The following is a 56,197-nucleotide window of genomic DNA, read 5'->3' as shown; positions in this document are numbered from 1 at the left end:
TCATGGCGTACGGGCGGACCAGCGGCCCGGCCTCGTCGTCGTACCAGTGGGCCCGGTGGGCGGCGGCGAGCGGGTTCCGGGGCAGCCGGTCGGGGTCGGCCGGCGGGTGCTCCGGATGTCGCTGGTGGTACGGGTGGAAGGCGTCCTCCGCCCGGTGGTACGGGCCGTCCGGCCGGGGCACCGAGCTCACCCGCCGTGCGGCGTACGGGGCGTGGCGCTCAGATGCTCGCCGACCCGGCGGACCAGTCTGGCCATCTCGTAGGCGACCAGCCCGAGATCGGCCCGCGCGGTCGCGAACACGGCCAGGCAGGTGCCCTCCCCGGCCGCCGCGACCAGCAGGTAGCCGCCCTCCAACTCGACCATGGTCTGCCGGACTTCACCCGCGCCGAAGTGCCGCCCGGCGCCCTTGGCGAGGCTGTGGAATCCGGCCGCGACGGCCGCCAGGTGCTCGCCGTCCTCCCGGGCCAGACCGGCCGAACTGGCCATGGCCAGGCCGTCGGCGGAGAGCATCACGGTGAAGCTCACCTCGGGCGCGCGCTGGACCAACTCGTCGAGGAGCCAGTTCAGTTCCCCCGTGCGGTGGGTGGTGCCGATCACGGCCGGTCTCCTTCGGTTCGGGTGTCGGGTCTCGCACCGGGCCGGGCTTCCGGCCGGACGTCGGGCGGGGGGCCGGGCCGGACGTCGGGCCGCAGGCCGCGGGCCCAGCCGTGCTGGAAGGCCGCCATCGCCGCCCGGGCCTCCTCCGGACTGCGGGCCTCCGGCCCCGTACCGGCTCCGGTGGCAACTCCGGCACCGATTCCGCGGTGGCCGTACGGGACGGCGGCAGGCGCCTCCCGCAGCTGCGGGGCGAGACTTGCCCGGCGCACCCGGCGCGGCAACTCCTCCGGACCGTCCACCGGTCCACACTCACCCGGCATCGCACCCGCCGGCGGTGCGGTGGCGCCGTGGTGGGGTTGCGGCGGACCGGGCTGCGAACGGGAGGCCGCACCCGGGCCCCCGTCCGCAGCCGGTCCGGCCGTCCGGGCACCGGAGGCCCGGAAGGGGGTGCGGCGCATCGGCTCGGGGTCGACGCCCCGGGCTCCGAACGGCAGCAGCGCCCCGCCCTCCGGCGGCGGCCCACCCGCCGCCGGAAGCTCTGTCCCCGCCACCCCGCTGCCAGGGAGGACGGGTTCCGTTCCGGCCCCGGCCGGATCCGGCCCTGCCGGCGGCCACCCCGCAGGCCCGGCGCCGGGGGCCGGCCCCCGCTCGGGTGCCGGCTCCCACTTCGGTGCCAGCTCCCACTCGGGCGACGGCTCCGACGTGATGTCCAACTCCGGTACCGGCTCGTAGCCTTGCCCAGGGCCCTCCCGCTCGTCGGCCAGTAGCCCGGTGGGCAGCAGCACCACCGCGGTGGTGCCGCCGTACGCGGAGGTCACCAGGGAGACCCGGACGTCGTGCCGCCGGGCGAGCCGGCTGACCACGAACAGGCCGAGCCGGTCGCTGTCGAACAGGTCGGTCTGTTCGGCCGCGGCGATCCGCCGGTTGGCGGCGGCCAGCGCGGCCGGGCCCATCCCGAGGCCCCGGTCCTCGATCTCCAGCGCGTAGCCGTTGCCGACCTGTTCACCGCGGATGTGCACCCTGGTGTGCGGCGGGGAGAACCCGGTGGCGTTCTCGACCAGTTCGGCCACCAGGTGGGTGAGGTCGGCGACGGCGTGGCCGACGACGGCGGCGCGCGGCAGCGGGTGCACCTCGACCCGGGCGTACTCCTCGACCTCCGAGACGGCCGCCCGCACCACGTCCACCAGGGGGACGGGCCGCCGCCAGGCCCGGCCGGGGGCCGCACCGGAGAGGATGATCAGGCCCTCGGCGTGGCGGCGCATCCGGGTGGTCAGATGGTCCAGCCGGAACAGGTCGGCGAGCTCGGACGGGTCCTCGGTGCGGCGCTCCATGGCGTCCAGCAAGGTGAGTTGGCGGTGCACCAGGACTTGGCTGCGGCGCGCGAGGTTGACGAACACCCCGGACACCCCCGACAGCACCTCGGCCCGTTCCACCGCCGCCGTGACGGCCGCCCGCTGCACGGTGCCGAGCGCCCGGTGCACCTGGCCGATCTCGTCGTCGCGGCCGACCGGCCGGGGCGCCTCGGCTTCGATGTCCACCTCCTCACCCGCACGCAACTTCCGCATCGTGGCCGGGAGTTTGCGCCCCGCCAGCTCAAGTGCCGTGTTGCGCAGGCCGGTCAGCTCGGTGACCAGGCCGCGGCCGATCCGCACCGAGATCACCAGCGAGGCGACCACCCCGAACAGCCCGAGCAGGACGGCGATCCCGGCCGGGGTGAACAGGCCCAGCGCGTAGGGGTTCTGCTGCTCGGCGACGAGCCGACCCGCCCGGTCCCCGACGTCGCGCAGCCCGGCGGCGACGCTCCCGGCCACCGTCGCCCAGCGGTCCGCCGGCACCGCGGCGACGGCCGACCGGCCGTCGGCGGCGGTACGGACCTCCTCCTCGTAGCCCGCCAGTTCCCGGTGGTCCGGGCCGCCGGTGACGGCGAGCAGTGCCTCCCGGCCGGCCGAGCCGAGACCGGCGTCCGCGCCCTGCTCGAACGCACGGCGAGCGAAGGCCGTACCGGCGAACTCCCGCAGCTGGTCGTCACCGAGCCCGCCGGAGAGCTCGGCGGACCGCAGCAACGCGTCCTCGCGGGAAAGGAGTTCGCGGGAGCGGTCCAGCTCCGGCAACGCCCGGGCGTCGGCCCCGGAGCGGCCGTCGGCCGTCGCGGCGACGGCACCGGACACGGCCAGCGCCCGGTCCACGGCCGCCCCGTAGGCGGCGTACGCCTCGGACCAGCCCACGCTCCGGGTGAGCACCCTGCCACGCAGTTCGGGCAGGGTGGCGAGCGCGGTGCCGAGGCCATCCAGGCGGGCGGCGGCGTCGGCGCCGAGGCCCTGGGCGTCGGCGCGGTTGTAGCCCTGGCCGGGGTGGCGCGGATCGGGGAACAGTGGGGTGAGCGCACGGTCGGTGGCGGCGGCGGCCTCGCGCAGGGCACTCTCCCGCCCCGCGGCGGGCACCGTCCCCGGGACGAGGCCCGGACCGGCCAACAACTGTCCGGCGGCGGCGCGTTCGGCCTGCAGGCCGGCGACCGTGTCGGCGACGGGGGTGAGCAGGCCGCGCTGGGCGTCGCGCAGGCGCAGCAGGTCCCAGACACCCTGGGCGGTGGTGACGGTGGCGAAGCCCCAGAGGGCGATGACGGAGACGACCGGGACCATCAGCAGGGCGATGATCCGGGCGCGCACGCTCCGGGGACGCAGCCCACGCAGTCCGAGCGGCCCAAGCGGCCCATACGGCCCGAGCGGCCCGCGCAGTCGGGGGCCGGGGCGCGATGAGCGGGCGGGCGGTCCGGCGTGGGCACCCCGGCGGGCGCCGGGGGTGGTGCCACGGTCTTCTCGCATGGACGGGGGCCTTTCGGGCGGGGGCGACGGGACTCGGGCGGCGCGGACGGGCTCAGGCCGCACGGTCCCGGCCGTACGGATCCCGGCCGTACGGATCCCGGCTGGCCTGGTCGAAGCCGTCCGGGTCCCGGCCGTACGGGTCGAAGCCGTCCGCGGCGGGGCCGTACAGACCCGTGAGCGCGAGGCCCGGGGGCGCAGGCCCCGAGGGCACGGCGCCCGGGTCGGCTACGGGCCCGGCGGCAGGCCCGGCGAACTCCTCGATCGCCAGCTCCCCCGCCGCCGGGTATCCGGCCCGCTCCTGGGTGGTCGGGGAGAGCGCGACGAAGGCGGAGGCCAGGAAGAGGAACGAGCCGAGGCCGACGGCGAGCGGGAAGACGAACTCCATCGGGCTGACCCCGCCCAGGCCGGTCCGGGCGGGATCCAGCTGGACGTGGACGGCGGCCATGCCCGTGTAGTGCATGCAGCTGACGGCGAGGCCCATGCCCAGCGAGGCGGCGGCCGCGGCGTACCCGTTACGGACGGTGACGGCGGCCCAGAGCGCGGCGGTGGCGGCACCGACCGCGACCAGGACGGAGAGGGCGACCGTCCCGCCGTCGTAGCGCAGCCCACCGTGCATCCGGACGGCGGCCATGCCGAGGTAGTGCATCGCGGCGACGCCGACGCCGGTGGTGCAGCCCCCGCCCAGCAGGGCGAGGCCGCGGTGCCGGCCGTAGCAGACCACGGTCAGGCCGAGGCCGGTGACCAGTACGGCGACCAGCAGGCTCAGCACCGTGAGCGGCACGCTGTAGCGCAGTTCGGTGCCGTCGACGGCGAAGCCGAACATGGCGACGAAGTGCATGGTCCAGATCCCGGAGCCGATCGCGGCGGCCGCGGTGAGCAGCCAGTTCCGGCGGGCGGCGCCCGTGGCGGCCAGGCCGCGCAGGGTGCAGCGCAGCCCGAGGGCGGCGCCGGCGCAGGCCATCGCGTAGGAGAGGACAGGGGTCAGCCAGCCGAAGCTGAACTGGTTGAGGGCGCCCATGGGACCTCCGGTCGACCGGTCGGGCCCGGGGCGGAAAGCGGTGCCCCCGGGCACCCCCGGCCGGGCGGACTGCATCCGACGGGCACATGGGCATATGCCCATCGCATGTGCGCTTCCGGCCTGGGGTGCGTGGGACGCTATCGAGCGGCCGGAATCGGCCAGGCGAAGATCTGAAAAGCTGCACGCGTGGCGCGGGCGCTGTGTTCGAATGACCCGGTCCTCTGTCCAGCGGCGCCCGGGCGGGCGGCTGACGACGAACGAAAGACAAAAGCCAGAAGACAGATAACAGATGTTGAAATCTGTTATCTGTCTTCTGAAAGTTGAACTCTGAAACCCGTCGGCCGTTCCCGTCGGCCCAGCGCCACCAGTCCCGCGCCGCCGGCCCAGCCCCCGTCAGTCCTGCGCCGTGACCCGCACCCGCATCGCGCTCGCCGCCCGGAGCGTGATCCCCTGTGCGAGCGCCACCCGCCGGTCCACCACGTCCAGGTCGAAGTCCCGCAGCAGCACCCCGAGGGTCAGCACCGACTCCAGCATCGAGAAGTGCTGCCCTATGCAGGCCCGCGGCCCGCCGCCGAACGGGAACCACGCGTAGCGGTGCCGCGCCTTCTCCCCCTCCGGCAGGAACCGGTCCGGGTCGAAGCGCTCGGGGTCGACCCAGTGGTCCGGGTGCCGCTGGGTGACCAGCGGCGCGACCACGACCTGTGCCCCCGCCGGGATGACGTACCCGTCGATGACCGTCTCCTCGACCGCCCGCCGCCCGATCAGCGCCGCCGCCGGGTAGAGCCGCATCGCCTCCTTGATCACCCGGGTGAGGTACGGCAGCCGCTCCAGGTCCGCCGCCGTCGGCGCCCGCCCGGCCAGAACGGTCAGCGCCTCCTCCCGGGCGAGCTTGCGCTGCTCCGGATGCTTGGCCAGCAGGTGCAGCGCGAAGGCCAGCGAGGTGGCCGTGGTCTCGTGCCCGGCGAGCAGGAACACCAGGACCTGGTCCCGGAGTTCGGCCGGATCCAGTCGCTCGCCGTCCTCGCCGCGCGCCCGGCCGAGCAGGGTCAGCAGGTCGTCCGCCTCCTCGTCACCGCCCCCGCGCGCGGCCCGCTCCGCGATGATCCGGTCGCAGACCTCGTAGAGCGCCCGCTGCGCCTCCAGGCCGCGCCGGTTGCCCGGCGTCGGCCAGGTGCGCGGGAACCGGACCGGCGCGAAGCCGCGCTCCTTGACGTACTCACCGAGCACCGGGAAGCTGCGGTTCACCACCTCCACCGCCTCCTCCACGTCGGCGCCGAAGAGGATCCGGGCAACGGCCCGCAGCGCGAACCGCGACATCTCCTCCGCCGCGTCCACCACCCCGCCCGGCACCGCCCGCCAGCGCTCGACGAGCACCTGCGCCTCCTCGGCGAGCGCCTGCGCGTAGCCGTCGACCCGGCGCCGGGTGAACAGCGGCTGGACGAGCCGGCGCTGGCGCTGGTAGACCTCGTCCTGGCTGGTCAGCAGCCCGTTGCCGACGCTGGTCCGCAGTTCGTCGTAGAAGCTGTTCTCCTTGCGGAAGTTCGCCGCCTCGCTGCCCAGCACCTGGTGGACGCCCTCCGGCGAGAACACCCCGTAGAACTCGACCCGCAGCCCGGGCGGCCCGGCCACCATGCGCACCACGTCGCCGTGGTCCCGCCGGGCCGCGAGGTAGGTACGCAGCGGACGGCGGGTGAGGTCGAAGAGCGACCCGACCAGGGGGTTCCCGGCCGGTCCGGGTACGGCGGCTGCGGTGGCCATCGGCACTCCTTCTGGACTTCCTCGGCGCTGACGCGCACTCGGTGACCCTTCAACCTTACTGACGGGTATTCAGCCGAGGAAGCCGTGCGGAGGGACCGAGTCCGCGCCCGGTCGCCTCGGCTCACTCGTACTCGGTGCCGCCCTTGCGGGTCAGGTAGGCGTCACTGACCACCTTGGCGATCGCCCGCCCGCCGAGCACCGGGCTCCAGCGCTCGACCGCCGGCCGGACCACCACGCCCTCGCGCAGGTGGAGTTCGCGCCCGGAGTGGGCTTCCTTGCCCTGCGCATGGGCCAGCACCGTCGCGGTGTCGAACGGCCCGCGCCACAGTTCGGTCACCAACGGCACTTCGCCGTCCAGGAGTTCGGCGGCCGACAGCCAGGTCAGCTGCCCGTCCACGACGGCCGACACGTCGAAGGCCGCGTACCCGGGGCGCTCGGTGCGCGCGGAGACGCCGTACGACAGGTCCTGCACGCCCTCGCCGAACACCTCGCCGAAGATGCCGATCCGCTCGGCACCCACCCGTTCGGCCAACCGGGCCGCCACCGCCGGGAGATCGTACGCGCGCACCGCCCGCCAGTACAGGTTGCGCTCGTCCTCGACGAGCGCCAGCCCCTGCGCCCCGATCCCCTTGGACGAGACGTGCACCTCGCCGGTGGCGGCGGTGTACGTGACCAGGCAGCAGCTGCCGTGCAGCTTCTCGGTCAGCACCACGGGCTCGCCGGGCTCGAAGACGTCGGGGTGACGCTTGAGGTTCTCGATGTCCACCCAGGGCAGCAGGTCGGGCGCGCTGAGGACGTCGCCGCTCATCGAAGTCGGCACCGGCGGCTGCCACTTGACGATCCCGAGCAGTTCGGCGAAGTCCTCGCCCCGCTCGGCCGCCCCGGCCAGATCGGTGCCGGCCAGCGCGCCGGGCCGGCAGACGATGCCCTGGGACAGCTCCCCGCGCAGTCGTACCGCCCTCACCCGGTTCGCCGCCCCGCCCGCCAGCTTGCCGGTCAGCCCCAGCTCCTCGACCAACTCCTCCGGCAGGACGGCCTGTTCGGGGATGTAGACGGCATGGTCGCCGGTCCGGTAGGAGCCCTTGGCCACCACGGCGCGGTAGAGGCCGACCTGGGCCAACTCCAGTGCGTCGGCGTTCGGGTGCTCCAGGATGACCAGCTTCTCGGCGGTGACGCGCAGCGTGGACATGGGCGGACTCCTCCCCGTGGATCCGTTCGGATCGACCTTCGGGCCCGGGCGGCCGACGGTCGGCCGCGCCTGCGGGCTGCCGCCCACTCTGACCGCTCCACCGGCCCGGATGCGAAGGGTTTTCCACCAGGCGCCGTACAACGGCCGCACAACCGCCGTACGACAGCCGCGCGCCCGCGCCGCGCACCGAACCGGCCCTCCCTTCCGAGCCGAACCGGCCTCCCTCCCGAGCCGAACCGTCCGTGCACGTTTGAGCCTTCGCACAGCAGCCCCGAGACCGTCACCCCACTTCCGCTGTGCGATGTGACAGAGGATTTATCGCTCGCAACTGCGGCACTATGATCGCCGTAATGGCCGCACCTGCGACCACACCTCCGCGCCCCTTCCGGCGCGAACCCTGGAGGGGAAGCACCGATGAGCACCCGCACCACCCCCACCCGCAGACTCGCCGTCGCCGCCGCCGCGGCCCTCGTCCTCGGCCTCGGGGCCACCGCCTGCGGCAGTGACGGCGGCAAGTCCTCCGGCTCCGCCTCCTCGGCCGCGACCACCGCCGGCACCGGCGCCACCGGCGCGGCGGGCACCGACGGCGCCACCGCCCCGAAGGCCAAGGGCGCCGTCACCGTGTTCGCCGCCGCCTCCCTCAAGGAGACCTTCACCGAGCTCGGCAAGAAGTTCGAGGCCGCCAACCCGGGCACCAAGGTCACCTTCAACTTCGGCGGCAGCTCCGCCCTCGCCACCAGCATCAACTCCGGTGCGCCGGCGGACGTCTTCGCCGCGGCCAGCCCGGCCACCATGAAGACGGTCACCGACGCGGGCGGCGCGAGCGGCCAGCCGACGACCTTCGTCAAGAACACCCTCGCCATCGCCGTGCCCAAGGGCAATCCCAAGCACCTCACGGGCCTCAAGGACCTCACCGGCTCCGGCGTAAAGGTCGCGCTCTGCGCGAAGGAGGTGCCCTGTGGCGCCGCCGCCCTCACCGCGCTGAAGGCGGCCGGCGTCGACCTCACCCCGGTCACCCTGGAGCAGGACGTCAAGGGCGCGCTCACCAAGGTCGAGCTCGGCGAGGTCGACGCCTCGCTGGTGTACAAGACCGATGTGCAGGCCGATGCTGCGAAGATCGACGGCGTGGACTTCCCCGAGGCCGCCAAGGCCGTGAACGACTACCCGATCGCCGCGCTCGCCAAGGCGCCGAACAAGGACGGCGCGGCCGCCTTCGTCGCCTACGTCCAGTCGCCCGAGGCCAAGCAGGTGCTGACCGCGGCGGGCTTCCAGGCGCCGTGACGGACCGCACCACCGGCAGCGACCGGGACCGGGACCGGAACCGGGACTCCAGCACCAACACCGGCACCACCCGGGACGACACGGCCCCGACACCGACGCAGGCACCGGCCCCGGCACCGGCACCCGCAGGCCCCGCGAGCGCCCTGCCGGGCCGCCGCCGGGGCCCGCGCCGCCCGGGCGCACAGCGCGTCCCGGTCGCGCTGCTGCTCCCGGCGCTGCTCGGCCTGGCGTTCCTGATCCTCCCGCTGGTCGGGCTGCTCGTCCGGGCGCCGTGGAGCGGCCTGTCCGAGCAGTTGACCAGCGCCGCCGTCTGGGACGCCCTGCGGCTCTCGCTGATCTGCGCGACGGCCGCCACGGCGGTGTCGCTGGTCCTCGGCGTCCCGCTGGCCTGGCTGCTCGCGCGCACCGAGCTGCCCGGCCGACGGGTGATCCGGGCGCTGGTCACCCTGCCGCTTGTGCTGCCGCCGGTGGTGGGCGGTGTGGCGCTGCTGCTGGTGCTCGGGCGGCGCGGGATCGTCGGCTCCTGGCTGGATTCGGCGTTCGGCATCACCCTGCCCTTCACCACCACCGGGGTGGTGATCGCCGAGGCCTTCGTGGCGATGCCCTTCCTGGTGATCAGCGTGGAGGGCGCGCTGCGGGCGGCCGATCCCCGCTTCGAGGAGGCCGCCGCGACCCTGGGCGCCTCCCGGCTGACCGCGTTCCGCCGGATCACCCTGCCGATGATCGCCCCGGGGATCGCCGCCGGAGCCGTCCTGGCCTGGGCCCGGGCGCTCGGCGAGTTCGGTGCGACGATCACCTTCGCGGGCAACTTCCCGGGCCGCACCCAGACCATGCCGCTGGCCGTCTACCTGGCCATGGAGTCCGACCCGGAGGCGGCGATCGCGCTGTCGCTGGTGCTGCTGGTGGTCTCCGTCGCCGTCCTGGTGGGCCTGCGCGACCGCTGGATGTCGACCCCGTGACCCCGGCCCCACCGTCCCGGGCCCGGACGGACGCCCTCGCACCCGCCCTCGCACCCGCACCCGCCCGCACTCCCAGGACGCCGACAGGACGGCCGCACCGATGACCCCCGCACCGCCCCCCGCCCCCGCACCCGCACCCGCTCCCGCACCGGGTGCCGGAGCCCCGTCCGCCGCCCTCGACGCCCACCTGCGGGTCGACCGTGCCGCGTTCGCCCTCGACCTGGCGCTCACCGCCGCCCCCGGCGAGGTGATCGCCCTGCTCGGCCCGAACGGCGCCGGCAAGTCGACCGCGCTGCGCGCCCTCGCCGGCCTGCTCCCGCTCACCGGCGGCCACCTGCGCCTGGACGGCCACGTCCTGGAGGAACCGGCCCGGCGCCTGCACACCCCCGCCGAGCAACGGCCGGTCGGCGTGGTGTTCCAGGACTACCTGCTGTTCCCGCACCTGAGCGCGCTCGACAACGTCGCCTTCGGTCCGCGCTGCCAGGGCCGCCCCAAGCGCGAGGCCAGGGCCGAGGCGGCGGCCTGGCTGGAGCGGATGGGCCTGGCGGACCACGCCTCGGTGCGCCCCGGCCGGCTCTCCGGCGGCCAGGCCCAGCGGGTGGCGCTGGCCCGGGCCCTGGCCGTCCGCCCCCGACTGCTGCTGCTGGACGAGCCGCTGGCCGCCCTGGACGCCCGCACCCGGCTCGACGTACGGTCCCAACTGCGCCGCCACCTGGCCGAGTTCGAGGCCGTGGCGGTACTGGTGACGCACGACCCGCTGGACGCGATGGTGCTGGCCGACCGGCTGGTGGTGATCGAGGACGGCCGCGAGGTGCAGTCCGGCAGCCCGGCGGAGGTCGCCCGGCGGCCGCGCACCGACTACATCGCCCGCCTGGTCGGCCTCAACCTGTACCAGGGACGGGCCGAGGGCACCTCGGTCACCCTCCCGGACGGCACCGTCCTGACCAGCGCCGAGGAGCTGTCCGGACCGGCGTTCGTGGCCTTCGCGCCCTCCGCCGTCACCCTCTACCGGGAGCGGCCGCAGTCCAGCGCCCGCAACCTGTGGCAGGCCGAGGTCACCGGCCTGGACCTGCACGGCGACCAGGTGCGCGCCGAACTCTCCGGCGCCCTGCCGATGGCCGCCGACCTCACCCCGGCCGCCGTCGCCGAACTGGGGCTGGCACCGGGGACACCGGTCTGGGCCTCGGTCAAGGCCACCCAGACCCACGCCTACCCGGCCTGACCCGACCCTGCCCCGTCGCGGGACCACCCCGACCCGCCCGGGCGCCGCCTCGCCGGGCGGCGCTACTCCGACGGCTCGACGAACCCCGACTCGTACGCGGCGATCACCGCCTGGGTACGGTCCCGCGCGCCGAGCTTCGCCAGCACGCTGCTGACGTGTGTCTTCACCGTCTGCACCCCGAGCACCAGTTGCTCGGCGATCTCCCCGTTGCTGAGTCCGCGCGCCATCATCCGCAGCACCTCGGCCTCGCGCCCGGTCAGCGCCGCGCGGTCCATGGCGGCGCGGGCGGCGGGGTTGCCGTGCCCGGCGGCCAGTCGCCGGATCGCGGCCGGGAAGAGCAGCGACTCGCCGGCCGCCGCCAACCGTACCGCGTGGACGATCTCGGCCGGGCGGCTGCGCTTGAGCAGGAAGCCGTCCGCGCCCGCGCGCAGCGCCTGGTAGACGTAGTCGTCGTTCTCGAAGGTGGTGACGACCAGGATCCGCGGCGGCAACTCCCCCGGCCGGCCGGGGCGCAGCAGTTCGCGGGTGGCCGCCAGGCCGTCCATGACGGGCATCCGGACGTCCATCAGCACCACCCGCGGGCGCAGCGCCCGGGCCAGGACCACCGCCTCCGCGCCGTCGCCCGCCTCCCCGACGACCCGCAGGTCGCCCTGGGCCTCCAGGACCGCCCGCAGCCCGGCCCGGACCAGTTCCTCGTCGTCGGCGAGCAGGACGTCGGTCATCCCCGCCGCCCCGGCAGCCGCACCAGTACCGGAACCGGCAGTCGCACCGGCACCGACGCCTCCGCCCGCAAGATCGTTCGTCACGCGCCCAAGCGTAGGGGCAGTCGGACGTCGAGCACCCATTCCGCTCCCCCCTCGCCGCCCGCCCCGACCGTGGCCTCCCCGCCGAGCAGGGTGGCCCGCTCCCGGATGCCGCGCAGCCCCTTGCCGCCCTTGCGCGAGCCGACCCGGCCGGGGCCGCCCCGGCCCGGCGCCGCCAGCCGGTTGGCGCAGCGCAGCTCCAACCGCCCGTCCCGGACGGCGATCCGGACGCCGACGGGCTCGCCGGGTGCGTACTTGAGTGCGTTGGTGACGCCCTCCTGGACGATCCGGTAGGACTCGCGCGAGAGCACCCCGGGCAGCACGCCGGGCGGCACGTCGATCCGCGCGTCGACCGGACTGCCCGCCGCGCGGGCGGTGTCGAACAGCGCGGACAGCTGGTCGATGCCCGGCTGCTCGGTGGCCGTCCCGTGCCCGGCCGTCCCACTCCCGGCCACGCCGCTCCCCGCCGTACCGCGGCCCGCCGTACCGCCCCCCGCCGGCGTCTCGCGCAGCAGCACCAGGGTGCGTTCGAGGTCCTCCATCGCCCGCCGCCCGGTCTCCTCGATGACTTCGAGCGCCTTGGCGACGAAGGCCGGGTCCCCCACCTCGCGCGCCGCACCCGCCTGGAGGACCGTCACCGTCAGGGCGTGGCCGATGGAGTCGTGCAGCTCGCGGGCCAGCCGGTTGCGCTCCAGCAGCCGCTCGGCCCGCAGTTCGGCCTCGGCCAGCCGCTCCGCCGGGGACGGCCCCAACAGCCTTTCGGCCATGGCCAGTTGGAGGCGGCCGGCGCCGATCACCAGCCAGCCGTAGCCGAGCACCACCAACGGCGCGGACAGCAGGTACCGGGCGGCGTCCGGACCGGCCAGCAGGCCGTACGCACCGGTGAGCCCGAAGACCGTCACGAAGCCGATCGCCGAGCCGAGCGCCACCCGGCCGACCAGCCAGGCGGCCATCCGCCGCCGGTCGGCCCAGCTGCCGGAGGGCTCGACCCCGATGTCCTCCTCGCGGTCGGGCACCAGCAGCAGCCGGGCCTGCACGCCCTCGGCCCGCCGCGCCGCCGGGACGAGCGCGACCAGCGCCAGCAGCACCACGTCCGTCGCGGTGGCCTGCAGCACGATCGTGCCGAGGCTCCTGTGGTAGGTCCCCGGATAGACCAGCAGGACGACGCCCGCGAAGATCCACCCGACCAGCAGGTGCAAGAGCCGGGCGTACGTGACGCCGGCCACCAGCGGGGCGAGGATCGCGGTCGTTCCGTCCCTGAACCGGGACGCGGTCGTTCGTGGCATCCGGCCATCCTGCCAGCCCGGCGACCACCCCGGCTCCCCCGCGGGGCCGCCGCGCCCCTCCCTCCCGGGAGGGAGGCGGATCCCCGCTGCGGCGGGATCCGCCCGGCCCACCCTCTCCGGTCGAATGGGACCACCGTCCGGGAAGCGACGGTGAGCACCTGCGAGGAGGGAGGCGGCCGTGATCGAGATCCAGGGCCTGACCAAGGAGTACGACGGCCGACGGGTCGTCGACGAGTTGTCCTTCGAGGTCCGGCCCGGGGTGGTGACCGGCTTCCTCGGCCCGAACGGCGCCGGGAAGAGCACCACCATGCGGCTGATCCTCGGCCTGGACCGCCCCACCGCCGGGCGCGCCCTGGTCGGCGGCCACCCGTACGCCGAACTCGCCCAGCCACTGCGGCAGGTGGGCGCACTGCTGGACGCCCAGGCGCTGCACGGCGGCCGCACGGCGCAGGGCCACCTGCGCTGGCTCGCCGCGAGCAACGGCCTGCCGGAGCGACGGGTCGGCGAAGTGCTCGCCCAGGTCGGGCTGGCCGAGGCCGCGCGGCGGAGGATCCGGGGCTTCTCGCTCGGCATGCGCCAGCGCCTCGGGGTGGCCGCCGCGCTGCTCGGCGACCCGCCGGTGCTGCTGCTGGACGAGCCGGTCAACGGCCTGGACCCGGAGGGCATCCGCTGGATCCGCACCCTGCTGCGCGATCTGGCCGCCGAGGGCCGGGCGGTGCTGGTCTCCTCCCACCTGATGACCGAAATGGCGCTCACCGCCGACCACTTGGTGGTGATCGGGCGCGGCCGGCTGCTCGCGGACGCCGCCACCGCCGAGTTCATCGACCGGCACGGCCGGCCCCGGATCCGGGTGCGGGCCGTCGACCCGACCAAACTGGCCGCCCTGCTCGGCACCGGCGACCACGGCCTCGACGCGACCGAAGTCGCCGACGGGGCCTGGGAGGTGACCGGCGCCGAGCCCGAGCGGATCGCCGCGCTCGCCGCCGCCAACGGCGTGGTGCTGTACGAGATCGCGGTCCAACAGGACTCCCTGGAGGAGGCGTTCATGCGGATGACCGCCGACAGCGTCGAGTACCGCGCCGAGGCCGCCGCATGAACCTCACCGCCCTGCGCGCCGAGCGGATCAAGCTCACCACCCTCCGCTCGCTCTGGCTCCCGCCGCTGATCGCCGTCCTGCTCATCGCCGGTGTCACCACGGCCGTCGGCGCGGCGCTCGGCGACGCCGACCACAACATCACCGACGACCCGGGCGTCGGCATCTTCTACGGGCTCAACTTCGGCCAGGCCGCGCTGGTCTCCTTCGGAGTCCTGCTGATCGGGCAGGAGTTCAACACCCGGATGCTCGACGTCTCGCTCGCCGCCGTCCCGAGACGCGGCCGACTGTACGGCGCCAAGCTGGCGTTGGGCGCCCTGGTCGGCCTCGGCGTGGGCGCGGTCGGCACCGCGGGCGCCTTCGCCGGGTACGCGGCCACCGTCCCCGCCGAGTGGCACGGACCGGGCTTCGCCCGCGCGGCCACGGCCGGAGTGCTCTACCCGGCGCTGCTGGTGGTGCTCTGCCTCGGGGTGACCGCCCAACTCGGCAACCTCACGGCCGCCTTGGGCCTGCTGACCCCGACCGTCTTCCTGCTCTCACCCCTGCTCTCCGGGGTGCCAGGGGTACGGAACGTCGTCCAGTTCCTGCCCGACCGGGCCGGCCAGTACGCGCTGCGCTACGCCGACGACCCACAGACCGGGTACGGGCACTGGACCGGGCTGCTCATCATGGCCCTCTGGACAGCCCTGGCGGCGTACGGCGGACTGCGGTCCCTGCAACGCACCGGCCGCTGAACCGGGCACCGGCCGCGAAACCGGGCACCGGCCGCAGAACCGGCACCGGCCCGAGTACCCCTGGACGAAAGAGAGACGGCGATGGCCTTCGGCAACGCCCTACAGGCCGAACGCATCAAGTTCACCACCCTGCCCTCGCAGTGGGCGGCACCGCTCACCGCCCTGGCACTGACCGTCGGCATCACCGCGGCCGTCGGCGCCAGCGAGGGCCCCCCGGCGCCGGGCTCCGGCAAGGACCCGGCCGACATGATCTACTTCGGGCTGCTGTTCGGCCACGTCGCCGTGGCCTGCCTCGGAATCCTGCTGATCGGGCAGGAGTTCAACACCCGGATGCTCGGCACCTCGCTCACGGCGGTGCCCCGACGCGGCCGGCTGTACGGCGCCAAGCTCGCGCTCGGCGCCGGGCTGGGCCTGCTGCTCGGCCTGGTCTCGACGACGAGTTGCTTCCTCGCCGTCCGCGCCACCGCAGACCTGGACCTGTCGACCCCGGGCCTGACCCGCAGCTTCGTGGCGGGGGTGCTCTACCACCCGCTGATGGTGCTGCTCTGCCTCGGACTGACCGCGATGCTGGGCAACTTCAGCGCGGCACTTGGCCTGATCACCCCGATGGTGTTCCTCGGCACCACCTGGCTGGGCGCGATCCCCGGCGTCCGCGAGGTCGGACAGTTCCTGCCCGACCGGGGCGGCCTGTACGCGATGCGCACCCGGACCGAACCCGGCATCCACTACGGACACTGGACCGGACTGCTGATCATGGCGCTCTGGACGGCCGCGGCCGTCTACGGCGGGCTACGGGCGATGCGGCGGCACCAGGCCTCGGGCGAGTGACCGCCGGGAGCCGACCCGTGACAGCTGACAAGTGACAGAAAACAGATGACAGATAACAGCGAACAGATTTCGAAGTCTGTTCGCTGTTATCTGTTCGCTGTCATCTGTTCGCCGTCGCCTGTTCCCGGTCAGCCGCTCGCCGAACCGTCACCCCGTCACCCCGCGCCCGGGCGGGTCAGCCCGGCGTACGCCTTGGACAGGGTCGTGGTGATGCTGCCGACCTCGAAGGAGTGGCCGTCCACGCCGGACACCGGCTGCACCTCGTAGGCCGTGCCGGTGAGGAAGACTTCGTCGGCGCCCGGCAGTTCCTCGGGCTGGATGTGCCTCTCGTGGACGGGGATCCCCAGCTCCCGGGCGAGGGCCAGGACGGTCTGCCGGGTGATGCCGTCGAGGAAGGTGTCCGCGGTCGGCGTGTGCAGGGCCCCGTCGATCACCAGGAAGAGGTTGGCTCCGGTGGCCTCCGCCAGGTACCCGCGGTGGTCCAGGAGCAGGGCGTCGTCGCATCCGGCCGCCTCCGCCTCGTCGCGGGCGAGGGTGCAGATGTTGTACAACGACGCCGCTTTCGCCCGTACCGGCGCGGTGTCGGGGGACGGCCGCCGCCATCGGGACGTGCGCAGCCGGATGCCGCGGCTCTGCGCGTCGCCGGAGAACACGTGCGGCCACTCCCACGCGGCGATCGCGACGTGGACGGACGTCCCCGCCCCGGACACGCTGATCTGCTCGCTGCCCCGCCAGGCCACCGGCCTGACGTACCCGTCGACGATCCCCTGGTGCCGGATGGTCTCCTGCATGGCGGCGTCGAGTTCCGCAGGGCTGAAGGGGATACGGAAGTTCAGCTCCCCCGCCGAGGTGTGGAGGCGCTCGAAGTGCTCGGCGGACTTGAACGGCCGGCCGTCGTACACGCGGATGCCCTCGAAGATGCCGCCGCCGTAGTGCAGGCCGTGGGAGAGGACGTGCAGCTGGGCGTCGCGCCACGGCACGAACGCCCCGTCCAGCCAGATCACGCCGTCGCGGTCGTCGAACGGAACGGTGGTCACGCCTGCCCCTCGTGGTCGGTGTCGTCGATGTCATCGGTGTCATCGGTGTAGTCGATGCGGATGGACTGCTCCAGGAACCGGTGGAACTCCTCGGCCTCGGCGGTGTCCGCGTGGCGGGACAGCACGAACGCCGGGTAGCCGGTGAAATCCGGGTAGGGCCGCACGACGTCCCCGGGGAAGAGCATCTGCACGACGTGGTCGACCCTCGGGTCGTCGCGCAGTTCGGCCAGGCCGTGGATCGCGGTGATCCGTCCGGAACCGCCGCAGGGGACGATGTAGTTGGCCGCGGCCGCCACGGGTATCGGCGACGGGCCGGAGCCCAGGGGTTCGGTGGCGGTGCCGGCGGCGATCCGCAGTGCCTGGGCGGCGAAGTCGATGCCGGTCACCCCGGAGGCGATGTAGTGGGACACCCCGGAGCCCCCGATCCGGGCTCCCATCTCCAGCAGGTACGGCGTCTCGCCGCCACGCAGGCGCAGTTCCGTGTGGGTGGGCCCGTCGGTGATGCCGAGGGCCCGGTGCGCGGCGACCACCTCGCGCCGGACGGACTCCTGCACGGCGTCGGGCAGGGTGGCCGGTGCCCGGTAGACGCCCTCCTCGAAGTGCGGCCCCTGGGGGTCGCCCTTGTAGCCGATGGCCAGGACCCGCACGTCCCCGCCGTGGGCGAGGGACTCGACGGCGAACTCGGGGCCGTCCAGGTACTCCTCGACCACCAGGCCGTCCGTGCGGCCGAGCTTGTTCGCGGAGGTCTGCCACACCTCGTCCACGACGCTCTTGAGGCTCTGCGGGGTCTCCGCCTTGGTGACGCCGAGGCTGGAGAAGCCGTGGGCGGGCTTCACCACGACGGGGAAGGCCAGGCGCGCCGCCTTCTCCCAGTCGGCCGGGTCGTCCAGCCGGACGAAGCCCGGCACGTTGAGGCCGGCCGCGGCCAGACGCTCCCTCATGATGCGCTTGTCCTGCGCGCCGAGCGCCGCGTCGCGGCCGATTCCGGGGAGTCCGAGCAGCTCGGCGGCTTCGGCGACGAACGGCACGGCGGGGTCGTAGAGGGTGACGACGCCCTGGAAGGCGTTCGCCTCGTGCCGTCGCCGCAGGGCGTCCAGTGCGCCGGCCGGGTCGCCCTCGACGTCCAGCCGCAGGACGTCGACCACGGCCGGCGGCAACCGGTCCCCGGACACCGCTTCGTCGGGCCGGGGCACCAGCACGAGGTCGATCCCGGCCCGTTCGGCGCTCTCGAAGACCCAGGGGAGCGAGGTGCGCTGGTAGACCAGTACGAGGGTGGGCCTGGGGCTGTCCGCTGTCATCACGGGGTCCTTTGCGGTCACGAGGTGTTCTGCCGTCACGGGGTCCTTCGCCGTCACGATGTCCCCTGCCGGGCGGGCACTTCGGCCGCCTGCCCGGTGTGCGTCCCGTCCGGGGCCGCGGCGGCTGCGGGGGCCACCTCGGCCGCAGGGTCCACCTCGACCGCCTCGGCCGCGGCGCGCCCGACAGGGCGGGCACCGCCGATGGTGAGCCACACGCCGCCCCCGCACAGCAGGAGCAGCAGGATCACGAGCGGTCCGGGCGCGGCCTCCCGGCCCAGGGCCCACTCCCCCAGGCGCACCAGGAACGGCACCACGAGCGCGAGCGCGGAGGTGAACAACGGCCCCTTGCGCAGAATGAGTTCGTGCGAGATGAGGAAGACCGGGGCGGTGAGGACCGCGCCGAGGACCGCGATGCCGCCCCAGTCGGCCGGGGAGACGCCGCCGAGCGGGACGAACAGGGCGACCGCCAGCCCCAGCATGACCGTGCCCGCCCCGGTGACGGCGGGCAGGGCCGCGACCGGGGTCAGGTCCGCCATCCGCCGCCGGTAGACGTAGCCGTAGACCGCGTACGTGAAGGTGCCGCCGAGCGCCAGCAGGCTCCCGCCCGCGAGGGCGCCGCCGCCGGCCCCTGAGCCGGCGCCGCCGGCCGCGGAGCCGTCGGCGAGGGCGTACCCGCAGGCCGCGACGACGGCCAGCACCGTGCCCAGCACCTTGCGCGGCGAGGAGGGCTCGCGGAAGGCGGCGACCCCGATCACGAAGGTGATGCAGGGCAGCAGGGAGACGATCAGGCCGACCCGGGAGGCTCCGATGAAGCCGGTCCCGAGCAGCGTTCCGGAGTAGTACGCGAAGAAGCCGAGGAAGGCCAGGAGCACGACGGTTCCGCGGCGGGCGGTCGCGGCCCGGACGTCGGACCGCGACCGCGGGTACAGCAGGGCGATGACGGTGATGACCACGAAGCTGGCCGCCGTCCGCCCGGCCGCCACCGCCAGTGGGGGAACGCCGTCGACCAGCCGCCCGGCGAGCAGCCAGCCGGCGGCCAGCAGGGCGATCATCAGTGCCGAGAGGGCGGGCACCACGAGGTGTCCGCCCCGGCGGGGGCGCAGGGGCGCGCCCGTCACCATTCCGCCCGCTCGAACTCCAAGGCAGGCATCCGGTCCAGCCCCTGCTTGGCGCGCAGCAGGACCCGCTGGTCCTCGGTGAAGGCGTACCGCTGCCGTGCCCCACCGGCACCGGTACCCGCACCGGCACCAGCACCAGCACCAGCACCAGCACCAGCGGCCACGGCCACGGCCACGGCCACGGGCTCGGGCTCGGGCTCGGGAAGGTACCTGCGGACCAGCTCCTTGGCCGCCGAGCGGTACTCGTCGTCGGTCGTGACGGCGGCCTCCAACTCCTCGACCGTGGCGACGAATTCCCGCAGCGCGTCGAGGGCCTTGGTCCGGTCGAAGTGCAGCAGTCCGCCGTCGTCCGGGGAGCCGGCCAGCGCACCGTGCTCGCGCAGCCAGGAGTAGATGAACACCCCGGTGCCGGAGTCGAAGTTGCGGGTGGCGTCGTCCGCCTGCGGGTAGCGGAAGACCCGCTCCAGCAGGATCATGTCGACCTGTTCCGCCGCGAACGGGACGACACCGCTGTCCGCGCAGGCCAGCACGGTCTTGGCGTCGACCTTGATCTCCTCCAGCAGGCCGACGAACCAGTTCATCTTCAGCGAGATGTGCTGGTCGAACGGCCAGAGGCCCTGGTAGTGCATCGAGTCGTGCAGGTAGCCCCAGATGGCGCGGGCCTCGAAGCACACGTCGGCGTCCAGGCCCGTGGACGCCCGGGGCAGGGACTCCGGGGTCAGGACGGCCTCCGCGCCGCGCAGCGCGTAGGTCTCGTGGATCTTCCGCATCTTGTTGTAGAAGAACATGGCGTACGGCTGCTCGGTGATCTTGTCGTGAGCGGCCACGTTCTCCGGGAAGAACACCAGGCAGTTGCCCTGCCGGAAGCCCGCGCTGCCGGTGATCAGGACGAGCGACTGACAGTTGTTCTTGGGGTGCGGGTACGACCCGGCCAGCTCCGGCAGCGCGGCGGGCTCCTTGCGCAGCGCGAAGAAGCAGTCCAGTCGCTTGCCCACGGGCGGCGCGCTGTTGGTGCTCTGCAGCGGTGCGAGGAAGAAGACGGCCGAACCGTCCTCGGGCACCCGCAGGGCGTCCCGCGAGCGGGCGAAGTGCGGCTTGGTGTCGAGGCCGGCCGCGAGCCAGCCGTCGACGTCGGCGGCCAGCGCGGCCGCCTGGTCGTCCTGTCCGCGCCGCGCGTACCAGGCGCACGCCTCGTCGCGGATGCGGCCGAGCAGCGCGCGGTCCTGCGCGGTCGCGTCGGGGACGGTGCCGTCGTCCGCCTGACGCGCCCGGAAGCGGTCGACCTCCGGGATGAGGGAGCCGGCCAGTTCGTCGGCGTCGGCGAGCAGGTTCGCGGGGACGGGTGCGGTCGCGGTGGTCACAGGGCCGCTCCCACCGGGATCCGCCGCTCGTCCCCGGCGCCGACCGCCAGCACCTGATGGACCGTGAACACCATGGGTACGGGGCCGAAGTCCCGTACCACGCGCAGCCCTTGGTCCTCAGCCGCGACGATGGTGGTGATGCAGCCCTCGACGCGGCCCTCGGCGCACTCGATGGCCGCCCGGGAGTTGCTCAGGACCTCCCGGATCTCCGTGCCGTCGGGCACGAGACCCGTCGGCGCCGGGTGCGAGGCGACGGTGGCGGGCACGTCGACCCCGTTGGTGGCGAGCACCATGTTGTGCGTCGGCATGATGAAGCTGTCGACCATGTGCAGGCGGTGCAGGTTCCCGAACACCAAGGTGTGCAGCGCCGGGTAGACCGCGCAGGCGACCAGCGCGTGCCGTCCGTCGTCCGGTACGGCGTCGAGCGCGGACTCGATGGACGAGTGCAGCTCCACCGTCCCCCGGACTCCCCGGCGGCGCAGCCACTCGTGGGACGCTGCTTGCAGATTGGTGCCGCTAGGACCGAGCGTGTGCAGGTGCCGGACCTCGTCGACGTCCGCCCCGTTTTTGGCATGCCTCATCGGCTCCCCCTCCCCCAAAGAAAGAACACGGCGACCGTACCGGGTGGTTCCGGAAGGCCTCCGCTAGGAGAACATGCCCGCTGATAGTGATCAAGTGACTGCAGATGTGATCTCGGATGGCGGGCTCGCGCTGCCCGCTCCCGGCCGCCGCCGACCGGACGGCCCGCGACCGGGACTCCCCGTGCCGCGCAACCGCCTTTCTCCCGCGTGCCGTTGTGGTCGAAGTGCGCGTCAGCCGACCCGCAGGCCCAACGCCAGGGTCAGTTCGAGGACCCGGTCCGGTGACGCGAGATCCGGGAACAGGTCCCGCAGCTGCGACATCCGGTACCGGACCGTCTGAGGATGGACGAACAGCACCGCCGCCACCTCGTCCCGCCTGCCCTGGTGCAGCAGCCACGCCCGCAGCGTCTCCTCCAACCGCCGTGCGGTCGCGGCGGGCAAGGGCCGCAACGGCGCGAGGGCCCGGGCACGCAGGTCGGCGAACGCGTCCGCGTCGGCGCTCAGCACCAGCTCGGGCAGGTGGTCCTCGGTGTCGCGGATGTCGGCGGAGAGGGAGCGCGCGCGGACGGCTCGTGCGTACGAGGCGGACGCACGGATCCAGGGCCGGGCCGGGCCGACCACGGCGGTGCGGTCGGCCAACTGCCGCAGGAGGTGCGACCGGTCGGCATCGGGGACGAGCAGCACACCGGTGGCGTCGGGCAGATCGTCGAGGACGAGGGTGCCCGGGTCGAGCGTGCGGTAGGCGGGCCGGGCCTGAGCGGCGGGCAGCAGGACCGCGGTCAGCGAACCCGGAGGCTGCCACCCGGCCCGTTGGACGGCGGCCAGCAGCACGTCCGGGCTCGCGCCGGCGAGGAGGTCGCGGGCCAGGTGTTCCAGGTGGCGCTCCTGGGCCCGGCCCCGGGCGGCCAGTTCGTCGGCATGGCCCGCGGCGCTCGCGGCGGAGAGCTCGTCGATGTAGGCGAAGGTCAGTTCGGCGAACTTGGCGACCTCTGCGGCGGGCAGACCCGCGGGTACGGCACCCGCCGCCAGGCACCGCCAGGCCACCCGGGCGCCGACGCGGTAGGCGCTGAGCAGGGCGTCCATCGAACGGCCGTCGCGCACCTCGCCGCGGCCCAGCTCGTAGGCCGCGTCACCGGCGTCGCCGCCCGTGGCGCTCCCGCTCGCGAGGTCCAGGTAGTGCCCCAGGGCGGTGCGGACGGCCCGGCGGATGGTGCCGCCCATGCGGCCCGAGAGGGCGTTGGCGTACGGAGGGACCTCGTCGATGATCGCCTGGACGACCTCGTCGGCGGTGGCCGTCAGCGCGGCCCGGAGCGCGGCGACCGTCGTCCCGTCCAGGACCAGCTCGCTGGCCCTCCGGATGGCATGGCTCACGTTCTTGTTCCCTACGAACAATTCTACCGACCAGATTTACGTCCTGCGGTCAGGACTTTACGCCCTCAGGCGCAGCAAGCTGGAGTCATGACGAGTGCAGCCCTCCGCAGCAGGGCCTGGAAACTGCTGGAGATGGTCACGACGCCGCTGCTGCCGTCGGACTACCTCGACCTGGTCAGCCCGCTGCGGGCGGGCGCCGACCTGCGGGGGCGCGTCGAGGCCGTGCACCCCGAGACGGGTGACGCCGCGACCGTCGTGATCAGGCCGGGACGGGGCTGGCGCGGCCACACGGCCGGTCAGTACGTGCGGATCGGGGTCGACGTCGACGGGAGGCGCCTGTGGCGCGCCTACTCCGTCACCTCACCGACGAACCGCCGGGACGGCCGCATCACGATCACCGTGAAGGCGATCCCGGACGGCAAGGTCAGCAACCACCTGGTCCGCGGGGTGACCCCGGGCACGCTGGTCCAGCTCGACCAGCCGACCGGTGACTTCGTCCTGCCGCCCACCAGGCCCGCCAAGGTGCTCTACCTGACGGCCGGCAGCGGCATCACGCCCGTGATGGGCATGCTCCGCGACATCGAGCTGGACGACGTCGTCATGGTCCACTGCGCGCCGCGGCCGCAGGACGTGATCTTCCGCGACGAACTGCACGGCCTGGTCGCGGACGGGAAGCTGCGCCTCACCGAGGTGCACACCGCCACGGACGGCACACTCGACATCGCCCGTCTCGGTAAGCTCGTGCCCGACTGGGCCGAGCGCGAGACCTGGGCCTGCGGGCCCGCGGGCCTGCTCGACGCCGCGGAGCGGCACTGGAGCGAGCAGGGCGTCCGGGAGCGCCTGCACACCGAACGCTTCCGCCCCCGCATCGCCCTCGCCCGCGACGGCGGCGGCAACGGTGGCGGTGGCGAGGTCACGTTCAGCACCACCGGCAGGACCGTCGAGGCGGACGGCACCACGCCGTTGCTGGACATCGGCGAGGAGGCCGGTGTGCTCATGCCCTCCGGGTGCCGCATGGGCATCTGCTTCGGCTGCGTCACGCCGCTCAAGGCGGGCGCCGTCCGCGACCTGCGCACCGGCGAGATCACCGAGGCCGAGCCGGGCGTCCTCATCCAGACCTGCGTGTCCGCCGCGGCGGGCCCCTGCGACATCGAACGGTAGACGCACCTTGACCGCCATCGACCCCACCGCCCACCTGACCGCGGAGCAGATCGAGGAGCTCGGCCGCGAGCTGGACGCGATCCGCGACGAGGTGATCGCCGACCGCGGCGAGAAGGACGCCGCCTACATCCGCAAGGTCATCTCGACGCAGCGCAAGCTCGAACTGGCCAGCAGGGGCGTGCTGCTGTTCTCGATCTTCCCGCCCGCGTGGGTGCTGGGCACCGTCGGCCTGTCGGTGGCGAAGATCATGGACAACATGGAGATCGGCCACAACGTCCTGCACGGCCAGTGGGACTGGATGCGGGACCCGAAGATCCACTCCACCACCTGGGAGTGGGACCACGTCTCGCCGTCCGACCAGTGGAAGCACTCCCACAACGAGCTGCACCACACGTACACCAACGTGATCGGCAAGGACAACGACCTCGGCTACGGCATCATGCGCGTCGACGAGGACCAGAAGTGGCACCCGTTCCACCTCGGCCAGCCGCTGTGGAACTTCATCAACGCCTGCTTCTTCGAGTACGGCATCGCGGCGTACGACCTGGAGCTCGGCAAGAACCTGCGCAAGGACCGCCGCAGGAGCCCGGAGTTCCGCGCGCGGGCCAGGGCCGTGGGCCGCAAGATCCGCAAGCAGGTGCTCAAGGACTACGTGATCCACCCGCTGCTGTCGGGCCCGTCGTTCCTCACCACGCTCGCCGCCACGTTCACCGCGAACCTGGTCCGCAACATCTGGACCCACTCGGTGATCATGTGCGGGCACTTCCCCGAGGGCGTACAGGTCTTCGAGCGGCAGTCGATCAACGGCGAGACGCGCGGCCAGTGGTACCTGCGCCAGATGATGGGCTCGGCGAACATCAGCGGCAGCAGGGCCATGCACTTCATGAGCGGCAACCTGTCCCACCAGATCGAGCACCACCTGTTCCCGGACCTGCCGAGCAACCGGTACGCCGAGGTCGCGGTGAAGGTGCGCGCCCTGTTCGAGAAGTACGAGCTGGAGTACGTCACCGGGCCGCTGCCCAAGCAGGTCTTCTCCGCGTGGCACAAGGTCTTCCGGCTCTCGCTGCCGAACCGGAAGCCCAAGGCCAGGACGCCGGACCGCGGGAAGGAACTCGTCACGGCCTGATCCCGGCATCGGTTCCCCGGGCCCGGTTCCCCGGATTCGGTCCCCCGGGTTCGGTTCCCCGGGTTCGGTTCCCCGGGTGCCGACATCCCGTGGCGGCGTCAGCGTGCCGCGTTCACGGGCGCCGAAGGCGCAGGGTGGGGCAGTAGCGCTCGCCGCCTTCGAAAACGACGGTCGGCCCGGGGGCGATCTCCGTGAAGCCCGCGTCCCGGACCACCGGCAGCTCGCTGCGGACCAGTTCCTCCCACGCCCCTGGCTCCGCCGTGCGGACGGCGAGCGCGAAGCCCGACTCCGCCCACTCCTTGCGCTGCGCCTCGTCCAGCCGCCACCAGGCGAGCTGCGCCGCGTGGCCGGTCTGGGCCATGGTCTTGCCCGCGCTCATCTCCAGCTCCGGGTTGATCCACAGCACCGGCAGCCCCGGCGCGGGCGCGCCGACCTCGGCGGTCTCCTCCAGCTCCGTACCGGAGACCTGCAACTTCGCGAGGTCCTTCGGCCAGCCGTCCAGCGGGACCGGCGGGAACACCCGCACCTCGGCCTCCCGCCCCTGCACCGTGATGCCCGGCAGCTCGCCGGCCCGGCGCCACTCCCCGCCCCGGGCCCGCCGGACCACCTTGCGGATCCGGGCGTCCTCCCAGGCCGCGACCCGCTCCGTCCACTCCCCGTCCACCTCGGTCACCCGGGGGTCGGCGAGCAGGGTCAGCACCGCCCGCGCCGAGGTCTCCAGCGCGTCCGTACGCCCGGGCGGCGTGGCCTTCTCCAGCCGGACCAGCAGCGGCAGCACGTACTGCGGCCGCGCGTCGCGGTCCTCGGGGTCGGGAACGTCGCCGGGGGCGGGAGCGGGGGCCGGGTCATCGAACGGAGAAGTCACCCGTCCAGCATGCCAGCCCCGCCACCACCGCCCCGGCCCGCCCCCGTGCCCTCGGAGCGCGCCCCGAGCCGGCCGGCCGACCGGCCGGATTCAGCGCAGTCGCTGCCGCAGTTCGTCCACCGCCGCCCGGATCCCGGCGCTGTAGGCGTCCTCCGGCAGTGCGTCCAGGCTCCGGACCGCCCGTTCCAGCTGTTCGCGCGCGAGGTCGGGCTCCCCGAGCTTGAGGTGGTCGGAGGCCAGGTTGAGGTGCAGCGACGGATAGAAGGCCCGTACCTGGAGCGCGGACTCGTAGGTCCGGGCGCGCTCGGCGGTCAGCGAGTCGGCGGCCGCGAGGGCCCGCCGGTCCCACGCCAGTTCGGCCCGGGGGTCGTCCTGGAGGTCGGCCAGATAGTGCGCCAGGACGCAGCGGTGGAAGACGTCCCGCTCGCCCAGTTCCTCCCAGAGGGCCTCGAAGCTGGCCCGCGCCTCGGCGGTCCGCCCGCGCTGCGCCGCCCGCACGCCGTCCAGTCCGAGCGCGATCCGGCCGAGCGCCGACTCGTCCGGACCCGACTCCGCCGAGGACACACCGCGCACACCAGATACACCGGATCCGCCAGACACATCAGACACATCGGACATGCCCGCAGCCTAGGCCCTGACAGGGCCTGGGGCCGGTCCGGCGCATCCCGCCCGGCAAGGTCCGCCGGACAGGCCCGGCCGCCCGCTCAGCGCCGGTAGCCGCGCTGCGGGTCCCGCTCCTCGGCGTCCTCGTACATCAGGAACCAGCCCTCGGGGTGCGTCGCGGCCAGCAGCAGTTCGGTGCGCTGCTCCGCGCCGAGCTCCGGGTCGCCGTCGTCCGGCCCGAAGACGCCGAACAGTTCGTCGTGGCAGCCGTCCCAGTCGTAGTCGTACAGGTCGGCGGGCAGGTCGCCCATCATGTCGGCCACCGACTCGGGCTGGGAGCCCAGCAGCGTCCGGGCGTCCACCAGTGCCATCCGCAGCGCGATCTCATCGGCGAGGCAGCGCGGCAGCGGCCATTCGCCGAGCGCGAGGTCGTCGGCCAGGTCGTCGAAGGTCCGGGCCATGGTGCGCCGCCAGTTCCGGTGGAGCCGCCAAGTGCGCTGGGGCAGCCGGGCGAAGACCGTCCAGTCGACGTCCTCGCCGTCGACCACCGGGTCGTCCCCGTGCTCGTCGAGGTCGTCGTAGGCGGCATCGGCCAGGCCGAGCAACTGGGCGTGCAGCAGGCAGGCGGTGCGCGGGGTGAGGGTCCAGTCGGCGCCCGCGCCGCCCTCCTCGTCCTCGCCGTCCAGCGGGAACAGTTCGGCGAAGTCCGGGGTGAAGTCCTCGGTGACGCTGATCTCCAGCGTGCCGCCGATCGCCTCGACCCCGGGAATGGCGGCCACCAGCCGGTCCGGGTGGAGCAGCGCGCCGAGCGCCGCGTTGGCGTCCTCGGCCACCTCGCGCAGCAGTTCACGGCGCTGGCCGGCCGGGTCGATACCGTCGAAATCCAACTCCTCGACGGCCCTGATCGCGGCCGCGCGCAGCGCCGGCCAGTCATTGATCCGCAGGCCCAGCACCACCGTCGCCTCGATCTCCGGCGCGCCGGAGTACTCTGCCGCGCCCGGCCCCTGCGGATGATCGCTTCGCTCGCCCATGGGGCTACGGTACGGCTTTTCGGCCGCCCGATCACCGGTCCGGACCAGCTTCCGGAGAGCTTCTCGGCCACCGCCCGGCCGCGCCTCTGTCACCCGGACGCACGACACGGGCAGGATGGCCCCCATGGCTGACATCAACGAGTACGGCGGCGGGCAGGGCCCGAACGCCGACGTCATGGTCGTGACCACCAACGACATCCCCGGCTTCCGGGTCGACCACGTGATCGGCGAGGTCTTCGGGCTGACCGTGCGCAGCCGCCACATCGGCAGCCAGATCGGTGCCGGGCTCAAGTCGCTGATCGGCGGCGAGCTGCGGGGTCTGACGAAGACCCTGGTCGAGAGCCGCAACGAGGCGATGCAGCGGCTGATCGAGCAGACCAAGGCGCGCGGCGGCAACGCCGTCCTGATGATGCGCTTCGACGTGACGGAGGCGGCGGACGTCGGCACCGAGGTCTGCGCGTACGGCACCGCCGCGGTGATCTCGCCGATCGGCTGAGGCCCAGCACCTCACCGCGGACCTCGCTGCGAGTCTCACCGCGGACCTGACCGCTCCGCTCCGAGCGGGAACAGCCACCGCCACCCCAATGTTTCACGTGCGTGACTGTTTACGGTGCAACAGGTACAGCAGGGGCGACGGACGAAGCCGGCGCACGGCGCGTGGACGTCCTGGTGGTGGGTGCCGGACAGGCCGGACTGTCCGCCGCCTACCACCTCGGCCGCCGCGGCTTCGCCCCCTACCGGGCGGGAGTCGACGGCGGCTTCGTCGTGCTCGACGCCAACCCCGCCCCCGGCGGCGCCTGGGCCCACCGCTCGCCGTCCCTGCGAATGGCCACCGTGCACGGCTTCCACGACCTCCCGGACGCCGAACTCCCGGCACCCGACCCGGAAGCCCGCGCGCGGGAGGTGGTGCCGGGGTACTTCACGGCGTACGAGACCCGGCACGCGCTCCCGGTCGTGCGCCCGGTCGCGGTGCGCGCCGTACGCGCCGAGTCCGAGCGCCCCGACTCCCGGCTGCTGGTCGAGACCGACCGCGGCACCTGGTCCACCCGCGCGCTGATCAACGCCACCGGCACCTGGACCCGCCCGTTCCTCCCCCACTACCCCGGCCACTTCGCGGGCCGTCAGCTGCACTACGCCGAGTACCGCGGCCCCGAGGAGTTCGCGGGCCGGCGCGTCCTGGTGGTGGGCGGCGGCGCCTCGGCGATCCAGGTGCTGTCCGAAGTGGCCGCGGTCGGCGAGACGGTCTGGGTCACCCGCTCCGAGCCCGTCTTCCACGAGGGCCCGTTCACCCCCGAGTACGGGCGGGCGGTGGTCGCCAAGGTCGAGGAGCGGGTCCGCCAGGGCCTGCCGGTGCGCAGCGTGGTGAGCGTGACCGGCCTCGGCCCGTCCGTCGCCTACCGCCGTGCCGAGGAGCTGGGGGCGCTGCACCGCCGCCCGATGTTCGACCGGCTCACCGAGCACGGAGTCGCCTGGGGCGACCAGGAGTTGGCGGTGGACGCGATCGTCTGGGCGACCGGCTTCCGCCCCGAGGTCGGCCACCTCGCCCCGCTCGGCCTGCGCTCCCCCGGCGGCGGCATCGCGCTCACCGGCACCCGCGCCACCGCCGACCCGCGCGTCCACCTGGTCGGCTACGGGCCGTCCGCCAGCACCATCGGCGCCAACCGGGCGGGCCGCGCCGCCGTCAACGACCTGGTCGAGCTGCTCGGGGACCCGACCGGGCGGGCCGGCCGGGACGATCGGGACGATCGGGTCGGCGCGGCCGAGCGCGGGACCGTACCCGTCCCCGTACCCGTCCCCGCCGCCGTCCCCGCCTGACGGCCCGGGTCAGCGGTCGTAGTCGACGGTGACCCGGTCGGTGACCGGCCGGGCCTGGCAGGTGAGGACGTAGCCGGCCGCCAGCTCCTTCTCCTCCAGCGCGAAGTTGCGGCGCATCTCCACCTCTCCCTCGGTGACCAGGGCCCGGCAGGTGCCGCAGACCCCGCCCTTGCAGGCGAAGGGCAGGTCGGGGCGGGAGCGCTGGGCGCCGTCCAGGATCGAGCGGTCGCGCGGGAGGGTGAGGGTGCTGCCGCGGCCGTCGAGGACGACGGTGACCTCGCTGCGCTCGCCGGCCGCGGCCCCGGCCGCGCCGTCGGGGCCGTCCAGGTCCTCGTCCCGCTCGGCGAGCGGCTCGTCCTCGGCGTGGAACAGTTCCTGGTGCACCCGCTCCCCGGGCACGGCCAGGTCGGCGAGCAGTTCCTTCGCCCCGGTGACCATGCCGAACGGCCCGCACAGCCACCAGTGTCCGACGGCGTCGACGTCCACCAGCGCCGCCAGCAGCGCCCGGACCCGCTCCGGGTCCAGCCGGCCGCTGAGCAGTTCGGCGTCCCTGGTCTCCCGGGAGAGCACGTGGACCAGCTGGAACCGGCCGAGGTAGCGGTCCTTGAGGTCGGCCAGCTCGTCCGCGAACATCACGGTGTCGCTGCGCCGGTTGCCGTAGAGCAGGGTGACGGTGGAGCGGCGGTCGGCGGCCAGCACGGAGGCGGCGATCGACAGCATCGGGGTGATGCCGGAGCCCGCAGCGAGCAGCACGTGGTCGGCGGGGACGCCGAGTTCGGGGGTGAACAGGCCGGACGGGGTCAGCACCTCGACCTCCTCGCCGGGCCGCGCCTCGCGCACCAGCCAGCGCGAGAACAGCCCGCCGGGCACCTCGCGGACGGCGATCCGCAGCGGGCCGCCGACGGGCGCGCAGATCGAGTACGAGCGGCGCTCGTCGGTCCCGTCCACCAGCTTGCGCAGGGTCAGGGTCTGGCCGGGGCGGAACGCGAACTCGTCCGCCAAGGCGTCCGGCACCGCGAAGGTCACCGCCACGGCGTCCTCGCAGAGCCGCTCCACCCGCTCGATCCGCAGCCGGTGGAAGCTCGGCCGACGGGCCGGGCGGACGGGGTCCGTCACAGGGGTCGCGGCGGGCATTCAGATCTCCTTGACGCGTTCGAACGGCTCGCGGCAGGCGCGGCAGCGCCAGAGCGCCTTGCAGGCGGTGGAGCCGAAGCGGGACAGCTCCTCCGTGTCGGCGCCGCCGCACTGCGGGCAGGGCACGGGGGCCGCGGCGCCCGCGCGGGTGGCGCCGAGGGTGAGCGGGACCGGCCCGGGGCCGGGCGCGAGGGCCGAGGTCGGGCGCGGCGGGGCGATGCCCGCCTCGGCGAGCTTGCGGCGGCCCTCGGCGGTGATCAGGTCGGTGGACCACGGCGGGTCCAGCCGCAGCCGCACCCGGACGTCCGGGTACCCGGCGGAGCGCAGCCGGCGGTCGACGTCGGCGGCCATCTCGGCGACGGCCGGGCAGCCCGAGTAGGTCGGCGTCAGCCAGGCGGTCACCGTGCCGCTGCCGTCGTCCACCTCGACCCCGGCGAGCACGCCCAGGTCGGCCAGGGTGAGCATGGGCAGCTCCGGGTCCGGGACGGCCGCGGCCACCGACCAGGCCGTCTCACGGACGGTGGCGGTGTCCGCGGTGCCCGTCACCACGTCGCCCCCGGGTGGGCGCGCGCCACCACCTGCAGCTCGGCGAGCAGCGGGCCGAGCGCCTCGGTGTGCACCCCGTCACGGCCGGCCCGCCCCAGGACGGTGGCCAGCGGCGGGAGGTCCGGCACGGTCAGTCCGGCCTCGGCGAGGACGGCGGCGAGCTCGCGCAGCACCGGTTCGCGCAGGTCGGCCGGGTCGACGCCGGCCCGCAGCTCCACCGGGTGCGCGGTGAACAGCTCCTCCAGCAGCGGCCAGACGGCGTCCAGCCCGGCCTGCATCCGCTCCGCCGAGTACGGCGTGCCGTCGCCCAGGCGCAGCGTCCAGGCCGTGGCGTACTCGCGGTGGTACGCGAGTTCCTTGACGCCCCGGGCCGCGACCGCGGCCAGCACCGGGTCCGGGTGGGCGCTCAGCGCCTCGTACAGCGCGCCGCGGGCGGTGGCGAACAGCAGCAGCCGGGCGATCGAGTGCGCGAAGTCGCCGTTCGGGGTCTCCACCAGGCGGACGTTGCGGAACTCGTGGTCCTCCCGCCAGTAGGCCAGGTCGTCCTCGGTGCGGCCGGAGCCGTCCGCCTGGCCGGCCCGGGTCAGCAGCAGCCGGGCCTGGCCGAGCAGGTCCAGGCCCAGGTTGGCGAGCGCGACCTCCTCCTCCAGCTCGGGCGCCCGGGTGCACCACTCGATCAGCCGCTGGGAGAGCACCAGGGCGTCATCGCCGAGCATCTGGCAGTAGGCGGCGAGGTCGGCACCGGCCAGGCCGTCGGGCAGGGCGGTGTCCACGCCGAGCAGCGGGTCGGTGAAGCCCGTCCCGTACGCCCAGCGGCCCTCGCCCTCGGGGCCGGGGGTGGCCCCGGCGAGGCTGAGGTAGACGTGGTCGTCCTCGGTGGCGGACGTGGTGTGGTCGTGCACGGTGGCTCCCCCGTCAGATGTGCGGGACATCCTCGGGGATGTCGTAGAAGGTCGGGTGGCGGTAGACCTTGTCGCCGCTGGGCTCGAAGAACGGGTCGCGCTCGTCCGGGGTGGAGGCGGTGATCGCGTCCGAGCGGACCACCCAGAGGCTGACGCCCTCGTTGCGGCGGGTGTACAGGTCGCGGGCGGCGAGCAGCGCCATCCGGTCGTCGGCGGCGTGCAGCGAGCCGACGTGGACGTGGTTCAGGCCGCGCCGGGGGCGCACGAACACCTCGTACAGCGGCCAGCCGGCCTTGGGGCCTGCCTCGGACTCGGTCACTTGTCGTTCTCCTGTTCGGGGGTGGGCCGCTCGGCGGCCGCGGCGTGTCCGGCATCGGGGGCATGTCCGGCGTCGGCGGCGCGCTTGGCGGCGTAGGCGACGGCCGCCTCGCGCACCCAGGCGCCCTCCTCGTGCGCGGCCCGGCGGCGGTCGACCCGCTGGGCGTTGCACGGGCCCTGCCCGCGGATGACCCTGGTCAGCTCTGACCAGTCCGGCTCGCCGAAGTCCCAGCCGCCGCGCTCCTCGTTCCAGCGCAGCTCGGGGTCGGGGAGGGTGACGCCCAGGTGCTCGGCCTGCGGGACGGTCATGTCGACGAAGCGCTGCCGGAGCTCGTCGTTGGTGTGGCGCTTGATCCGCCAGGCCATCGAGCGGGCGGTGTTCGGCGAGTCGGCGTCCGGCGGGCCGAACATCATCAGCGACGGCCACCACCAGCGGTCGACCGCGTCCTGGACCATCCGGCGCTGGCCCTCGGTGCCGCGCATCAGGGTCATCAGGAGCTCGTAGCCCTGGCGCTGGTGGAAGGACTCCTCCTTGCAGACCCGCACCATCGCGCGGGCGTACGGACCGTAGCTGCAGCGGCAGAGCGGGACCTGGTTGCAGATCGCGGCGCCGTCCACCAGCCAGCCGATCACGCCGACGTCGGCGAAGGTGAGGGTGGGGTAGTTGAAGATCGAGGAGTACTTCTGGCGGCCGCTGATCAGCTTCTCGGTGAGCTCGGCGCGGTCGACTCCGAGGGTCTCGGCGGCGGCGTAGAGGTAGAGGCCGTGGCCCGCCTCGTCCTGGGCCTTGGCGAGCAGGATCGCCTTGCGGCGCAGCGAGGGGGCCCGGGTGAGCCAGTTGCCCTCGGGCTGCATGCCGATGATCTCGGAGTGGGCGTGCTGGGCGATCTGGCGGATCAGGGTGGCCCGGTAGGCGTCGGGCATCCAGTCGCGGGGCTCGATCCGCTGCTCGGCGGCGATCACCGCGTCGAACCGGTCCTCCGGCGTCTGCGCGGGGACCGCCTCTTCCACCTCTGTTGTCACCACGGTCCCCTCTCGTGTTCCTGCTCCGGCTTCCCGACTTCCCGGCCTGGGCGGCCTGGGCGGCGGAGCGCCAACCGACTGACCGTTCGGTCGGTACCATTCTGCGCGGCGGGACGGAGGGATGGCAAGGGACGTCGACGAATGGGCGGGCGCGAGGGGCGGGGAGCGAGGGGCGGCGAACAGAAAACAGACAACAGATAACAGCTGACAGAATCTGAAATCTGTCAGCTGTTATCTGTTCGCTGTTACCTGTTACCTGTCACCCGACATCTGTCAGCCGTCAGCCGTCAGCCGTCAGCCGTCAAGGGTCACCCCTCCGCGCGGTCCCGCAGCCGCGGCAGCGGCACCGCGAGCAGCGCCGCCAGCAGGGCGATCCGCGGCGCGAGCTGGTCCAGCTTGATGTACTCGTGCCGGGCGTGGGCGCCGGCGCCGACCGCGCCGAAACCGTCCAGCGTCGGCAGACCGCGCGAGCCGGGCAGGTTGGTGTCCCCGGCACCGCCGGCCGGGGCACCGTCGAGCTGCTGCCCGAGCACCGCGGCGAGCGAACGCACGTGCCTGAGCAGCGGGTTACCGGTGCGCTCGGGCCAGGCCGGCCGGCTGGACAGCACCTCCGTCCGCACCCGCGCGCCCGGCCGCAACGCGGTCAGCCGCGCGAGGTTGTCGAGCGTGCGGCGCTGCGCCTCGGTGGTGGAGAAGCGCAGGCCGAGCTCCGCCTCGGCCCGTCCGGCGACCACGTTCGCCCGTGAACCCCCGCTGATCCGACCGGTGTTGAGCTCCGTACCGGGCTGGCCCGCGAGGTCGCGGACGAGCACCAGCTGGTCGACCAGCTCGTCCACCGCCGACACCCCGTCGTGGGCGTCGTTGCCCGCGTGGGCCTCCCGGCCGGTGACGGTGAGCCGTACCCGGGTACTGCCGCGCCGCGCGGTCTTCAACCGGCCGTCCGGATGCGGCGGCTCCAGTCCCAGGACGGCCGCCGCGCCCCGCAGTTGGCGCTCGACCAGGCCCCGCCCGTCCGGACTGCCGACCTCCTCGTCGGACACCACGACCAGCCGTACGGTGCGGTGCGGCCGCTGCCCCAGGTCGGCGAGAAGCGCCAAGGCGCCCTCCAGGACGGCGAGTCCGCCCTTCATGTCCACCACGCCGGGCCCGGTGAGCCGCCCGTCCTGCTCGGTCACCGGCCAGTCCGCCAGGGTACCGGCGGGCCAGACGGTGTCGTGGTGGCCCACGATCAGCAGGTGGGGCAGGGTCTCGTCCCGCCCCTCCCACTCCAGCACCAGGTGGTCACCGGCCGGGCCGGGTTCGCGGCGGGCGGTTGCCCCGGTGGCCCGGAATCCCGACTCCAACTCCTCGGCGAGCGCGTCGAGTCGGGGCGCATCACCACTCGGCGATTCGATCCGAGCCAGGTCCGCACACCGCCGCCGGACGGCGCCGGCGAGGGTACGGGCCCGGGTACTGAGCGCCTGCGGCAGTCCGGGCAGCGCCGCGGTGATGCTCGTCGCAGCGGCACCGGCGGCGACCGCGGCACCGGCGGCAGCGACAGCGGATCCGACCGCCACCGCACCGGACTTCGCAGTGGCACCGGACTTCGCCGCCGCACCGACCATCGCCGTGGCATCGACCTTGGCCGTGGCATCGACCTTCACCGCGGCCACCGACGCGGCCGTAGCACCTGGCCTGACCGCGGCACCGGTCGTGGCCGTCGCGACCGGCGGGCTCTCGGCGACGGAACCGACGGTGGACGAACCAATAGTGGGCGAACCGACCTTGGCGGAACCGCCCAGGGCGACCAGGGCCTCACCGTCGGCCGCGGCGGGAACGGTCACGGGTACGCGGTCGGGTTCCGCGGCGCTGCCCGGTGCGGCCGGCGACCCGACGATCTGGGGACTCAACGCTCGCCTCCGCGGCCGCAGCCGGTATTCAGCGGCCGCACCGGCCGACCGCTCCCGCCCGGGTGCCATGCCCGGCCGGACCGCGCCGGTCGGCCGGGGGGCCGGACGGCCCGTCGGAACGGCCCGTCTGGCCCAAGTGCGGTGGAACGGTTGGGCGGCGTGCTTGGCATCTGCGTCCTCCTCGCTCGATCCGGTGGCCCCGGTTCCGCCCGGAGCCCCGTGGACGGCGGCTTCCTGGTGGCGGGCGCAAGGGCCGGACCGCCGCAGGGAAGCCGAGATGTGAGCCTAGAAGAACCGTTCGGTTTCCTGCGAGGTGGCCCTGCTCCCAGCGTGCCGGTACGGGCCCCGGTGCCGGGCACCCGTCGGCGGAAGCGGCGGGCGCTCGGCGGGCGGGCCCGGATCGACGCGCGGGCGCGGTCGCCGGATCGCGCCCATCTCCACCATGGACCCGCCGCCCGGGTTCGGCAGCGCAAACCGCCAAGGCACGGCATTTCCACGCCGGATGGGTGACAGCGGCTCAGCGGGCGGTACCAACCGGAGGCACGCGACGGCTCAGGGAAGCCCGCAGCGACACCCGGACCGACGCCCGGGGAACATCCGTGTGAACACCGTCCGACGCTGCGCCCCGCCCTGCCCTCGCGAGCGCCCGCGGTCAGGCACCGTCCCCGACGAGCCCCGCATCGCGTGCGAGCAGCGCCGCCTGGACCCGGTTGGCCACGCCGAGCGCGGTCAGGATCCGACTGACGTGCGCCTTGACGGTGCTCTCCCGCATCCCCAGGACGCCCGCGATCTCGGCGTTGGACAGCCCGTCGGCGAGCTCCCGCAGCACGTCGGTCTCGCGCGGGGTGAGCCCGGCGATCCGGCCCCGGGCGGCGACGGAGCGCGGCGCGCCGACCCGGTGGTACCGGTCGATCAGCCGTCGGGCGGCGGCGGGGTGCAGCATCCCCTGGCCGGCGGCGACCACGTGGACGGCGCGGGCGATCTCGGCGGGCGGGGTGTCCTTGAGCAGGAAGCCGTCCGCCCCGGCGGCGAGCGCCTGGTACACGTACTCGTCCAGGTCGAAGGTGGTGAGCGCGATGACCCGCGGGGCGTCGGGGAGTTGGCGCAGCCGCCGGGTCGCGGCGATCCCGTCGAGCCGGGGCATCCGGATGTCCATCAGCGCGACGTCGATCCGGCGGCCGCGGGCGAGCTCGACGGCCTGCAGTCCGTCGGCGGCCTCGGCGACCACGGTCAGGGCCGGGTCCTGGGCGAGCAGGTCGACCAGGCCGAGGCGCACCAGTGCGTCGTCGTCGACCACCATCGTGCGGATCATGCGGTGTCCTTCGGCTGCGGGGGCTTCTTCCAGGACGGCGACCTCGGAGACAGGGACCTCGACGGCGGGACCTCCGGTGGCGGAACCTCCGGCGGCGCCACGGCGTGGGGTGGCGGCACGGACTGCGCCGGCCGGTCCGGCACGGGCAACCGGGCGGAGAGCCGGAAGCCGCCCGCACCGTCCGGCCCGGCGTCCAGGTGGCCGCCCAGCGCGCCGACCCGTTCGCCGAGGCCCACCAGCCCGTACCCGCCGCCGGAGACCGGCCCGTTCGGTGTCGTCCCTCCGGGGCCGTTGCGGACCTCGACGGTGGTCGCCGGTGCCCCGTAGCCGACCCGGACGGTGACGGGCGCGGCGTGGGCGTGCTTGCGGGCGTTGGTCAGTGCCTCCTGGACCACCCGGTACACGGCGAGCCGGTGGGTGGTGGGCACGGCCTCCGGGTCTCCCGCCAGGGCGAGTTCGACCTGCTGCCCGGCCTGGTTCGCCTCGTCGATCAGGTCGGTGAGGTCACGCAGGGCGGGCGCCGGGACGGGCGGCAGGACGGGCGCCAGGACGGGCGGCGGGCCGGACAACTGGCCGGACAACGGGACGGACAGCGCCCCGGTCGACGGCCTGAACGGCGCGGACGACTCCCCGGACGATACGGGCACGTCGGCCTCGGCGGCGGGCCGCTCCGGCGGTTCGGCGCGCAGGGCGCCCAGGACGTCGCGCAGGTCGTCGAGCGAGCGGGCGGCGGTGGTGCGCAGGAGTTCGAGACGGTGGGTGAGCCGGTCCGGGTCGGCGGCGACGGTCCCGGCCCGGGCCTGGTCGCGCAGCACTCCGGCGTGCAGCACCAGCAGGCTCAGCCGGTGGGCCAGCACGTCGTGCATCTCCCGGGCGATCCGGGCGCGTTCGGCGGAGCGGGCCTGCTCGGCGCGCAACTCCCGCTCCCGCCGCAGGGTTTCGACCTGGGCGTGCAGCGTCCGGATCAGCACCCGGCGGCCGTGCAGCCACAGCCCGAAGGACAAGGTGGCCGCCTGGAGGAGGAGTTGGGAACCGGTCGTCCCCGCCCAGCCGACCAGCGAGTCCGCGGCGATCGCACTGCCCACGGCGATCACCGCGCCGCCGGCCGCCGCCGGACCGACCCGGCCGAGGGAGGCCAGGTAGTAGACGCTGATCAATCCCGGGAAGGCCCGGTTGAGCAGCCCGCCGGTGAGCACCGGCAGGACGGCCGAGGCGATGGGGTGACGGCGGGCGAGCAGCAGCGAGAGCGCGGCGAGCACGGCCACCGCCACCCGGGGCAGGCGCAGCGGGCCGTCGAGGTGCAGCCACTGGAAGACGCCCTCCTCGACGGCGAGCCCGAGGATCCCGAGCAGCAACAGGCTGTCGGCCCAGGGCCGGTGGTCCGGGCCGTACCAGCCGAGCAGGCCTGTGCGCATGGAGCTCCTCCCCGCCCGGTCCCGTCCACCCGCTCGATGCTACGGGCGGACGGCGGCGCGACACCCCCTCCTCCCGGACGTCGGCACCCTCGACTTTCGTCGGGGGTCGGCGCCGCTCACCGGCCGATCCGCGGCGTTCCCGCGCTCCCTAGCGTCGTCGACATGACGACCGAACAGCTCCACCCGAGCCCCGACTCCCCTCCGCAGCAGCACAGTTCGCCCGAAACGCACGGCCAGGAGAGCGTGCACGACCAGCACAGCACGCACGACACGCACGACACGCACAGCTCGCGAGCCAGGCAGGCCACGCACAGCACGCACGGCTCTCCGTACGGCGGGGACCGCCTGCTGTTCCTCCCCGAGGCCCTGCGCACCTTCCACGACACCGGCGCACTGGCGCCGAGCGGACCGGCGCTGGTAAACGCCCTGGTGGTGTCGGCCACCAGCCGTCCGAACCGGCCGATCTCGGTACTGGAGGTCGGCGCCGGCACGGGCGTGGTGACCCGCCGGCTGGCCCAGGTGCTGCGTCCCGGCGACCGGCTGCACGTGGTCGAGGCGAACCCGCGGTTCGCCGACCGGCTGCGGGAGGACCCGGTCCTGGCCGCGCGCCGACCGGGGGTGGGGCTGCGACTGTCGACCTGCCGGGTGGAGGAACTGCCGGAGGCGGCCGCGCCGACGGGGGCCGCGGACGAGCGGTACGACGTGATCGTGTCCGGGCTGCCGTTCACCAACTTCGAGCCGGCCCTGGTCCGGCGCATCCTCGACCTCTACCTGCGCCTGCTGGCCCCGGGCGGCGAGCTGACCTACTTCGGGTACCTCGGCACCACGACGGCCCGCACCCTCACCTCGGGCCCCCGTCGGGGCGCCCGCCACCGGGCGGTGGTGCGGCTGCTGCGGCGCTTCGAGGCGACGTACGGGCTGGGCGAGCGCACGGTGTGGCGCAATCTGCCGCCCGCCCGGGCCCACCTGCTGCGCTCGCCGGGGCCGTACTCCTAACCCCTGGCGGCGTGACTCCTGGCGGCGCAACTCCTAGCGGGCATATCGCCGCGAACAAATGACAAAAGACAGCGAACAGATTTTGAAATCTGTTCGCTGTCGTGCCATAGTGAGATCCGGGTCACACTGCCCCCGCCCTCCGGCGCCGCACTCGCCCCTGGAGCTCCCATGGCCTCGACCACCCGCCCCGCCCAGCGTCCCCTCGGCACCTCCGGCCCCGTCACCTCCGCCCTCGGCCTCGGCTGCATGGGCATGTCCGACCTCTACGGCCCGGCCGACGAGGCCGAGAGCATCGCCACCATCCACGCCGCCCTGGACGCCGGGATCACCCTCCTCGACACCGGCGACTTCTACGGCATGGGCCACAACGAGCTGCTGATCCACGAAGCCCTGCGCGGCCGCGACCGCGACAGCGTCCAGATCAGCGTGAAGTTCGGCGCCCAGCGCGGCCCCGACGGCCAGTGGCTCGGCTACGACACCAGCCCGGCCGCCACCAAGACCGCGCTGACGTACACCCTGCGCCGGCTGCGCACCGACCACATCGACGTCTACCGCCCCGCCCGGCTCGACTCCAAGGTCCCGATCGAGGAGACCGTCGGCGCCATCGCGGACCTGGTGAAGGACGGCTACGTCCGCCACATCGGCCTGTCCGAGGTCGGCGCCGACACCCTGCGCCGCGCCGCCGCCGTCCACCCGATCAGCGACCTGCAGATCGAGTACTCGCTGCTCAGCCGCTCCATCGAGGCGGCCGTCCTGCCCACCGCCCGCGAGCTCGGCATCGGCATCACCGCGTACGGCGTGCTCTCCCGCGGCCTGCTCAGCGGCCACTGGAACCCGGACCGCTCGCTCGCCGGCACCGACTTCCGCACCGCCAGCCCCCGCTTCCAGGGCGACAACCTGACCCACAACCTCGCCCTGGTCGAGGCGCTGCGCGCGGTCGCCGACGCCAAGGGCGCCGGCGTCGCCCAGATCGCCATCGCCTGGGTGGCCTCGCGCGGCGAGGACGTCGTCACGCTGGTCGGCGCCCGCCGTCGCGACCGGCTGACCGAGGCGCTCGGCTCGCTGGACGTCACCCTCACCCCCGCCGACCTGGCCGCCATCGAGGCCGCCGTCCCCGCCGGGGCCGCGGCCGGCGAACGGTACGCTGCCGCGCAGATGGCGCGCCTGGACAGCGAGCGCTGACCGAGCCCGCGCTGACCGGCGAGAACCCTCCGCACCACCCGACCGCACGACCCTAAGGACGGCCCCGTGACCACGGACACCGCACTCACCGCCGAGCAGATCCTGATCGCGGCGGAGGAAGCCCTCCGGCGGTTCGGCCCGGCCAAGGCCACCGTCGTGGACGTCGCCCGGGAACTCGGCGTCAGCCACAGCAGCGTCTACCGCCACTTCCCCAGCAAGGCGGCGCTGCGGGAGGCGGTCACCCAGCGCTGGCTGAACCAGGCGCACTACGACCTGGAGATGGTCGCGAACGACGCCGGCGGCGCCGTCGAGCGCCTCCAGCGCTGGCTGACCACGCTGTTCGGGGCCAAGCGGAAGAAGGCACTGGACGACCCGGAGCTGTTCGCCACCTACCTGGTGCTGGCCGAGGAGAACAGCACGGTCGTCGACGCGCACGTCGAGACCCTGGTCAAGCAGATCGCCCAGATCGTCCACGACGGCATGGACGCCAAGGAGTTCCAGCTCGCCCACGTCCCCTCCACCGCTCGCGCGGTCTTCGACGCCACGGCCCCCTTCCACAACCCGGTCTTCGCCCACACCTGGTCCGAGCCCACCGCGGACGAGCGCTTCGCGGCGGTCTGGAAGCTCGTGCTCAGCGGCTTGAAGGGCAGGCCCGCCGAGCTGGTCCCCGAGCCGACGGAGTTCTGAGCGGAGCCCGCCCCGCACGAGGGCGGTGAGGCGTCGGCGGCCGGAGCGAAATCCGGTCGTCGGCGCCTCACCCTTTCAGGCAGACTGTCGCACCCAGTTGATCTCACTCGGAGGATGACATGCGTGCGGCCGGCCCGGTCCTGGACAGCCTGCGGGGGCTCGCGCTCGGCGACGCCTTCGGTGACCGGTGGTTCTCCGTCCCGGTGGACGAGGCTCCCGCCGCTCTGGCGGCCCGCCTGGTCCGCCCGGCGCCCTGGCACTGGACCGACGACACGGCGATGGCCCTCGTCCTGGTCCGCCACCTCGCCGCCCACGGGGAGGTCCGGCAGGACGCGCTGGCCGCCGGGTTCGCGGCCGAGTACGCCCGCGAGTACCAGCGCAAGTACGGCCCGTCGATGCACCGGGTGCTGCGCGGGATCGGTGCCGGCGGGCACTGGCGCGCCATCACCTCGGGCCAGTTCGAGGGCCAGGGCTCGTACGGGAACGGCGCCGCGATGCGGGTCGCCCCGCTGGGCGCCGGGTTCGCCGAGGACCTCGACGAGGTCGCCCGGCAGGCCGAACTCCAGGCGCTCACCACCCACTTCCACCCCGAGGCGGTCACCGGGGCGGTGGCGGTGGCACTCGCCGCGGCGCTCGCCGTCCGCAGCCGGGGCCACCGGGCGCCGGGCCGGACCGAGTTGCTCACCGAGGTGGCCGACCGGCTGCCGGAGAGCGACGTCCGCTCCGGCCTGCGGATCGCCGCCCGGCTGCCGGAGCACACCAGCGTCCGGCACGCCGCCAACGTGCTGGGCTCGGGGCTGATGATCTCCGCCCCGGACACCGTCCCCTTCGCCCTCTGGTCCGCCGCCGGGCACTTGGACTCGCTGCCCGACGCGATCTGGCACACCCTGGAGGGCTGGGGCGACATGGACACCACCTGCGCCATCGCCGCCGGCGTGGTGGCCGCCCGCACCGGGCTCGCGGACGTGCCGGCCGACTGGCTCGCGGCCTGCGAGGAGCTGCCGGAGTGGGCCGCCGACCGGTAGCCAACGCCGGGCGGTCAAGGCCAGGTAGTCAAAGGCCAGGTAGTCAACGCCAGGTAGTCAGCGCCTGGCAGTCAGCGCCTGGCAGTCAACGCCGAGCGAGGAAGCGGAGCACCCGGTAGCCGATGAGCAGGACCATCGCCCCACCGATCGCCGACACCCAGGTCGTGACGTCGAGGAGGCCCACCCGCACCGTCCCGTGCATCCAGTGCAGGACGATCCAGGTGCCGATGTAGGAGCCGGTGATCCCGATCAAGGTGCTGCCGATCAGACCGCGCTCCCCCCTCGACATCGCCATCCTGGCCAGCGTCCCCGACACCAGGCCGAGCACGATCCACTCCATCCAGCTCATCCGCCGCCCCTTGCGTCATCGGTGTGACGAGACCCCGCCGCGCTCGTCCGTCAGCGGCGCGAGTTGCCGAACAGCAGCCGGTAGGCGATCAGCAGCACCAACGCGCCGCCGATCGCCGCCACCCAGGTCGGCCCGTCGAAGAAGCGCGCCGTGATCGACCGGTGCAGGAAGTGCGACGCGATCCAGCCGCCGACGAAGGAGCCGGCGATCCCGATCAGGGTGGTCACGATCAGACCGCCCGGGTCCCTCCCGGGCAGCAGCAGCTTGGCCAGGGCTCCGGCCACCAGGCCCAGCACGATCCACGCGACGACGCTCATCCGAACCCGTCCCTCCCGTCCGTGGCGCGACGGCCCCGTCCCGCGCGCTCTGCCACGGAGGACGCCGACACCCACCGAGGCGGTTCCGGCCGACCCCGGCCGACGGCGGGATCCGGCCACCCGGAGCCGACCGGTCCGCGCGTGGCGTCCTTCCGGCCGGTCGTACCCGCCGAAATACTGCGGCCATGCGCATCCTGATCGCCACCGCCGGCTCCCGGGGCGACGTCGCACCCTTCACCGGGCTCGGCGTCCGCCTACAGGCGGCCGGACATCAGGTGGCCGTCGCCACCCACGCCACCTTCGCCGACTCGGTACGGGCCGCCGGACTGGAGTTCCGTCCACTGCCCGTCGACCCACGGGCCGAACTCGCCTCCACCGAGGGCCGGCGACTGCTGCGGGCCGGCAGCGGGCCCGGCGTCGTCCTGCAACTGCTGCGCCTGGGGCGGAGGTTCATGCCCGCCCTCGGCGACGGCATCGCGGACGCGACGGCGCTCGGTGCCGACCTGCTGCTCACCACCAGCACCACCAGTGCGCTCGGCCAGGTCGCGGCCGAGGCGGCCGGCATCCCCACCATCGGGCTGTACCTCCAACCCCTCTCCCCCACCCGCGAGTTCGCCCCGGCCGTGACCGGCGCCCGCTCGCTCGGACGGCCCGGCAACCTGCTCGCCGGCCACGCCGTCCAGGCGGCCACCGACCAACTGTTCGTCCCGGCCGTCCGCGGACTGCGCCGCCGGCTCGGGCTGCCGCCGCTGGGCATCGCCCGGGCCCGGCGCGACCACCCCGTCCTGCACGGCTTCTCGCCGCGCGTCGTCCCCCGGCCGACGGACTGGCACCCACGACTGGACGTGGCCGGGTACTGGTGGCCCGCCGGACCCGCGGGTTGGCAGCCCCCGCAGCGGCTGCTCGACTTCCTGGCCGCCGGACCGCCCCCGGTCTTCGTCGGCTTCGGCAGCCTGGTCGTGCCCGATCCCGAACGGCTCACCGCGACCGTCCTCGCCGCCGGCCGCGCCGCCCGGGTCCGCCTCCTCCTGCAGTCCGGCTGGAGCGGCCTGGCCGCCGAGGACTCGGAGACCGTACTGACCATCGGCGACACCCCGCACGACTGGCTGTTCCCGCGCACCGCGGCCGTCGTCCACCACGCGGGCGCGGGCACCACGGCGGCCACCCTCCGCTCCGGCACCCCCGCCGTCCCGGTGCCCGCCCAGTTGGACGCCCCCTTCTGGTCCGCACGGCTCACCGCGCTCGGCGTCTCACCCGGCCCGGTACCCCTGCGCGCCCTGACCGCCGCCCACCTGGCCGCCTCCATCCGCCAGGCCCTGGACGACCCCCACTACCGCACCCGCGCCCGCTCCGTCGCAGCCGCCCTCGCCACCGAGGACGGCGCCGCCAAAGTCCTGGCCGCGGTGGAGGCGACGGGCGACAAATGACAGATGACAAATGACGGATAACAGATGACAGCGAACAGATTTCGAAATCTGTTCGCTGTCATCTGTTATCTGTTATCCGTCCGCTGACATCTGTCACCTGTCAGTTGTCACCCGCCCGCTGCTCCCCGATCCTCCTGCCCCCGCCCCGTTCCGCCCCGCCCCTCTCCTCGCCCCGCGCTCAGCACCAGGTAGACCACCACCGACGACGCGAGCCCCACCGCCCACCCGTAGTCCGCCAGCGGCTGGAGGAGCGGGACCAACCCGTCCACCGGGAACGGCCCCTGCTTCACCCCGTGCGGGTCCACCGTCGAGTACGATCCCCCGACCGCCAGCAGGCCACCGACCAGCAGCGCGGTGACCGCCCGCCAGTTCCAGCCGCCCGCATACCAGTAGGCGCCGAACGGCCGGTAGAGCTCGGCGAGTTGCAGCCGGGTGCGGCGCAGCAGCCAGTAGTCGGCGATCAGCACCCCGGCGACCGTCCCGAGCAGGCCGCCGACCACGCCCAGCCAGACGTAGATGTAGACGTGCGGGTCGGCGGTCAGCCTCCACGGGAAGATGGCGATCCCGACCACGCCGGTGATCAGCGCCCCGGTACGGAAGTTGACGAACCGGGGCACCAGGTTGGCCAGGTCGTACGCCGGGGAGACGACGTTGGCCGCGATGTTCACCGACAGCGTCGCGATCAGGACGGTCAGCAGCGCGAACAGGAGGGCCGCCGGGCTCTCCATCTTCGCGGCGAGCTTGATCGGGTCCCACACCGGTTCGCCGTACACCGCCGCGGAGCCCGAGGTGACCAGCACCGACAGCAGCGCGAAGAGCGTCATCGTCGTCGGCAGACCGAGGGCCTGGCCGCGGATCTGGGCTCGTTGGCTGCCGCCGAAGCGGGTGAAGTCGGGGATGTTGAGCGCCAGCGTGGACCAGAAGCCGATCATCCCCATCAGCGACGGGAAGAAGACCTTCCAGAACCCGCTGCCCCAGCCCAGTTTCGACGGCTGGTCGAGCAACGGGCCGAGCCCGCCCGCCTTGACGCCGATCCAGACCAGCAGGGCGAGCGCGCCGACGATGACGAACGGCGCCGCCCAGTTCTCGAAGCGCCGCAGCGCCTCCATCCCCCGGGCGATGATGACCATCTCGATCAGCCAGAACAGCAGGAAGGAGGCCCACTGCGTCCACGGGTAGCCGCCGAACTCGGTTGCGGTCCGCCAGGATTCGCCGAGAAGCCGGCCCGCCAGCAGGAAGATCCCCTCACCCCCGATCCAGGTCTGGATGCCGAACCAGGCGCAGGCGACCGTCGCCCGGATGAGCGCGGGCAGATTGGCGCCACGCAGCCCGAACGAGGCCCGCGCGAACACCGGGAAGGGGATGCCGTACTTCGTCCCGGCGTGTCCGGTGAGGAGCATCGGCGCGAGCACGATCAGGTTGGCGAGCGCGATGGTCAGCACCGCCTGCTTCCAGTCCATCCCGAGCGCGACCAGACCCGAAGCCAGCGTCCAGGAGGGGATGTTGTGGGCCATGCCGACCCAGAGCGCGAGGAAGTTGTAGGTGGTCCAGGTGCGCTGCCGCACCGGGACCGGCCGGAGGTCGTCACTGGTGAAGCCGTTGGGAGGCAACACCCCTTCGGCTGGGTCGAGTTCGACCCGGCCGTCGGGATGCTGCCACTGTCCGCCGCCGTCGGTCGCGGTGTCGGCCATGGGCAACTCCCTTCTGCCACGCGCGGGATCAAGGAATCACGGGACCAGGGGGCCGCAGACTCAAGGGGGCACAGGCTCACGAGGCCGGCGATTCAGAGGTGGGGGATGACGTCCGCCCCGTAGGCGTCGATGGTGGCCTCGACCGCGTCGTGCATGGCGTAGACGGCGAACTGGTCGACGCCGAGCGAGCGGAGTTCGGCGAGCCGGGCGCGCTGGGCCTCGACCGGTCCGATCAGGCAGAAGCGGTCGACGATCGCGTCCGGGACGAAGGCGGTGTCGGGGTTCCCGGCCCGCCCGTGGTGACTGTAGTCGTAGCCCTGGCGGTCCTTGATGTACTCGGTGAGGGCATCGGGCACCAGGTCGGAGTGTTCGCCGTAGTGGCTGACCAGGTCGGCGACGTGGTTGCCGACCATCCCGCCGAACCACCGGCACTGCTCCCGGGCGTGGGCGAGCGCGGCGGGCGAGTCGTCGGCGGTGACGTACGCGGGCGCGGCGACGCAGATGGTGACGTCGGCCGGGTCCCGTCCCGCCTCGACGGCGGCCGCCCGGACGGCCTTGACCATGTACTCGGTGAGGTAGGGGTCGGCCAACTGGAGGATGAAGCCGTCCGCCTGACGTCCAGTCAGTGCGAGTGCCTTGGGCCCGTACGCGCCCATCCAGATCGGCAGCGAGGCGCCGGGGCCGACCCACGGAAGGTGCATCTCGGCGCCGTCCACCTCGGCGGTGCGTCCCTCGGCCAACTCCTTGACGGCGTGCATGGCTTGGGAGAGTCGGTCGAGGGTGGCGGGGCGGCGACCGGCGACCCGCATGGCGGAGTCGCCGCGGCCGATGCCGCACACCGTCCGGTTGCCGTACATGTCGTTGAGGGTGGCGAACAGGGAGGCGGTGACCTCCCAGGTGCGGGTGGAGGGGTTGGTGACCATCGGGCCGACGGTGAGGCGCTCGGTCTCGGCCAGGATGCGGCTGTAGATGACGAAGGGCTCCTGCCACAGCACGCAGGAGTCGAAGGTCCAGCCGTGGCTGAACCCGGCCTGTTCGGCGCGGATCATCCGGTCGATGAGCAGGCGGGCCGGCGGGTCGGTCTGGAGGACGAGGCCGATGTCCATGGGGTGCTCCGGGAGAGGGGTGGGAGGGCGGCCCGGGGCCGGCGCACTCGGCGCGGCCCCGGGCGACGAAGGCGAGACGAAGGCGAAGCGATGCGAAGCGAAGGGAAGGAAAGGGGAAGGGAGGGAAGGGGAGGGAACGGAAAGGAAGGGAAGGCGAAGGGGATCAGGTCAAGTACTGGCAGGTGTCCCGGCGCAGGAAGGAACCGTGTCCGGCCCGGCCGAGCCAGCGGCCGTCGTCCAGCACGACGGTGCCGCGCGAGAGCACCGTCCGGGCCCGGCCGGTGAGCCGGCGGCCCTCGTAGGCCGAGTAGTCCACGTTCATGTGGTGGGTGGCGGCGGAGACAGTCTGCACCGCGGTGGGGTCGTAGACGACCAGGTCGGCGTCGGCGCCGGGCGCGACGGTGCCCTTGCGCGGGTGCAGCCCGAACATCCGGGCCGGGGTGGTGCAGGCGATCTCGATCCAGCGGCGCCGGCTGATCCGTCCGTCCACGACGGCCTGGTGCAGCAGGTCCATCCGGTTCTCCACGCCCGGGAGGCCGTTGGGGATCTTCGAGAAGTCGCCGCGGCCGAGTTCCTTCTGCCCGACGTAGCAGAACGGGCAGTGGTCGGTGGAGACCACCTGGAGGTCGTTGGTGCGCAGCCCGCGCCAGAGCGCCTCCTGGTGCTCGCGCGGCCGGAGCGGCGTGCTGCACACGTACTTGGCGCCCTCGAAGCCGTCGGCGCCCTCCTCCGCGAGGTTGTCGGTGGAGAGGAAGAGGTACTGGGGGCAGGTCTCGCCGAAGACGGGGAGCCCGGCGTCGCGGGCCCGGGCGAGTTCGTCGAGCGCCGAGGCGGCGGAGACGTGCACCACGTAGAGCGGGCTGCCGGCCACCTGGGCGAGCTTGATCGCCCGGTGGGTGGCCTCGGCCTCCAGGAGTTCGCGCCGGACCTCGCCGTGGTAGCGGGGGGCGGTGCGCCCGGCGGCGAGGGCCTGTTCGACCAGGACGTCGATGGCGATGCCGTTCTCGGCGTGCATCATGATCAGCCCGCCGTTGGCCGCGCCGCGCTGCATGGCCCGCAGGATGCGGCCGTCGTCGCTGTAGAAGACGCCGGGGTAGGCCATGAAGAGCTTGAAGGAGGTGGACTCGCCGGAGTCGACCAGCGTGTCCATCTCCTTGAGGACGGCGTCGTTGACGTCCGAGACGATGGTGTGGAAGGCGTAGTCGATCGCGCAGTTGCCCTCGGCCTTGGCGTGCCAGGCGTCCAGGCCCTCGCGCAGCGCGCCGCCGACGGGCTGGACGGCGAAGTCGACGATGGTGGTGGTGCCGCCCCAGGCGGCGGCGCGGGTGCCGGTCTCGAAGGTGTCGGAGGCGGCGGTGCCGCCGAACGGCAGCTCCATGTGGGTGTGGGCGTCGACGCCGCCCGGGATGACGTAGTGGCCGGTGGCGTCGATGACGGTGTCGGCGGTCCAGGCCTCGGCGGCGGCGCTGCCGGTGACGGCCAGGGCGGCGACGCGCTCGCCCTCGATCAGGACGTCGGCGTGGAGTTCGTCGGTGGCGGTGATGACGAGGCCGCCGCGGACGACGGTGCGCTGCTGCGGGTCACGGGTGGTCATCGCGGTGCTCCTCAGGCCTCGGCGAGGGGTCCGTAGGCGTCGGGCCGGCGGTCGCGGTAGAACGCCCACTGCTGGCGGACCTGTTCGATCAGGTCGAGGTCGAGGTCGCGGACGACCAGTTCCTCCTCCTTGTCGGAGGCGACCTCGCCGACGAACTGGCCGCGCGGGTCGACGAAGTAGGAGGTGCCGTAGAAGTCGTTGTCGCCGTACTCCTCGGTGCCGACCCGGTTGATGGCTGCGACGAAGTACTCGTTGGCGACGGCGGCGGCGGGCTGTTCGAGCTGCCAGAGGTAGGCGGACAGGCCGCGGCTGGTGGCGGAGGGGTTGTAGACGATCTGCGCGCCGGCCAGGCCCAGGGCGCGCCAGCCCTCGGGGAAGTGCCGGTCGTAGCAGATGTAGACGCCGACCTTGCCGACGGCGGTGTCGAAGACGGGCCAGCCGAGGTTGCCGGGCTTGAAGTAGTACTTCTCCCAGAAGCCCTTGACCTGCGGGATGTGGTGCTTGCGGTACTTGCCGAGGTAGCTGCCGTCCGCGTCGATCACCGCGGCGGTGTTGTAGTAGACGCCGGCCTGCTCCTCCTCGTAGACCGGTACGACGATCACCATGCCCAGTTCGCGGGCGAGGTCCTGCATCCGGCGCACGGTCGGCCCGTCGGGGACGGCCTCGGCCCAGCGGTAGTGCTCGGGTTCCTGGACCTGACAGAAGTACGGGGCGTTGAACACCTCCTGGAAGCCGATGATCTTCGCGCCCTGGGCGGCGGCCTCGCGGGCGTACCGCTCGTGGAGCGCGATCATGCTCTCCTGGTCGCCGGTCCAGCGGGTCTGGACGAGCGCGGCACGGACGATCTGCGACATGGGTACCTCCGCAACTCCGCGTCCCGGCCGTGCGGTCGGGCCCGCGGTCTGAGGGTTGACGGGGCGGGTCTCGCCCGCGGCTCCGCTCGGGGGCCGCGGGGGTCTACGGGAAGGGTCTACGTGCGTAGAAGGCGCGATCTGTAGACGGTAGGCCGGGCTTTGGTCGCCTGACAATACGTCGGTGGTAACGCCTGTGGGGCGATCTTGTTACGCGGACACGCGGGTGGCCATGGGTGGGATGAAATGCTCATCTACCCCATTGGTGGCCTCCTTACTCATTCGAGTGAAAGCGGGCACCGGGGGTGCGGAATCGGCCACGACAGGGTAGAACGCGCCTTGACGGTGCGACAGATCGTCATCTGGCGCACGTACGGGGCGACTTCGGTGATCATGAGCTGATCATCCGGCGATCGGGCGCAGGGCCGGATGCGGGGATCGGCCACGGGGATCGACGGTCGGCTGGGGGCCGAACGGGGGGTGGTACTGATGACGGCGACGGACGAGCGCGCGGAGCGCACGGCGGGTACGGAGCGAACGGCGGGTACGTCGGCGCCGGCGGGGCGGCCGCCCGCCCTGCCCGCCTGGGCGGGCCTGCTGCTCGCCCTCGGGGCCCTGCTGCCGCTCGCCGCCGGCCTCCTCCTCGCCCCCGGGCAGGTGCCGCGGGCCGGGCTGACGGCCCTGCGCCTGGCCGGCTCCCGGGCGGCGGCCGAGGCGGTGGTCGGCGGGAGTTCCGGAGCGTACCGGGCCGCCCTGGGCAGCGAACCCTGGCTGATCGCCGGCTACGGGCTGACGCTGACGGCCGCGGCCCTGCTGGGCGGGTACGTGCTCGGGCGGCGCCGCCGGCTCGGACCGGCCCTGCTGGTCGGGGCCGCCGGGCTGCTCGCCGCCGGCTGCGACCTCGCCGCCGACGTCCTGCTGCGCCTGGGGCTCGACCACGCCGACTCCGACACCCCCTTCGCGGTGGCGGCGGCGCTCACCACCGTCAGCCGGCTGCTGCTCCTGCCCGCCGGGGTGGCGGCCGCGGCCCTGCTCGCGGTGACGGCCGCCAGGGCCGCCCGCGGACTGCGCGCCACGGCCGTGAAACCGGGTGACGACGCCGACCCGGACCGCCCGGCGCTGATACCGCCCTGGCCCGTCCTGACCCGGCACGGCCGCCCGCTGCACGGGCCCCGGCACGGGCTTCGGCGCGCGTCCCGGCACGAGTCCCGACCCGAACCACCGTCCGAACCACCGCACGCGGCACCGCACGAGTCGCCACACGAGCCACCGCGCGACTCCCGGCCCGACCCCCGGCGGCAGCAGGCGGCGACGCCACCCGACGCTCCCGGCACCCACGCCCACTGGCGGGACGCCGGCCGGGTGCCGCCCGGTCGCGAGCCCGCCGAGCTGGGCTTCTGCGCCTCGGGCGGCGGCATCCGCTCGGCCTGCGTCACGCTCGGCGCGCTCCAGGCCCTGCGCCCGTGGCTGAAACGGGCCCGCTACCTGGTCTCCGTCTCCGGCGGCGGGTACACCGTGGGCGCGCTGCAGCTCGCGCTCAGCGACTCCGCCCCCGGCAGCCCGGTCCGCGCCGTCTCGGGCCTGACGGCCGACACGGTGCTGGAGCCCGGCTCCCCGGAGGAGGACCACCTCCGCCGCCACAGCAAGTACATCGCCGACGGCACCGGCGAGTGGCTGGTCGCCCTCGGCACGCTGCTGCGCGGCGTGCTCTCGGCGCTCACCCTGCTGCTGGCCGCCGTGCTGGTGCTCGGCCTCGGCCTCAGCCGCTTCTACCACGCCGTCCCGGTCACCGACCTGGACGCGCTGGCCGCCGCGGGCCTGCGCCACCCGGGCGCCGTGCCGGGCGGGTTGGAGTTCCGCGCCCCCGCCCTGGCCGCCCTCGGCGTGGTACTGGGCGCGGCGGCCTGCTGCTGGCTGCTCTGGCTGCTGGCCTTCCCCCCGCTCGGCTGGCACGCGTTGCTGCCGCGCGCGCTGCGCCGGCTCAACTACGCCGCGCTCGCGCTGGCCGGGCTGCTGGCCCTCGGGGTGCTGGCGGTGCCGGGCCTGGCCTGGGGCGCGGTCCGGCTCCAGCAGGCGCTGGCGGCCGGCCCGCGACTGACCGGCGCGGGGCTCAGCCTGACCGTGGTGCTCAGCTACCTCGCCCTGCTGCTCGGCATACTCTGGCGCGACCGCCGGGCGATCGGCAGCGGCGTGCGCGCGGCCGCCGGGGCGCTGCGCGGCGCCGGCCGGATCGGCGGCGGGCTGACCGCCAACCTCCCCCAGTACCTAGTGGTCTGGGCCGCCCTCGGCACCCTGACGGCCGGTGCGCTGCTGGCCCTCGGCTGGGCGATCGCCACCGGGTACGCCTGGCCGACGGCCGTCCAGGTGCTGCTGCCGCTGGTGCTCGGCGCCGTCGGGCTGAACCTCGACCAGACCTGGATGAGCCTGCACCCGTTCTACCGGCTGCGCCTGGCCTCGGCCTTCGCCGTCCGCCGGGTCACCGAGGGCGGCCGCTCGCTCGCCCGCCGGTACGACTTCTACCGGGAGCAGACCTGGCTGAGCCACTACGGCGCCCGGCACCCCGACTTCCCCCAGGTGATCTTCTCGGCGGCGGCCAACCTGTCGGGCAACTCCCGTACCCCGCCCGGCCGTCGGGCGGTCTCCTTCTCGCTCTCGTACGACTACGTGGGCGGCCCGGACATCGGCTACGCCCGCACCGACCTGCTGGAGCGGCGGACTCGTCGGCACATCGCCCGCGACCTCACCGTGCAGTCCGCGATGGCCGTCTCCGGCGCCGCCTTCTCCTCCGCGATGGGCCGCCAGTCCCGGGTCTACCAGGGCCTGTTCGCGGTCACCAACGCCCGGCTCGGGACGTGGCTGCCCAACCCGGCGGAGCTCGGCCCGGCCTGGTCCGGCACGCCCGACTGGCGCCGCGCCGGGCAGCCCGCCGTACGCCGACTGCCCTACCAGCTCCGCGAATTGACCGGCCGGTTCCCGGCGGACGACCGCTTCCTGCTCACCACCGACGGCGGGCACTACGAGAACCTCGGGCTGGTCGAACTGCTACGGCACCGGGTCCGGACGGCGGTGAGCATCGACGCCAGCGGGGACTCCGGCTACGCCGCCAACCTGGCCGCCGCGATCACCCTGGCCCGCGAGGAGCTCGGCGTCGTCATCACCCTGCACCGGCCGGAGCTGCTGATCCCGGGCAGCGCCACCACCGGCCGCACCCCCGACGGGGGCCACGGCAGCGACCGCGGCAGCGACCACGACGGGGCCGGTGCCGACGGGACCGACGCCGACGGCGGCACGCCCCTGCGCGGGCTGGCGGCCCAGCTCTCCGAACGGCTCTCGGCCCGGGGCGTGATCACCGGGGACGTCCGCTACCCGGCCATCGACGGCGAGCCCGACTCCGAACGGCACGGCACGCTGATCGTCCTCCAAGCGGTGCTGACCGCCGACATGCCGTACGAGCTGCAGTCCTACGCGGTGGCCCACCCGGCCTTCCCGAACGACGGCACCAGCGACCAGTGGTTCGACCACCAGCAGTTCGACGCCTACCAGACGCTCGGCCGCTACCTGGGCGAGCAGGCCGGCCCGGTGATCGAACGGGCGCTGTCCGCCACTGCGGCGGCCACCGCCACACCCGCACCCGTGCCCGCGCAGCCGCGGGGCGAAGAGCCCGCCGCGCCCGAGCGGCCCGCCGAGGACCGGACCGAGAGCTGAGCGGGGAGCTGGGCAGAGAGCTGGGCAGGGAGCTGGGCAGGGAGCTGGGCAGCAGGCTGCGCAGCACGCTGAGCCGGCGCCCCCGGCCGGGGCGTCGGGCCGCCCGTTCACGGGGCGCAACAGGCCGCAACGAACGGGCGCCCCGGCTTGACTTCGTGCGACCGGCTCGGAAAAGATCCGGGGCATGGACTCCGGCACCACTCTGGTTTGCCGCCTGCACGTCGATCTGCGACGCCAGGCGAGTTCCATCTGTGCCTGTTGACCCTGTTCCACTTCGCCGGTTCCGCCCTGTGACCACTGCCAGGACCCGCACCGCGCACCCGTACCCGCAGTCCTGAAACCCGCCCGCCCGGCGGCACCGCCCGTGCCGTGCCCGGCTGAGCACGGGCCGCTCCGCCGGCCCGCGGCCCGCAGCCCGCGGCCCCGCCGCCGGATCCGAGCGCCCCTCCCGACGTTCCCGCCGCACCCGAGGACGCCTCATGAGCCTGGACCTCGCAACCGAGACCCCGACCCGCCGCCCCGAGCAACCCCCGGCCGCCGACCCCACCGCCGCCCCGGTCACCGGCCCCACTGCGGCCCCGGTCACCGGCCCCGCCGCCGACCCCACCGCCGACCCCGCACAGCCCCCGCTCAGCCCGAGCACCCTGCGGACCGTGGTCCGCGAGCTCGCCGAGCGGCCCGACCAGTGGATCCACCTGGTCCGGCTCTCCACCGAGGAGCGCTGGTACCAGCGGCTGGTCGCCGACGACGACCACGAGGTCTGGCTGATCAGCTGGCTGCCCGGCCAGTCGACCGGCTTCCACGACCACGGCGGTTCGCGCGGCGCGTTCACCGTCGCGCTCGGCGAGCTTGAGGAGCTGTCCCTCGGCGGCCCGGACCAGGGCCTGCTGATCCGCAGGGTCCCGGCCGGCACCGCCCGCGCCTTCGGCCCGGAGTACGTGCACGACGTGCGCAACACCGCCTCGGGCCCGGCCGTCACCCTGCACGCCTACTCGCCCCCGCTGAGCTCGATGGCGCACTACGACCTGCGGGCCGGCGGGCTCGTCCGCACCTCTGAGGAAGGACCGGAGCAATGGTGACCACGATCGACGACCTGGTGGAGCGGGCCCGCGAGGGCATCCACCGCCCGCGCGCCCGGGAGGCGTACCAGGCCCAGCTGGACGGCGCGCTGCTGGTGGACATCCGTCCCGCGGCGCAGCGGGCCGCCGAGGGCGGGATCCCCGGCGCGCTGGTGATCGAGCGCAATGTGCTGGAGTGGCGGCTCGACCCTACGGGCAGTCACCGGATCCCCGAGGCCTCGGGCTACGACGTCGAGGTGATCGTGGTCTGCTCCGAGGGCTACGCCTCCAGTCTGGCCGCGGCCTCGCTGCGCGAGCTCGGGCTGCACCGGGCGACGGATCTCGACGGCGGTTTCGTCGGCTGGGCGGCGTCCGGGCTGCCGACCCGTCCCGGCGACTGAACCCGAGGTCACGTGGGGCGTTCCCGGACGGCTGAGTCCGGGTCACCGCACGGGCCACCGGGCCGCCCCGCCAGGAGTCGCGCCACGTGCCGGGCGGTAAATCAGGGACAGGAGATGATGCAGGTCATAGTCTGATCAGAGTTTCCGCCGGTCCGAAGCTGGGCAGCCAGGCGGGCGGAAGAACGCCCGGGCGGTGCGACCGCCGCCAACCGAACGACCCGAAAGACCGACCGACACAGGCGCCGCCTCCCCGGGGCGCCCTGACGAGGAAACACTCCGTGATCAGATTCGAGGGCGCCGGCAAGCGCCACCCAGACGGCACCATCGCGGTCGAGGGACTGGACCTGGAAGTCCCGACCGGTCGGATAACCGTCCTGGTCGGGCCCTCCGGGTGCGGCAAGACCACCCTTCTGCGCATGGTCAACCGGATGGTCGAGCCCACCTCGGGCCGGGTGCTGCTGGACGGCACCGACGTCGCCGAACTGGAACCCGCCAAGCTGCGCCGAGGCATCGGGTACGTGATCCAGCAGGCGGGGCTGTTCCCGCACCGCAAGGTGATCGACAACATCGCCACCGTCCCCTACCTGCTCGGCTGGGACCGCAAGAAGGCCCGGGCCCGGGCCGCCGAACTGCTCGAACTGGTCGGTCTCGCCCCCGAGACCGCCAAGCGCTACCCGTTCCAGCTGTCCGGCGGCCAGCAGCAGCGGGTCGGCGTGGCACGGGCGCTGGCCGCCGACCCGCCGGTCCTGCTGATGGACGAACCGTTCAGCGCCGTCGACCCGGTGGTGCGGGCCGGGCTCCAGGAGGAGCTGCTGCGCCTGCAGTCCGAGCTGCACAAGACCGTGCTGTTCGTCACCCACGACATCGAGGAGGCCGTGCGGCTCGGCGACCAGGTCGTGGTGCTGCGCGAGCACGGCCGGATCGCCCAGCTGGCCGACCCGCACACCCTGCTCACCGCCCCCGCGGACGACGGCGTGGCCGCCTTCCTCGGCCGCGACCGGGGGCTGCGCGGCCTGGGGCTGCGGCCCGCGGGGGCCGTCGAGCTCCGCCCGATCGAGGACGGACTCGGCCACGGGGGCTGGGAGTTGGCCCTGGACGACGAGCGCCGCCCGATCGGCTGGATCGACCGCGCCGCCGGTGCCACCGAGCTGCAGCCGGTCGCCGGCTACCGCCCGGACACCGACACCCTGCGCGCCGCCCTGGACGCCGCCGTGCTCTCCCCCGCCGGGGTCGCGGTCGCGCTGGACGCCGACGGCCGGGCGATCGGCACCGCGGACCGGGAGGCCGTCCTGGCCGCGCTCACTCCGGTCGCCCTCACGCCAGTCGCCCTCACCAAGGCGGACACGGCGGACCGGAAGGCCCCGGCGGACGAGGCGAACGAAGCGGACGAAGCGCTCCCGCAGCCACCCGCGCAGGCCCCGGCGGACGGAGCCGACGGTGGACGATGAACCGATCGTCCGCTGGTACTGGATCGGCGACCACGTCGGCTACCTCGGCAACCTGCTCGCCGACCACGCCGTGATCGCCCTGGTCCCGGTGCTCATCGGCCTGCTGCTGGCGGTCCCGCTCGGCCTGGCCTGCGCCCGCTTCCCCCGGCTGTACCAGCCGCTGTCCGCCGTCTTCAACATCGTCTACGCGCTGCCCTCGCTGGCCGTCTTCGTGGTGCTGATCCCGTACACCGGGCTCGCCACCCAGGCGACCGTGATGATCCCGCTCACCTTCTACGCCCTCGCCGTCCTACTGCCGACCACGGTGGACGGGCTGCGCGCCGTCCCGGACTCCGTCCGGCAGGCCGCCACCGCGATGGGGTACGGGCCCTGGCACCGGCTGACCGCCGTCGAACTGCCCGCCGCCGTGCCGTACCTGATCGCCGGGCTGCGGGTCGCGGCGGTGTCCAGCATCTCGCTGGCCAGCGTCGGCGCGCTGATCGGCCGCGGTGGGCTGGGCTACCTGTTCATCGACGGCTTCCAGCGGACCTTCCCGACCCCGATCGTGGCCGGGATCGTCCTGATCGCCGTGCTGGCGCTGGCCGTCGACCTGCTGCTGGTGGCCGCCCGCCGGCTGCTCGCGCCGTGGGCCGTCCGGGAGCAGGGGGCGGGCTCGTGAACTGGCTGAACTGGCTGAGCGACTTCTTCTCCGCCCCGGACCGCCGCAGCGGTCCGGACTCGATCGTGCACCGGGTCTCCGAGCACCTGCTGCTCTCCGGCGAGGCCCTGCTCTTCGCGGCGCTGCTGGCCGTCCCGCTCGGGCTGCTGATCGGCTACACCGGGCGCGGCGTCACGGTGGTCACCGCGCTGGCGGGGGCCGCCCGC

Annotated in this window: 53 protein-coding genes (2 of these 53 cut by a window edge); 22 read left to right on the top strand and 31 right to left on the bottom strand. The window is 73.9% G+C overall.

Going from position 1 to position 56,197, the window contains the following annotated elements:
• From ACFV8H_RS01080 to ACFV8H_RS01055, 6 genes are all read right to left on the bottom strand, one after another.
• Positions 1-4, bottom strand: partial view of a DUF742 domain-containing protein gene (locus ACFV8H_RS01080; protein ID WP_380395983.1) — the 5' end (the start) only. Its footprint begins 326 nt before the window's first position; only the first 4 of its 330 coding nucleotides appear in the window; its start codon is at positions 2-4; the stop codon falls past the left edge of the window.
• A gap of 182 nt (positions 5-186) precedes the next feature.
• Positions 187-597, bottom strand: coding sequence for a roadblock/LC7 domain-containing protein (locus ACFV8H_RS01075; protein ID WP_380395947.1), 411 nt, complete (start codon positions 595-597; stop codon positions 187-189).
• Positions 594-3,263: a nitrate- and nitrite sensing domain-containing protein gene (locus tag ACFV8H_RS01070; protein WP_380395946.1), complete on the bottom strand. Its 2,670-nt coding sequence runs from the start codon at positions 3,261-3,263 to the stop codon at positions 594-596. The genes ACFV8H_RS01075 and ACFV8H_RS01070 overlap by 4 nt, the downstream gene beginning before the upstream one ends.
• A gap of 208 nt (positions 3,264-3,471) precedes the next feature.
• Positions 3,472-4,437 (bottom strand): MHYT domain-containing protein, encoded by a 966-nt coding sequence (locus tag ACFV8H_RS01065; protein WP_380395945.1) that lies wholly within the window; start codon positions 4,435-4,437, stop codon positions 3,472-3,474.
• A gap of 393 nt (positions 4,438-4,830) precedes the next feature.
• A complete protein-coding gene (locus ACFV8H_RS01060) occupies positions 4,831-6,195 on the bottom strand; it encodes a cytochrome P450 (RefSeq protein ID WP_380395944.1) in 1,365 nt (454 codons plus the stop codon).
• Positions 6,196-6,316: 121 nt separating this feature from the next.
• Entirely contained in the window at positions 6,317-7,384 is a 1,068-nt protein-coding gene (locus ACFV8H_RS01055) for an RNA ligase (ATP) (RefSeq protein ID WP_380395943.1), read from the bottom strand.
• A 414-nt stretch (positions 7,385-7,798) separates the two neighbouring features.
• Between ACFV8H_RS01055 and modA the strand changes: the two genes are divergently transcribed.
• The 3 genes from modA to ACFV8H_RS01040 all read left to right on the top strand — a co-directional run bounded on the left by modA (position 7,799) and on the right by ACFV8H_RS01040 (position 10,846).
• Entirely contained in the window at positions 7,799-8,665 is an 867-nt protein-coding gene (gene modA / locus ACFV8H_RS01050) for a molybdate ABC transporter substrate-binding protein (protein WP_380395942.1), read from the top strand.
• Between the two features lie 143 nt (positions 8,666-8,808).
• Positions 8,809-9,624, top strand: a complete 816-nt coding sequence (locus ACFV8H_RS01045) for an ABC transporter permease (protein ID WP_380395982.1) — start codon at positions 8,809-8,811, stop codon at positions 9,622-9,624.
• 100 nt (positions 9,625-9,724) lie between these two features.
• A complete protein-coding gene (locus ACFV8H_RS01040; RefSeq protein WP_380395941.1) occupies positions 9,725-10,846 on the top strand; it encodes an ABC transporter ATP-binding protein in 1,122 nt (373 codons plus the stop codon).
• Between the two features lie 62 nt (positions 10,847-10,908).
• On the opposite strand, the gene ACFV8H_RS01035 is transcribed toward ACFV8H_RS01040, so the two are convergent.
• Both ACFV8H_RS01035 and ACFV8H_RS01030 read right to left on the bottom strand, forming a co-directional pair.
• Positions 10,909-11,568, bottom strand: coding sequence for a response regulator (locus ACFV8H_RS01035; RefSeq protein WP_380395940.1), 660 nt, complete (start codon positions 11,566-11,568; stop codon positions 10,909-10,911).
• An 80-nt stretch (positions 11,569-11,648) separates the two neighbouring features.
• Positions 11,649-12,935: a sensor histidine kinase gene (locus ACFV8H_RS01030; protein WP_380395939.1), complete on the bottom strand. Its 1,287-nt coding sequence runs from the start codon at positions 12,933-12,935 to the stop codon at positions 11,649-11,651.
• Between the two features lie 178 nt (positions 12,936-13,113).
• Here ACFV8H_RS01030 and ACFV8H_RS01025 point away from each other — a divergent pair, with 178 nt between their 5' ends.
• The 3 genes from ACFV8H_RS01025 (at position 13,114) to ACFV8H_RS01015 (ending at position 15,590) form a co-directional block, all read left to right on the top strand.
• Entirely contained in the window at positions 13,114-14,031 is a 918-nt protein-coding gene (locus ACFV8H_RS01025; RefSeq protein WP_380395938.1) for an ABC transporter ATP-binding protein, read from the top strand.
• Positions 14,028-14,762 carry an ABC transporter permease gene (locus ACFV8H_RS01020; RefSeq protein ID WP_380395937.1) on the top strand — a complete coding sequence of 245 codons (735 nt, stop codon included), beginning with the start codon at positions 14,028-14,030 and terminating at the stop codon, positions 14,760-14,762. Before ACFV8H_RS01025 ends, ACFV8H_RS01020 begins: the two co-directional genes overlap by 4 nt.
• Before the next feature lie 81 nt (positions 14,763-14,843).
• Positions 14,844-15,590 carry a hypothetical protein gene (locus ACFV8H_RS01015; protein WP_380395936.1) on the top strand — a complete coding sequence of 249 codons (747 nt, stop codon included), beginning with the start codon at positions 14,844-14,846 and terminating at the stop codon, positions 15,588-15,590.
• A 155-nt stretch (positions 15,591-15,745) separates the two neighbouring features.
• Here the strand turns inward: ACFV8H_RS01015 and ACFV8H_RS01010 are convergent, their stop codons facing one another.
• From ACFV8H_RS01010 to ACFV8H_RS00985, 6 genes are all read right to left on the bottom strand, one after another.
• Complete coding sequence (locus tag ACFV8H_RS01010) at positions 15,746-16,627, bottom strand: branched-chain amino acid aminotransferase (RefSeq protein WP_380395935.1); 882 nt, start codon at positions 16,625-16,627, stop codon at positions 15,746-15,748.
• Complete coding sequence (locus ACFV8H_RS01005; RefSeq protein ID WP_380395934.1) at positions 16,624-17,925, bottom strand: ATP-grasp domain-containing protein; 1,302 nt, start codon at positions 17,923-17,925, stop codon at positions 16,624-16,626. Before ACFV8H_RS01005 ends, ACFV8H_RS01010 begins: the two co-directional genes overlap by 4 nt.
• 53 nt (positions 17,926-17,978) lie before the next feature.
• Positions 17,979-18,998, bottom strand: a complete 1,020-nt coding sequence (locus tag ACFV8H_RS01000; RefSeq protein ID WP_380395933.1) for a DMT family transporter — start codon at positions 18,996-18,998, stop codon at positions 17,979-17,981.
• Between the two features lie 41 nt (positions 18,999-19,039).
• Positions 19,040-20,404: a DUF6421 family protein gene (locus tag ACFV8H_RS00995; protein WP_380395932.1), complete on the bottom strand. Its 1,365-nt coding sequence runs from the start codon at positions 20,402-20,404 to the stop codon at positions 19,040-19,042.
• Complete coding sequence (locus tag ACFV8H_RS00990; RefSeq protein WP_380395931.1) at positions 20,401-20,985, bottom strand: bacilysin biosynthesis protein BacA; 585 nt, start codon at positions 20,983-20,985, stop codon at positions 20,401-20,403. Before ACFV8H_RS00990 ends, ACFV8H_RS00995 begins: the two co-directional genes overlap by 4 nt.
• 231 nt (positions 20,986-21,216) lie before the next feature.
• Positions 21,217-22,356 carry a PucR family transcriptional regulator gene (locus ACFV8H_RS00985; RefSeq protein ID WP_380395930.1) on the bottom strand — a complete coding sequence of 380 codons (1,140 nt, stop codon included), beginning with the start codon at positions 22,354-22,356 and terminating at the stop codon, positions 21,217-21,219.
• Positions 22,357-22,443: 87 nt separating this feature from the next.
• Between ACFV8H_RS00985 and ACFV8H_RS00980 the strand changes: the two genes are divergently transcribed.
• Both ACFV8H_RS00980 and ACFV8H_RS00975 read left to right on the top strand, forming a co-directional pair.
• Positions 22,444-23,517: a ferredoxin reductase gene (locus ACFV8H_RS00980; protein WP_380395929.1), complete on the top strand. Its 1,074-nt coding sequence runs from the start codon at positions 22,444-22,446 to the stop codon at positions 23,515-23,517.
• A gap of 7 nt (positions 23,518-23,524) precedes the next feature.
• Positions 23,525-24,643: a fatty acid desaturase family protein gene (locus tag ACFV8H_RS00975; protein WP_380395928.1), complete on the top strand. Its 1,119-nt coding sequence runs from the start codon at positions 23,525-23,527 to the stop codon at positions 24,641-24,643.
• A 112-nt stretch (positions 24,644-24,755) separates the two neighbouring features.
• Here the strand turns inward: ACFV8H_RS00975 and ACFV8H_RS00970 are convergent, their stop codons facing one another.
• From ACFV8H_RS00970 to ACFV8H_RS00960, 3 genes are all read right to left on the bottom strand, one after another.
• Positions 24,756-25,508, bottom strand: a complete 753-nt coding sequence (locus ACFV8H_RS00970) for a peptidyl-tRNA hydrolase (protein WP_380395927.1) — start codon at positions 25,506-25,508, stop codon at positions 24,756-24,758.
• A gap of 90 nt (positions 25,509-25,598) precedes the next feature.
• Positions 25,599-26,072, bottom strand: coding sequence for a hypothetical protein (locus tag ACFV8H_RS00965; protein ID WP_380395926.1), 474 nt, complete (start codon positions 26,070-26,072; stop codon positions 25,599-25,601).
• 140 nt (positions 26,073-26,212) lie between these two features.
• On the bottom strand, positions 26,213-27,142 hold the full coding sequence (locus ACFV8H_RS00960; protein ID WP_380395925.1) for a hypothetical protein: 930 nt from the start codon (positions 27,140-27,142) through the stop codon (positions 26,213-26,215).
• A 124-nt stretch (positions 27,143-27,266) separates the two neighbouring features.
• Between ACFV8H_RS00960 and ACFV8H_RS00955 the strand changes: the two genes are divergently transcribed.
• Positions 27,267-27,638: a YbjQ family protein gene (locus ACFV8H_RS00955; RefSeq protein WP_375890615.1), complete on the top strand. Its 372-nt coding sequence runs from the start codon at positions 27,267-27,269 to the stop codon at positions 27,636-27,638.
• 161 nt (positions 27,639-27,799) lie between these two features.
• Positions 27,800-28,957: an NAD(P)-binding domain-containing protein gene (locus ACFV8H_RS00950; protein WP_380395924.1), complete on the top strand. Its 1,158-nt coding sequence runs from the start codon at positions 27,800-27,802 to the stop codon at positions 28,955-28,957.
• A 9-nt stretch (positions 28,958-28,966) separates the two neighbouring features.
• Here ACFV8H_RS00950 and paaE read toward each other — a convergent pair whose 3' ends face one another.
• From paaE to ACFV8H_RS00910, 8 genes are all read right to left on the bottom strand, one after another.
• On the bottom strand, positions 28,967-30,091 hold the full coding sequence (gene paaE, locus ACFV8H_RS00945) for a 1,2-phenylacetyl-CoA epoxidase subunit PaaE (protein WP_380395923.1): 1,125 nt from the start codon (positions 30,089-30,091) through the stop codon (positions 28,967-28,969).
• On the bottom strand, positions 30,092-30,640 hold the full coding sequence (gene paaD, locus ACFV8H_RS00940) for a 1,2-phenylacetyl-CoA epoxidase subunit PaaD (protein ID WP_380395922.1): 549 nt from the start codon (positions 30,638-30,640) through the stop codon (positions 30,092-30,094).
• A complete protein-coding gene (paaC, locus tag ACFV8H_RS00935) occupies positions 30,634-31,569 on the bottom strand; it encodes a 1,2-phenylacetyl-CoA epoxidase subunit PaaC (RefSeq protein ID WP_380395921.1) in 936 nt (311 codons plus the stop codon). Before paaC ends, paaD begins: the two co-directional genes overlap by 7 nt.
• Positions 31,553-31,858, bottom strand: a complete 306-nt coding sequence (gene paaB / locus ACFV8H_RS00930; RefSeq protein WP_375890625.1) for a 1,2-phenylacetyl-CoA epoxidase subunit PaaB — start codon at positions 31,856-31,858, stop codon at positions 31,553-31,555. The genes paaC and paaB overlap by 17 nt, the downstream gene beginning before the upstream one ends.
• The gene (paaA, locus tag ACFV8H_RS00925; RefSeq protein ID WP_380395920.1) at positions 31,855-32,883 is read right to left on the bottom strand and encodes a 1,2-phenylacetyl-CoA epoxidase subunit PaaA; all 1,029 of its coding nucleotides are present in this window, start codon (positions 32,881-32,883) and stop codon (positions 31,855-31,857) included. The genes paaB and paaA overlap by 4 nt, the downstream gene beginning before the upstream one ends.
• A gap of 305 nt (positions 32,884-33,188) precedes the next feature.
• Positions 33,189-34,703: a M20/M25/M40 family metallo-hydrolase gene (locus ACFV8H_RS00920; protein WP_380395919.1), complete on the bottom strand. Its 1,515-nt coding sequence runs from the start codon at positions 34,701-34,703 to the stop codon at positions 33,189-33,191.
• Between the two features lie 718 nt (positions 34,704-35,421).
• Entirely contained in the window at positions 35,422-36,081 is a 660-nt protein-coding gene (locus tag ACFV8H_RS00915; protein WP_375890631.1) for a response regulator, read from the bottom strand.
• Entirely contained in the window at positions 36,078-37,496 is a 1,419-nt protein-coding gene (locus ACFV8H_RS00910; protein WP_380395918.1) for a sensor histidine kinase, read from the bottom strand. Before ACFV8H_RS00910 ends, ACFV8H_RS00915 begins: the two co-directional genes overlap by 4 nt.
• Positions 37,497-37,658: 162 nt before the next feature.
• Between ACFV8H_RS00910 and ACFV8H_RS00905 the strand changes: the two genes are divergently transcribed.
• The 4 genes from ACFV8H_RS00905 to ACFV8H_RS00890 all read left to right on the top strand — a co-directional run bounded on the left by ACFV8H_RS00905 (position 37,659) and on the right by ACFV8H_RS00890 (position 41,386).
• A complete protein-coding gene (locus ACFV8H_RS00905; protein WP_380395917.1) occupies positions 37,659-38,492 on the top strand; it encodes a class I SAM-dependent methyltransferase in 834 nt (277 codons plus the stop codon).
• 168 nt (positions 38,493-38,660) lie between these two features.
• Positions 38,661-39,674 (top strand): aldo/keto reductase, encoded by a 1,014-nt coding sequence (locus tag ACFV8H_RS00900; protein ID WP_380395916.1) that lies wholly within the window; start codon positions 38,661-38,663, stop codon positions 39,672-39,674.
• A 66-nt stretch (positions 39,675-39,740) separates the two neighbouring features.
• Complete coding sequence (locus tag ACFV8H_RS00895; protein WP_380395915.1) at positions 39,741-40,361, top strand: TetR family transcriptional regulator; 621 nt, start codon at positions 39,741-39,743, stop codon at positions 40,359-40,361.
• A gap of 119 nt (positions 40,362-40,480) precedes the next feature.
• Positions 40,481-41,386, top strand: coding sequence for an ADP-ribosylglycohydrolase family protein (locus tag ACFV8H_RS00890; protein ID WP_380395914.1), 906 nt, complete (start codon positions 40,481-40,483; stop codon positions 41,384-41,386).
• Between the two features lie 85 nt (positions 41,387-41,471).
• Here ACFV8H_RS00890 and ACFV8H_RS00885 read toward each other — a convergent pair whose 3' ends face one another.
• Together ACFV8H_RS00885 and ACFV8H_RS00880 are read right to left on the bottom strand one after the other, a co-directional pair.
• The gene (locus ACFV8H_RS00885; RefSeq protein WP_375890643.1) at positions 41,472-41,735 is read right to left on the bottom strand and encodes a GlsB/YeaQ/YmgE family stress response membrane protein; all 264 of its coding nucleotides are present in this window, start codon (positions 41,733-41,735) and stop codon (positions 41,472-41,474) included.
• 50 nt (positions 41,736-41,785) lie between these two features.
• Positions 41,786-42,052 (bottom strand): GlsB/YeaQ/YmgE family stress response membrane protein, encoded by a 267-nt coding sequence (locus tag ACFV8H_RS00880; protein ID WP_380395913.1) that lies wholly within the window; start codon positions 42,050-42,052, stop codon positions 41,786-41,788.
• 185 nt (positions 42,053-42,237) lie between these two features.
• Here ACFV8H_RS00880 and ACFV8H_RS00875 point away from each other — a divergent pair, with 185 nt between their 5' ends.
• Entirely contained in the window at positions 42,238-43,479 is a 1,242-nt protein-coding gene (locus ACFV8H_RS00875) for a glycosyltransferase (protein WP_380395912.1), read from the top strand.
• A 107-nt stretch (positions 43,480-43,586) separates the two neighbouring features.
• Here ACFV8H_RS00875 and ACFV8H_RS00870 read toward each other — a convergent pair whose 3' ends face one another.
• The 4 genes from ACFV8H_RS00870 to ACFV8H_RS00855 all read right to left on the bottom strand — a co-directional run bounded on the left by ACFV8H_RS00870 (position 43,587) and on the right by ACFV8H_RS00855 (position 48,724).
• Positions 43,587-45,170 (bottom strand): NCS1 family nucleobase:cation symporter-1, encoded by a 1,584-nt coding sequence (locus ACFV8H_RS00870; RefSeq protein ID WP_380395911.1) that lies wholly within the window; start codon positions 45,168-45,170, stop codon positions 43,587-43,589.
• Between the two features lie 92 nt (positions 45,171-45,262).
• On the bottom strand, positions 45,263-46,276 hold the full coding sequence (locus tag ACFV8H_RS00865) for a TIGR03842 family LLM class F420-dependent oxidoreductase (protein WP_380395910.1): 1,014 nt from the start codon (positions 46,274-46,276) through the stop codon (positions 45,263-45,265).
• Positions 46,277-46,439: 163 nt separating this feature from the next.
• Complete coding sequence (hydA, locus tag ACFV8H_RS00860) at positions 46,440-47,870, bottom strand: dihydropyrimidinase (protein ID WP_380395909.1); 1,431 nt, start codon at positions 47,868-47,870, stop codon at positions 46,440-46,442.
• An 11-nt stretch (positions 47,871-47,881) separates the two neighbouring features.
• Positions 47,882-48,724: a nitrilase-related carbon-nitrogen hydrolase gene (locus ACFV8H_RS00855; protein WP_380395908.1), complete on the bottom strand. Its 843-nt coding sequence runs from the start codon at positions 48,722-48,724 to the stop codon at positions 47,882-47,884.
• A gap of 486 nt (positions 48,725-49,210) precedes the next feature.
• Here ACFV8H_RS00855 and ACFV8H_RS00850 point away from each other — a divergent pair, with 486 nt between their 5' ends.
• The 7 genes from ACFV8H_RS00850 to ACFV8H_RS00820 all read left to right on the top strand — a co-directional run.
• Complete coding sequence (locus ACFV8H_RS00850; protein WP_380395907.1) at positions 49,211-52,426, top strand: hypothetical protein; 3,216 nt, start codon at positions 49,211-49,213, stop codon at positions 52,424-52,426.
• 184 nt (positions 52,427-52,610) lie between these two features.
• Positions 52,611-52,688, top strand: a complete 78-nt coding sequence (locus ACFV8H_RS00845) for a putative leader peptide (RefSeq protein WP_101948289.1) — start codon at positions 52,611-52,613, stop codon at positions 52,686-52,688.
• 217 nt (positions 52,689-52,905) lie between these two features.
• Entirely contained in the window at positions 52,906-53,505 is a 600-nt protein-coding gene (locus ACFV8H_RS00840) for a cysteine dioxygenase (protein WP_380395906.1), read from the top strand.
• Positions 53,499-53,885, top strand: coding sequence for a rhodanese-like domain-containing protein (locus tag ACFV8H_RS00835; RefSeq protein WP_380395905.1), 387 nt, complete (start codon positions 53,499-53,501; stop codon positions 53,883-53,885). The genes ACFV8H_RS00840 and ACFV8H_RS00835 overlap by 7 nt, the downstream gene beginning before the upstream one ends.
• 278 nt (positions 53,886-54,163) lie before the next feature.
• Complete coding sequence (locus ACFV8H_RS00830) at positions 54,164-55,333, top strand: ABC transporter ATP-binding protein (RefSeq protein ID WP_380395904.1); 1,170 nt, start codon at positions 54,164-54,166, stop codon at positions 55,331-55,333.
• Positions 55,323-55,991 carry an ABC transporter permease gene (locus tag ACFV8H_RS00825; RefSeq protein WP_375890662.1) on the top strand — a complete coding sequence of 223 codons (669 nt, stop codon included), beginning with the start codon at positions 55,323-55,325 and terminating at the stop codon, positions 55,989-55,991. Before ACFV8H_RS00830 ends, ACFV8H_RS00825 begins: the two co-directional genes overlap by 11 nt.
• Positions 55,988-56,197, top strand: the start of a protein-coding gene (locus tag ACFV8H_RS00820) for an ABC transporter permease (RefSeq protein ID WP_380395903.1). The gene runs 468 nt beyond the window's last position; the window shows 210 of its 678 coding nt (coding positions 1-210); its start codon is at positions 55,988-55,990; its stop codon lies beyond the right edge, outside the window. Before ACFV8H_RS00825 ends, ACFV8H_RS00820 begins: the two co-directional genes overlap by 4 nt.

It is taken from the genome of Kitasatospora sp. NPDC059827, from assembly GCF_042731675.1.
Taxonomy (GTDB): domain Bacteria; phylum Actinomycetota; class Actinomycetes; order Streptomycetales; family Streptomycetaceae; genus Kitasatospora.
This window is presented reverse-complemented; position numbering and strand designations above follow the sequence as displayed.

What these genes read in the sequence shown, in the direction of transcription:
- ACFV8H_RS01065 (WP_380395945.1), bottom strand. Translation starts at nt 4,437, where the DNA reads ATGGGCGCCCTCAACCAGTTCAGCTTCGGCTGGCTGACCCCTGTCCTC.
- ACFV8H_RS01060 (WP_380395944.1), bottom strand. Translation starts at nt 6,195, where the DNA reads ATGGCCACCGCAGCCGCCGTACCCGGACCGGCCGGGAACCCCCTGGTC.
- ACFV8H_RS01055 (WP_380395943.1), bottom strand. Translation starts at nt 7,384, where the DNA reads ATGTCCACGCTGCGCGTCACCGCCGAGAAGCTGGTCATCCTGGAGCAC.
- modA (WP_380395942.1), top strand. Translation starts at nt 7,799, where the DNA reads ATGAGCACCCGCACCACCCCCACCCGCAGACTCGCCGTCGCCGCCGCC.
- ACFV8H_RS01040 (WP_380395941.1), top strand. Translation starts at nt 9,725, where the DNA reads ATGACCCCCGCACCGCCCCCCGCCCCCGCACCCGCACCCGCTCCCGCA.
- ACFV8H_RS01035 (WP_380395940.1), bottom strand. Translation starts at nt 11,568, where the DNA reads ATGACCGACGTCCTGCTCGCCGACGACGAGGAACTGGTCCGGGCCGGG.
- ACFV8H_RS01030 (WP_380395939.1), bottom strand. Translation starts at nt 12,935, where the DNA reads ATGCCACGAACGACCGCGTCCCGGTTCAGGGACGGAACGACCGCGATC.
- ACFV8H_RS01020 (WP_380395937.1), top strand. Translation starts at nt 14,028, where the DNA reads ATGAACCTCACCGCCCTGCGCGCCGAGCGGATCAAGCTCACCACCCTC.
- ACFV8H_RS01015 (WP_380395936.1), top strand. Translation starts at nt 14,844, where the DNA reads ATGGCCTTCGGCAACGCCCTACAGGCCGAACGCATCAAGTTCACCACC.
- ACFV8H_RS01005 (WP_380395934.1), bottom strand. Translation starts at nt 17,925, where the DNA reads ATGACAGCGGACAGCCCCAGGCCCACCCTCGTACTGGTCTACCAGCGC.
- ACFV8H_RS00990 (WP_380395931.1), bottom strand. Translation starts at nt 20,985, where the DNA reads ATGAGGCATGCCAAAAACGGGGCGGACGTCGACGAGGTCCGGCACCTG.
- ACFV8H_RS00980 (WP_380395929.1), top strand. Translation starts at nt 22,444, where the DNA reads ATGACGAGTGCAGCCCTCCGCAGCAGGGCCTGGAAACTGCTGGAGATG.
- ACFV8H_RS00960 (WP_380395925.1), bottom strand. Translation starts at nt 27,142, where the DNA reads ATGGGCGAGCGAAGCGATCATCCGCAGGGGCCGGGCGCGGCAGAGTAC.
- ACFV8H_RS00955 (WP_375890615.1), top strand. Translation starts at nt 27,267, where the DNA reads ATGGCTGACATCAACGAGTACGGCGGCGGGCAGGGCCCGAACGCCGAC.
- paaE (WP_380395923.1), bottom strand. Translation starts at nt 30,091, where the DNA reads ATGCCCGCCGCGACCCCTGTGACGGACCCCGTCCGCCCGGCCCGTCGG.
- paaC (WP_380395921.1), bottom strand. Translation starts at nt 31,569, where the DNA reads ATGTCCCGCACATCTGACGGGGGAGCCACCGTGCACGACCACACCACG.
- ACFV8H_RS00915 (WP_375890631.1), bottom strand. Translation starts at nt 36,081, where the DNA reads ATGATCCGCACGATGGTGGTCGACGACGACGCACTGGTGCGCCTCGGC.
- ACFV8H_RS00910 (WP_380395918.1), bottom strand. Translation starts at nt 37,496, where the DNA reads ATGCGCACAGGCCTGCTCGGCTGGTACGGCCCGGACCACCGGCCCTGG.
- ACFV8H_RS00905 (WP_380395917.1), top strand. Translation starts at nt 37,659, where the DNA reads ATGACGACCGAACAGCTCCACCCGAGCCCCGACTCCCCTCCGCAGCAG.
- ACFV8H_RS00900 (WP_380395916.1), top strand. Translation starts at nt 38,661, where the DNA reads ATGGCCTCGACCACCCGCCCCGCCCAGCGTCCCCTCGGCACCTCCGGC.
- ACFV8H_RS00890 (WP_380395914.1), top strand. Translation starts at nt 40,481, where the DNA reads ATGCGTGCGGCCGGCCCGGTCCTGGACAGCCTGCGGGGGCTCGCGCTC.
- ACFV8H_RS00885 (WP_375890643.1), bottom strand. Translation starts at nt 41,735, where the DNA reads ATGAGCTGGATGGAGTGGATCGTGCTCGGCCTGGTGTCGGGGACGCTG.
- ACFV8H_RS00880 (WP_380395913.1), bottom strand. Translation starts at nt 42,052, where the DNA reads ATGAGCGTCGTCGCGTGGATCGTGCTGGGCCTGGTGGCCGGAGCCCTG.
- ACFV8H_RS00875 (WP_380395912.1), top strand. Translation starts at nt 42,238, where the DNA reads ATGCGCATCCTGATCGCCACCGCCGGCTCCCGGGGCGACGTCGCACCC.
- ACFV8H_RS00870 (WP_380395911.1), bottom strand. Translation starts at nt 45,170, where the DNA reads ATGGCCGACACCGCGACCGACGGCGGCGGACAGTGGCAGCATCCCGAC.
- ACFV8H_RS00865 (WP_380395910.1), bottom strand. Translation starts at nt 46,276, where the DNA reads ATGGACATCGGCCTCGTCCTCCAGACCGACCCGCCGGCCCGCCTGCTC.
- hydA (WP_380395909.1), bottom strand. Translation starts at nt 47,870, where the DNA reads ATGACCACCCGTGACCCGCAGCAGCGCACCGTCGTCCGCGGCGGCCTC.
- ACFV8H_RS00855 (WP_380395908.1), bottom strand. Translation starts at nt 48,724, where the DNA reads ATGTCGCAGATCGTCCGTGCCGCGCTCGTCCAGACCCGCTGGACCGGC.
- ACFV8H_RS00850 (WP_380395907.1), top strand. Translation starts at nt 49,211, where the DNA reads ATGACGGCGACGGACGAGCGCGCGGAGCGCACGGCGGGTACGGAGCGA.
- ACFV8H_RS00845 (WP_101948289.1), top strand. Translation starts at nt 52,611, where the DNA reads ATGGACTCCGGCACCACTCTGGTTTGCCGCCTGCACGTCGATCTGCGA.
- ACFV8H_RS00840 (WP_380395906.1), top strand. Translation starts at nt 52,906, where the DNA reads ATGAGCCTGGACCTCGCAACCGAGACCCCGACCCGCCGCCCCGAGCAA.
- ACFV8H_RS00835 (WP_380395905.1), top strand. Translation starts at nt 53,499, where the DNA reads ATGGTGACCACGATCGACGACCTGGTGGAGCGGGCCCGCGAGGGCATC.